At 71.5% G+C, this 55,478-nt stretch carries 52 protein-coding genes and 3 pseudogenes (2 of these 55 only partly in view); 28 read left to right on the top strand and 27 right to left on the bottom strand.

Going from position 1 to position 55,478, the window contains the following annotated elements:
* On the bottom strand, positions 1 to 832 hold the 5' portion of the coding sequence (locus OG700_RS32155; RefSeq protein ID WP_405619723.1) for an FAD-binding dehydrogenase. The gene continues 824 nt to the left of window position 1, outside the view; 832 of the gene's 1,656 nt are visible here — the first part of the coding sequence; the start codon lies at positions 830 to 832; the stop codon falls past the left edge of the window.
* A 149-nt stretch (positions 833 to 981) separates the two neighbouring features.
* On the opposite strand from OG700_RS32155, the gene OG700_RS32150 reads away from it, so the two are divergent.
* From OG700_RS32150 to OG700_RS32140, 3 genes are read left to right on the top strand one after another with little or no spacing between them, the layout of a single operon-like run.
* Positions 982 to 1,521, top strand: coding sequence for an NUDIX domain-containing protein (locus OG700_RS32150; RefSeq protein ID WP_405619721.1), 540 nt, complete (start codon positions 982 to 984; stop codon positions 1,519 to 1,521).
* A gap of 10 nt (positions 1,522 to 1,531) precedes the next feature.
* Complete coding sequence (locus OG700_RS32145) at positions 1,532 to 1,924, top strand: YidH family protein (RefSeq protein ID WP_405619719.1); 393 nt, start codon at positions 1,532 to 1,534, stop codon at positions 1,922 to 1,924.
* Positions 1,924 to 2,247, top strand: a complete 324-nt coding sequence (locus OG700_RS32140) for a DUF202 domain-containing protein (RefSeq protein ID WP_405619717.1) — start codon at positions 1,924 to 1,926, stop codon at positions 2,245 to 2,247. Before OG700_RS32145 ends, OG700_RS32140 begins: the two co-directional genes overlap by 1 nt.
* A gap of 281 nt (positions 2,248 to 2,528) precedes the next feature.
* Here the strand turns inward: OG700_RS32140 and OG700_RS32135 are convergent.
* From OG700_RS32135 to OG700_RS32120, 4 genes and pseudogenes are all read right to left on the bottom strand, one after another.
* Positions 2,529 to 2,682 (bottom strand): annotated as a pseudogene (locus tag OG700_RS32135) (response regulator transcription factor); the annotation flags it as partial.
* 248 nt (positions 2,683 to 2,930) lie between these two features.
* Positions 2,931 to 4,351, bottom strand: a pseudogene (locus OG700_RS32130) (IS1380 family transposase).
* Between the two features lie 271 nt (positions 4,352 to 4,622).
* On the bottom strand, positions 4,623 to 5,741 hold the full coding sequence (locus tag OG700_RS32125; protein ID WP_405619715.1) for a DUF6183 family protein: 1,119 nt from the start codon (positions 5,739 to 5,741) through the stop codon (positions 4,623 to 4,625).
* 48 nt (positions 5,742 to 5,789) lie between these two features.
* The gene (locus OG700_RS32120) at positions 5,790 to 7,349 is read right to left on the bottom strand and encodes an MFS transporter (protein WP_405619713.1); all 1,560 of its coding nucleotides are present in this window, start codon (positions 7,347 to 7,349) and stop codon (positions 5,790 to 5,792) included.
* A gap of 130 nt (positions 7,350 to 7,479) precedes the next feature.
* Here OG700_RS32120 and OG700_RS32115 point away from each other — a divergent pair, with 130 nt between their 5' ends.
* Entirely contained in the window at positions 7,480 to 10,893 is a 3,414-nt protein-coding gene (locus tag OG700_RS32115; protein ID WP_405619711.1) for a BTAD domain-containing putative transcriptional regulator, read from the top strand.
* A gap of 207 nt (positions 10,894 to 11,100) precedes the next feature.
* Here OG700_RS32115 and OG700_RS32110 read toward each other — a convergent pair whose 3' ends face one another.
* A complete protein-coding gene (locus OG700_RS32110; RefSeq protein ID WP_405619709.1) occupies positions 11,101 to 12,060 on the bottom strand; it encodes a hypothetical protein in 960 nt (319 codons plus the stop codon).
* A gap of 142 nt (positions 12,061 to 12,202) precedes the next feature.
* On the opposite strand from OG700_RS32110, the gene OG700_RS32105 reads away from it, so the two are divergent.
* The 3 genes from OG700_RS32105 to OG700_RS32095 all read left to right on the top strand — a co-directional run bounded on the left by OG700_RS32105 (position 12,203) and on the right by OG700_RS32095 (position 14,917).
* Entirely contained in the window at positions 12,203 to 12,499 is a 297-nt protein-coding gene (locus OG700_RS32105; RefSeq protein WP_405619707.1) for a hypothetical protein, read from the top strand.
* 172 nt (positions 12,500 to 12,671) lie between these two features.
* A complete protein-coding gene (locus tag OG700_RS32100) occupies positions 12,672 to 13,694 on the top strand; it encodes a phosphotransferase family protein (protein WP_405619705.1) in 1,023 nt (340 codons plus the stop codon).
* An 8-nt stretch (positions 13,695 to 13,702) separates the two neighbouring features.
* Positions 13,703 to 14,917: an acyl-CoA dehydrogenase family protein gene (locus OG700_RS32095; RefSeq protein ID WP_405619703.1), complete on the top strand. Its 1,215-nt coding sequence runs from the start codon at positions 13,703 to 13,705 to the stop codon at positions 14,915 to 14,917.
* 115 nt (positions 14,918 to 15,032) lie between these two features.
* Here the strand turns inward: OG700_RS32095 and OG700_RS32090 are convergent, their stop codons facing one another.
* Genes OG700_RS32090 through OG700_RS32080 form a run of 3 tightly spaced genes read right to left on the bottom strand, consistent with a single transcriptional unit; the run spans position 15,033 to position 18,226 of the window.
* Positions 15,033 to 15,626 (bottom strand): TetR/AcrR family transcriptional regulator, encoded by a 594-nt coding sequence (locus OG700_RS32090; protein ID WP_405619701.1) that lies wholly within the window; start codon positions 15,624 to 15,626, stop codon positions 15,033 to 15,035.
* 18 nt (positions 15,627 to 15,644) lie between these two features.
* Positions 15,645 to 17,459 carry an AMP-binding protein gene (locus OG700_RS32085; RefSeq protein WP_405619699.1) on the bottom strand — a complete coding sequence of 605 codons (1,815 nt, stop codon included), beginning with the start codon at positions 17,457 to 17,459 and terminating at the stop codon, positions 15,645 to 15,647.
* Positions 17,456 to 18,226 carry an SDR family oxidoreductase gene (locus tag OG700_RS32080; RefSeq protein ID WP_405619697.1) on the bottom strand — a complete coding sequence of 257 codons (771 nt, stop codon included), beginning with the start codon at positions 18,224 to 18,226 and terminating at the stop codon, positions 17,456 to 17,458. The genes OG700_RS32085 and OG700_RS32080 overlap by 4 nt, the downstream gene beginning before the upstream one ends.
* A gap of 254 nt (positions 18,227 to 18,480) precedes the next feature.
* Here OG700_RS32080 and OG700_RS32075 point away from each other — a divergent pair, with 254 nt between their 5' ends.
* Entirely contained in the window at positions 18,481 to 19,092 is a 612-nt protein-coding gene (locus OG700_RS32075; protein WP_405622141.1) for a hypothetical protein, read from the top strand.
* Positions 19,093 to 19,258: 166 nt separating this feature from the next.
* Here OG700_RS32075 and soxR read toward each other — a convergent pair whose 3' ends face one another.
* Positions 19,259 to 19,729, bottom strand: coding sequence for a redox-sensitive transcriptional activator SoxR (gene soxR, locus OG700_RS32070; RefSeq protein ID WP_405619695.1), 471 nt, complete (start codon positions 19,727 to 19,729; stop codon positions 19,259 to 19,261).
* 118 nt (positions 19,730 to 19,847) lie between these two features.
* Here soxR and OG700_RS32065 point away from each other — a divergent pair, with 118 nt between their 5' ends.
* The gene (locus tag OG700_RS32065; RefSeq protein WP_405619693.1) at positions 19,848 to 20,309 is read left to right on the top strand and encodes a MaoC family dehydratase; all 462 of its coding nucleotides are present in this window, start codon (positions 19,848 to 19,850) and stop codon (positions 20,307 to 20,309) included.
* A gap of 45 nt (positions 20,310 to 20,354) precedes the next feature.
* Here the strand turns inward: OG700_RS32065 and OG700_RS32060 are convergent, their stop codons facing one another.
* Positions 20,355 to 20,978: a TetR/AcrR family transcriptional regulator gene (locus tag OG700_RS32060; protein WP_405619691.1), complete on the bottom strand. Its 624-nt coding sequence runs from the start codon at positions 20,976 to 20,978 to the stop codon at positions 20,355 to 20,357.
* 179 nt (positions 20,979 to 21,157) lie between these two features.
* On the opposite strand from OG700_RS32060, the gene OG700_RS32055 reads away from it, so the two are divergent.
* Genes OG700_RS32055 through OG700_RS32045 form a run of 3 tightly spaced genes read left to right on the top strand, consistent with a single transcriptional unit; the run spans position 21,158 to position 23,664 of the window.
* Positions 21,158 to 21,814, top strand: a complete 657-nt coding sequence (locus OG700_RS32055) for a TetR/AcrR family transcriptional regulator (protein WP_405619689.1) — start codon at positions 21,158 to 21,160, stop codon at positions 21,812 to 21,814.
* Between the two features lie 14 nt (positions 21,815 to 21,828).
* Positions 21,829 to 22,623 (top strand): ArsR/SmtB family transcription factor, encoded by a 795-nt coding sequence (locus OG700_RS32050; protein WP_405619687.1) that lies wholly within the window; start codon positions 21,829 to 21,831, stop codon positions 22,621 to 22,623.
* 33 nt (positions 22,624 to 22,656) lie between these two features.
* On the top strand, positions 22,657 to 23,664 hold the full coding sequence (locus OG700_RS32045) for a DMT family transporter (RefSeq protein ID WP_405619685.1): 1,008 nt from the start codon (positions 22,657 to 22,659) through the stop codon (positions 23,662 to 23,664).
* Between the two features lie 33 nt (positions 23,665 to 23,697).
* On the opposite strand, the gene OG700_RS32040 is transcribed toward OG700_RS32045, so the two are convergent.
* From OG700_RS32040 to OG700_RS32010, 7 genes and pseudogenes are all read right to left on the bottom strand, one after another.
* Positions 23,698 to 24,777: a Zn-dependent alcohol dehydrogenase gene (locus OG700_RS32040; RefSeq protein WP_405619683.1), complete on the bottom strand. Its 1,080-nt coding sequence runs from the start codon at positions 24,775 to 24,777 to the stop codon at positions 23,698 to 23,700.
* Positions 24,778 to 24,796: 19 nt separating this feature from the next.
* Positions 24,797 to 26,209 carry an aldehyde dehydrogenase family protein gene (locus OG700_RS32035; protein ID WP_405619682.1) on the bottom strand — a complete coding sequence of 471 codons (1,413 nt, stop codon included), beginning with the start codon at positions 26,207 to 26,209 and terminating at the stop codon, positions 24,797 to 24,799.
* A 124-nt stretch (positions 26,210 to 26,333) separates the two neighbouring features.
* Entirely contained in the window at positions 26,334 to 27,698 is a 1,365-nt protein-coding gene (locus OG700_RS32030; RefSeq protein WP_405619680.1) for an ABC transporter ATP-binding protein, read from the bottom strand.
* 261 nt (positions 27,699 to 27,959) lie between these two features.
* Positions 27,960 to 29,276: an MFS transporter gene (locus OG700_RS32025; protein ID WP_405619678.1), complete on the bottom strand. Its 1,317-nt coding sequence runs from the start codon at positions 29,274 to 29,276 to the stop codon at positions 27,960 to 27,962.
* Positions 29,276 to 30,760, bottom strand: coding sequence for a CitMHS family transporter (locus OG700_RS32020; RefSeq protein ID WP_405619676.1), 1,485 nt, complete (start codon positions 30,758 to 30,760; stop codon positions 29,276 to 29,278). The genes OG700_RS32025 and OG700_RS32020 overlap by 1 nt, the downstream gene beginning before the upstream one ends.
* A gap of 138 nt (positions 30,761 to 30,898) precedes the next feature.
* Positions 30,899 to 31,375 (bottom strand): annotated as a pseudogene (locus tag OG700_RS32015) (molybdopterin dinucleotide binding domain-containing protein); the annotation flags it as partial.
* A 203-nt stretch (positions 31,376 to 31,578) separates the two neighbouring features.
* Complete coding sequence (locus OG700_RS32010; RefSeq protein ID WP_405619674.1) at positions 31,579 to 32,238, bottom strand: TetR family transcriptional regulator; 660 nt, start codon at positions 32,236 to 32,238, stop codon at positions 31,579 to 31,581.
* 239 nt (positions 32,239 to 32,477) lie between these two features.
* Between OG700_RS32010 and hmgA the strand changes: the two genes are divergently transcribed.
* The 3 genes from hmgA (at position 32,478) to OG700_RS31995 (ending at position 35,896) form a co-directional block, all read left to right on the top strand.
* On the top strand, positions 32,478 to 33,827 hold the full coding sequence (gene hmgA, locus OG700_RS32005) for a homogentisate 1,2-dioxygenase (protein WP_405619672.1): 1,350 nt from the start codon (positions 32,478 to 32,480) through the stop codon (positions 33,825 to 33,827).
* Positions 33,828 to 33,840: 13 nt separating this feature from the next.
* Positions 33,841 to 34,590: a GntR family transcriptional regulator gene (locus tag OG700_RS32000; protein WP_405619670.1), complete on the top strand. Its 750-nt coding sequence runs from the start codon at positions 33,841 to 33,843 to the stop codon at positions 34,588 to 34,590.
* 100 nt (positions 34,591 to 34,690) lie between these two features.
* Entirely contained in the window at positions 34,691 to 35,896 is a 1,206-nt protein-coding gene (locus tag OG700_RS31995; RefSeq protein WP_405619668.1) for a type ISP restriction/modification enzyme, read from the top strand.
* 65 nt (positions 35,897 to 35,961) lie between these two features.
* Here OG700_RS31995 and OG700_RS31990 read toward each other — a convergent pair whose 3' ends face one another.
* The gene (locus OG700_RS31990; protein ID WP_405619666.1) at positions 35,962 to 36,675 is read right to left on the bottom strand and encodes a TetR/AcrR family transcriptional regulator; all 714 of its coding nucleotides are present in this window, start codon (positions 36,673 to 36,675) and stop codon (positions 35,962 to 35,964) included.
* Positions 36,676 to 36,751: 76 nt separating this feature from the next.
* Between OG700_RS31990 and OG700_RS31985 the strand changes: the two genes are divergently transcribed.
* Positions 36,752 to 37,777 (top strand): ATP-binding cassette domain-containing protein, encoded by a 1,026-nt coding sequence (locus tag OG700_RS31985; RefSeq protein ID WP_405619664.1) that lies wholly within the window; start codon positions 36,752 to 36,754, stop codon positions 37,775 to 37,777.
* Positions 37,774 to 38,556, top strand: a complete 783-nt coding sequence (locus OG700_RS31980; protein ID WP_405619662.1) for an ABC transporter permease — start codon at positions 37,774 to 37,776, stop codon at positions 38,554 to 38,556. Before OG700_RS31985 ends, OG700_RS31980 begins: the two co-directional genes overlap by 4 nt.
* A 230-nt stretch (positions 38,557 to 38,786) precedes the next feature.
* Here the strand turns inward: OG700_RS31980 and OG700_RS31975 are convergent, their stop codons facing one another.
* Positions 38,787 to 39,050: a hypothetical protein gene (locus tag OG700_RS31975; RefSeq protein WP_405619660.1), complete on the bottom strand. Its 264-nt coding sequence runs from the start codon at positions 39,048 to 39,050 to the stop codon at positions 38,787 to 38,789.
* A gap of 298 nt (positions 39,051 to 39,348) precedes the next feature.
* Positions 39,349 to 40,149 (bottom strand): SGNH/GDSL hydrolase family protein, encoded by an 801-nt coding sequence (locus OG700_RS31970; protein ID WP_405619658.1) that lies wholly within the window; start codon positions 40,147 to 40,149, stop codon positions 39,349 to 39,351.
* 518 nt (positions 40,150 to 40,667) lie between these two features.
* Here OG700_RS31970 and OG700_RS31965 point away from each other — a divergent pair.
* From OG700_RS31965 to OG700_RS31935, 7 genes are all read left to right on the top strand, one after another.
* The gene (locus OG700_RS31965; protein WP_405619656.1) at positions 40,668 to 41,657 is read left to right on the top strand and encodes a glycosyltransferase family 2 protein; all 990 of its coding nucleotides are present in this window, start codon (positions 40,668 to 40,670) and stop codon (positions 41,655 to 41,657) included.
* Positions 41,654 to 42,685 (top strand): glycosyltransferase family 2 protein, encoded by a 1,032-nt coding sequence (locus OG700_RS31960; RefSeq protein WP_405619654.1) that lies wholly within the window; start codon positions 41,654 to 41,656, stop codon positions 42,683 to 42,685. Before OG700_RS31965 ends, OG700_RS31960 begins: the two co-directional genes overlap by 4 nt.
* Complete coding sequence (locus tag OG700_RS31955) at positions 42,682 to 43,563, top strand: polysaccharide deacetylase family protein (protein WP_405619652.1); 882 nt, start codon at positions 42,682 to 42,684, stop codon at positions 43,561 to 43,563. Before OG700_RS31960 ends, OG700_RS31955 begins: the two co-directional genes overlap by 4 nt.
* 88 nt (positions 43,564 to 43,651) lie before the next feature.
* Positions 43,652 to 44,761: a DUF5925 domain-containing protein gene (locus tag OG700_RS31950; RefSeq protein ID WP_405619650.1), complete on the top strand. Its 1,110-nt coding sequence runs from the start codon at positions 43,652 to 43,654 to the stop codon at positions 44,759 to 44,761.
* A 67-nt stretch (positions 44,762 to 44,828) separates the two neighbouring features.
* Positions 44,829 to 45,284 (top strand): MarR family winged helix-turn-helix transcriptional regulator, encoded by a 456-nt coding sequence (locus OG700_RS31945; RefSeq protein ID WP_405619648.1) that lies wholly within the window; start codon positions 44,829 to 44,831, stop codon positions 45,282 to 45,284.
* On the top strand, positions 45,281 to 46,195 hold the full coding sequence (locus OG700_RS31940) for an ABC transporter ATP-binding protein (protein WP_405619646.1): 915 nt from the start codon (positions 45,281 to 45,283) through the stop codon (positions 46,193 to 46,195). Before OG700_RS31945 ends, OG700_RS31940 begins: the two co-directional genes overlap by 4 nt.
* Complete coding sequence (locus OG700_RS31935; protein ID WP_405619644.1) at positions 46,155 to 47,015, top strand: ABC transporter permease; 861 nt, start codon at positions 46,155 to 46,157, stop codon at positions 47,013 to 47,015. The genes OG700_RS31940 and OG700_RS31935 overlap by 41 nt, the downstream gene beginning before the upstream one ends.
* Before the next feature lie 25 nt (positions 47,016 to 47,040).
* On the opposite strand, the gene OG700_RS31930 is transcribed toward OG700_RS31935, so the two are convergent.
* Positions 47,041 to 47,415: a GntR family transcriptional regulator gene (locus tag OG700_RS31930; RefSeq protein WP_405619642.1), complete on the bottom strand. Its 375-nt coding sequence runs from the start codon at positions 47,413 to 47,415 to the stop codon at positions 47,041 to 47,043.
* Between the two features lie 97 nt (positions 47,416 to 47,512).
* Between OG700_RS31930 and OG700_RS31925 the strand changes: the two genes are divergently transcribed.
* Together OG700_RS31925 and OG700_RS31920 are read left to right on the top strand one after the other, a co-directional pair.
* Positions 47,513 to 48,433, top strand: coding sequence for a GNAT family N-acetyltransferase (locus tag OG700_RS31925; RefSeq protein ID WP_405619640.1), 921 nt, complete (start codon positions 47,513 to 47,515; stop codon positions 48,431 to 48,433).
* A complete protein-coding gene (locus tag OG700_RS31920; protein ID WP_405619638.1) occupies positions 48,414 to 48,962 on the top strand; it encodes a DUF402 domain-containing protein in 549 nt (182 codons plus the stop codon). Before OG700_RS31925 ends, OG700_RS31920 begins: the two co-directional genes overlap by 20 nt.
* Here the strand turns inward: OG700_RS31920 and OG700_RS31915 are convergent.
* From OG700_RS31915 to OG700_RS31900, 4 genes are all read right to left on the bottom strand, one after another.
* Positions 48,928 to 50,100 (bottom strand): methyltransferase domain-containing protein, encoded by a 1,173-nt coding sequence (locus OG700_RS31915; protein ID WP_405619636.1) that lies wholly within the window; start codon positions 50,098 to 50,100, stop codon positions 48,928 to 48,930. The genes OG700_RS31920 and OG700_RS31915 overlap by 35 nt on opposite strands.
* 304 nt (positions 50,101 to 50,404) lie before the next feature.
* Positions 50,405 to 51,910, bottom strand: a complete 1,506-nt coding sequence (locus tag OG700_RS31910) for a tripartite tricarboxylate transporter permease (protein WP_405619634.1) — start codon at positions 51,908 to 51,910, stop codon at positions 50,405 to 50,407.
* 3 nt (positions 51,911 to 51,913) lie between these two features.
* Entirely contained in the window at positions 51,914 to 52,396 is a 483-nt protein-coding gene (locus OG700_RS31905; protein ID WP_405622139.1) for a tripartite tricarboxylate transporter TctB family protein, read from the bottom strand.
* An 86-nt stretch (positions 52,397 to 52,482) separates the two neighbouring features.
* Positions 52,483 to 53,466 carry a Bug family tripartite tricarboxylate transporter substrate binding protein gene (locus tag OG700_RS31900; protein WP_405619632.1) on the bottom strand — a complete coding sequence of 328 codons (984 nt, stop codon included), beginning with the start codon at positions 53,464 to 53,466 and terminating at the stop codon, positions 52,483 to 52,485.
* 166 nt (positions 53,467 to 53,632) lie between these two features.
* On the opposite strand from OG700_RS31900, the gene OG700_RS31895 reads away from it, so the two are divergent.
* Positions 53,633 to 54,286, top strand: coding sequence for a response regulator (locus OG700_RS31895; RefSeq protein WP_405622137.1), 654 nt, complete (start codon positions 53,633 to 53,635; stop codon positions 54,284 to 54,286).
* Between the two features lie 223 nt (positions 54,287 to 54,509).
* Complete coding sequence (locus tag OG700_RS31890; RefSeq protein ID WP_405619630.1) at positions 54,510 to 55,022, top strand: hypothetical protein; 513 nt, start codon at positions 54,510 to 54,512, stop codon at positions 55,020 to 55,022.
* A gap of 364 nt (positions 55,023 to 55,386) precedes the next feature.
* Here OG700_RS31890 and OG700_RS31885 read toward each other — a convergent pair whose 3' ends face one another.
* A protein-coding gene (locus OG700_RS31885) for a DUF4097 family beta strand repeat-containing protein (RefSeq protein ID WP_405619628.1) crosses the window boundary here: on the bottom strand, positions 55,387 to 55,478 show its end. It continues 628 nt past the right edge of the window; the window shows 92 of its 720 coding nt (coding positions 629-720); its start codon lies beyond the right edge, outside the window; it ends in the stop codon at positions 55,387 to 55,389.

Genomic DNA, 55,478 nt, shown 5'->3' with positions numbered 1-55,478 from the left:
ACATCCGGTCGCGGTTGATGTGGTGGGCGCCGGCCCGTTCGGTGATGCCGAGCATCAGGCCGTCGACATGGGCGGGCACGCCGGAGAGCATCTTCTCGGGCGGGGTGCCGAGGCGCTGCGGCCACTGGGCGCGTACGAGGTCGTGGTTGCCGCCGATGCCACCGGACGTCACGATCACGGCCTGGCCCCTGAATTCGAACGCGCCGGCCGTGACACGGCTGCTGGCCGTGCCGCGTTCGGCGTCGCTCGGCTCCAGCACCTCACCGGTCACGGTGTCGACGGCGCCGGCCGTGGCGCCGAGTCCGGTGACCCGGTGCCGGAGACGGAACGTCACCAGCCCCTTGGCGACGCCCTCGCGCACCTTCCGTTCGAACGGCTCGACGACCCCGGGGCCGGTCCCCCAGGTGATGTGGAAGCGCGGCACCGAGTTGCCGTGCCCGCTCGCGCCGTAGCCACCGCGCTCGGCCCAGCCGACGACCGGAAAGAACCGCACGCCCCGCTCGCGCAGCCACGAGCGCTTCTCCCCGGCGGCGAAGTCCACGTACGCCTGAGCCCACTCGCGCGGCCAGTGGTCCTCCTCTCGGTCGAAGCCGGCCGTGCCGAACCAGTCCTGGAGGGCGAGTTCGCGGCTGTCCTTGACGCGCAGCCGCCGCTGCTCGGGCGAGTCCACGAGGAACAGCCCGCCGAAGGACCAGTGCGCCTGTCCGCCGATGGACCGCTCCGGCTCCTGGTCGAGCAGGATCACCGAGCGCCCGGCGTCGACGAGTTCGGCGGTGGCGACCAGACCCGCCAGTCCCGCGCCGATCACGATCACATCAGCGTCGTACGCCATGGGTTCCCACCTTTTCGGGGCGACTGAGGTGGTCCGATCTTCCGTACGGGCCGGTAACGAGTCAACTGTTCGGCGCACCGTGCTGCCGTGCTGCCGCGCTGCCGTGCTGCCGTGCTGCCGTGCCAGGCTGCCGTGCCACGCTGTCCCCCATGAGCGCCGCAGACGAAATCCTCGACATCGTCGACGAGAAGGACCGTGTCGTCCGGCAGGCCACACGCGGTGAGGCGTACGCGAAGGGGCTGCGGCACCGCTGCGCCTTCATCCTGGCGCGCGACGCCGACGACCGCGTCTTCGTGCACCGCAGGACCGCGACCAAGCTCGTCTTCCCGTCCCACCACGACATGTTCGTGGGCGGTGTGGTCGGCGCGGGCGAGACGTACGACGAGGCGGCCCTGCGCGAGGCCGAGGAGGAGCTGGGTGTGGTGGGTCTGCCGCGCCCCGTACCGCTGTTCTCGTTCCTGTACGAACCGGGCGGCGGCGGGCAGGGCTGGTGGTCGCGCGTCTACGAGGTCCGCTGCCCGCTGCCGGTCTCCCCGCAGGTGGAGGAGATCGACTGGCACACGTTCCTGATGGAGGAGGAGTTGGACCAACGGCTGGCGAGGGGCGCGGACGACGGCGGGTGGCTGTGGACGCCGGACGGCGTGGCGGCGTACGAGCGGCTGAGGGCGAGCCGCGCGTCGGGTGCGTAGGGTGCGACGGGTGATCGACTTTGTGCGGAGCCTGCGCCTGTGGTTCGCGCCCCGGCGAATCAGCGACGAGGGCACGACCCCCGACTACCGCTTCTCGCTCGCCAACGAACGCACGTTCCTCGCCTGGATCCGCACCGCGCTCGCCCTGGTGGGCGGCGGATTCGCGGTCGACCAGTTCCTGCCGGACCTGCGCTGGGGGGTGCGGGTGGGGCTGGCGGTGGTCCTCTTCGCCATCGGCGCGCTCAGCGCGCTGCGGGCGATCAGCCAGTGGGTGCGCAGCGAGCGGGCGATGCGCCGGGGCGAGGATCTGCCGGTGACGCCGTTCCCGACACTGCTGGGTCTGTCGGTGGCCGCCGTCGCCGTGATCATGCTGGTCGTGGTGCTGTCCGGCCGGGCGGGCTGATGGGGGGCCCGCCCCCGGCCGGGGGCGCGCGGGACCCCGGCCTCCAGCCGGAGCGGACCCGGCTGGCCTGGCGGCGTACGACTCTGACGTACACGGTCGTCGCGGTGCTGGCGGGCAGGCAGGCCGTCCGGGACGACGTGACGCCGGCGGCGATCGTCGCGGCGGCGCTGAGCGCGCTCGTCTGGCTGGCGTTCCTCTGGGTGGCGCACCGGCGGATCATGGCGCTGGACACGGCTCGGCCGCGCGCCCTGCCGGTGCGGGCGGGGGTCGCGGGGGTGGTCTGTGTGATGGGCCTGGCGGCGTTCGGTCTGACGATGCTCTGAGGAGTGAGGTTCGGCCCCGGCTGTCCCCCGTGCGAGCTACGCGCGGGTGTCCCCTGTGGGGTGACGATTCCGGACCGCCGGATCCGTAGCGTTCTTCGCAGCCGCGGCACACGGGTCGCGGCCCCGGCGAAAAGGCGGTTGCGGTGTCCACCGCGCTACCCCGCGTGGCTGCCGCATGCCCCGCCCCTCGCCGCGTCAATTCCCTTACGAGGAGAGCATCATGATCCGCAATGGCAAGGCGACCACAGCGATCGCGCTGGTCTGCGCCGTGGCCGGTGCGGGGGGCCCAGTTCGCCGGTGAGGTCGACAGCGGTGCGTCCGTCCCCGCACTCGCCCACCACGTCGAGGTCGGGTTGGGCGTCGATGATCGTCACCAGCCCGCTGCGGACCATCGCCTGGTCGTCGTAGACCAGGACCCCGGACCGGCGCGGTCATGACGGGCTCCCCGCGGGTATCCGGGCCCGTACGGTGAAGCCGCCGCCCGGCCCGTCGCCCCGCCGCCACAACTCGGGGGCCCGCGGAGGTTTGATCACCGGGAGAGCCTAACCTCGCCGTTTCAGTTGGGGTTGCTGGGCGGCTGAGCGAGGTTGTTTGAGGCTGGGTCGGCCGGTGGGCATGGTGAGGGCCCGACGCGGGGTCGGGTTCTCCGAGGTCCTTGGGTTGAGGTGGGCGGGGGTGGTGGGTCAGCCGGCGGGGCGGGGTAGTGCGGCCAGTCGGTGGAATGCGGCCGTGAGCTCGTGTCGCCAGGGCCAGGTCGCCGATATCCGGAGGCGGAGGCGGCGGCTGCCCCGGGTGATTCTGGCGGCGACGTGCAGGAGCCGGTATCGGAGTTTCTTGGGTTCGGCCGTGGCGAGTTCGCCGTCCAGGAGGAGGGTGCGGGTCCAGGCAAGGAGGTCGATCGCCGCGAGGCTGAGTTCGAGCCAGGCGGCGTTGACGCCGAAGCGGCGGGAGGGAAGCGGCCGAAGCCGGTGGTCTTGCCGCACCGGATGTGGTCTTCGACGGTGGCGTGCTGGCGGTGGCGGACCTCCAGGAACTGGGCGGAGCCGGAGGTGAACGGGGTGTCGGTGAGAAAGACCTGGTGCCGCATGCCTTCGTCCTGGTCGAAGAGTGAGAGCTGGGCTCCGGGGTGGGGATGTTCGCGGCGGACGATGATGCGGGTGCCGTCCGGGTAGCCGGCAAGGTCGGTCATGCCGGTCAGTTCGGCGACCTCGGCGGACTCGCGGAGGGTGCCGTCCTGGTCCAGGGCGGGGTGCCAGACCTGCTCGGGCAGGGCCCGGATCGCGCGGCGGACTGGTTCGGTGACCGCGTATCCGACTGAGAAGAAGGTGCGGATTCCGCGTGTTCGCAGGTCTCGGATGTGGCTGAGGAACGCTTTCGCGGATCCGGCGCTGTCGGTGCGGATCAGGATGTCGGTGCCGTGCCGGTGGGCGTCGGGGATCTGCGCGAGAGCGTCGTCCAGAACCGCGATGTGATCCGCGGCCGTGTTGGCTCCGGAGTTTCCGGGCCGGAGGCGCCCGGACATGGCCTCGCCGGTGTTGGCCAGGAAACACAGCAGGGGGTGGAAGCCGAAGCCGCCTTTGTAGGTGGGTGCGGCCTGGACCTTCTCCGAGTGGCAGGTGATCAGCGTGGCGTCGATGTCCAGGACCAGTCCGGGCACTTCCCGCCCGCCGGCTTTCGCCGCCGGTATGCCGCAGCGGGTCTCGGATGCCTGGAGCCAGGCCACTTCCCGAGCCTGAGCCCGGGCTGAGCGCAGGCGGCCCAGTACGCGTTCATCGACGGCGGCCAGCACCCGCCAGGCAGTCGGTGTCGAGGCGATGGGGCCGAACACCTCGCGCTGGTCGCGCAGGACGGCCAGATCCGTGATGGTCTCGCCGCCGGCAGCCACCATCACCGCGAGGTCGGTCGCGATCCGGCCCGGGTCATGACCAGTACCGCGTGGCCGGAGCGGTCCGAGCGCGGTGGAGTACGCGCTGGTCAGTCCGGTGACATCGGCGAGATCAGCCAGCAGCCGTGCCCCGGCATGACCGATCACCCCCGCCCCGTCAGCAGAGACATGAAGCCTGGGACGCGAACCGATACCCTGCACGCAGAAAGTGCCTTCCACCTGGACCGACAGAACCCCTCGACAAGGTTCATCGTCCCAGCTCGGAAGGCACTTTCGCGTTCACGGCCAGCAACTGGTCGCACGCCAACTGAAACGGCGAGGCTAAGTCCTGTCCGGCGAGGGAGCGTTGTCCGGTCCGTCCGGTGGCCGTTCGTCCGGTGGCCGGTTCATCCGGTGGCCGGTCCGTCCGGTGGCCGGTCCGTCCTCCATCGCCGGACGGGCTCCAACTGCGGGCGCCCGAGCGGCGATCGAGGACGAGCGCGGCCCGGATCTAGTCGGTGTCCGTCGCCGCGAGCACCGCGATCCGGCGGCCGTCGGGAGAGAGCGCGGCGACGCCGAAGTCGGAGTCGATGTCGTTGTGGAACCACTCCGCGTCCGCCTCGAAGTGGAACCAGGTGGTCAGCCGGGCCAGAGTCTCCACCTCCTCCGCGCTCGCGCCCTCGGGCGCGCCGCACAGGCCCGCCATCGACTTCCACGCCCACAGCCGGCCGTACGCGCCGTGCGCCCCCTTGCCCCACATGCCGCCCATCGACGCGACGCCGAAGAGCAGGCGCCAGATCTCGTCCACCGGGCGGACCGCGACCTCGAAGCGGCCCGTGGGGCCGAGCCCGTCGACGCAGGGCATCGGCAGGGTGGGCAGCAGAGCCGGCACCCGGTCGGGTGCGACGGGTTCGTCCGGCCGGAAGACCCAGGCTTCGCAGTAACCCCAGCCGCCTTCGCGTACGGCGGCGACGATGGCCTCGAACACGTCGTTGGTCGCGACGTCCCGAAGGGCGGACCTCTCGGTCGTACGAGGTGTCGGCGGGTCGGCCCGCCCCTCGGCCGGCACTCCGGTCGCCGTACCGAAGGCGGAGCCGTTGATCCGACGCCGGGGAAAGCCGGCGCCGGCTTCGAGTTCGCGCCGCCGCGCCGGCAGCCAGGTGAATCGGTGCGGGCCGATCCGTCCGTAGAGCCAGGCGTAGACGTCCCGGCCCTGGAACGCGTCGACATCCACCCCACGGATCAGCAACTCGTGGAAGAGACAGGCCCGCAGCTCGTCAACCCGGTACCGGTCACGGCGGGCGAGGACTGCGGCCGTCAGGTCGGCCGCCCGCTGATGCTCCGCCAGGAGCGAGGCGATGAAGGGCTGCGGGAGACCGGCGCCTGTCGTGTGCTCGTCGTCCAGGAGTTGAAGCAGCTGCTCCAGGCTGTCCCGCCCGGGGGTGAGGGCTAGTATGCGCATCACCAGGGCCAACTGGCGGTCGGACTCCCGTACTTGTTCACGAGCCGCCGCGTTCCGCTCGGCCAGCCGTACCCCCAGCTCGCGCACGAAGGCGACGTCACCTTGTGCGGCACGCTGTTGGGCCTGGCCCCGTACGAGTCGGCCGAGGTCGTCCATGTCGTCTCCCACGGCCGTCACCCTATGCCCGCACCTCAGGTGCGCACCCGGGTCCGGACTCTAGGCCCGCGCGGCCGGTGCCCGGTCGCCGGACGGTACGGCCCCACGGCTCCTGCGCAGCATGGTGAGCGCGATTGTCGCGCTGATCGCGGCGATGACCGCGCAGGCGAGACCGATCGTGTTCAGCCCACTCGTGTACGCCTCCGCGGCTGCCGCCAGCAGGCCGTCGGCGGGCTCGGCCGGCAGGTCCCTGGCCGCCGTGACGGCGTCCTCCATGGTTCCCCGGGCGGCGTCGGCCGCCGCCGGCGGGGTCCCGTCGGGCACCACGATCGAGTCGCGGTAGACGGCGGTACCGAGGCTGCCCAGCACGGCGATGCCCAGCGCGTTCCCCAGGTCACCGCTGATGGACGAGAGAGCCGCCGCGGAACCGCCCCGCTCGGGCGGGACGGACCCGATGACCAGATTGGTGCCGAGCGACCCGAAGGTGCCGACGCCGACGAAGATGATGACAAAGCCCGCCACCAGCAACGGAATCCCGCCGACCGGATCGACGAACACGAGCATCAGATAGCCGGCCATGCCGATGAGCAACGCCACCCCGACGACGGTGCTGAGCGGGTACCGCTTGGCGATGACCGGCGCCGCCTGCGCGGCGAGGACCGACGCGACGGCCGCGGGAACCATCCACAGACCCGCCTCCATCGGCGAGAACCCCTCCACCATCTGGAGGAACCCGGTGATGAAGAGGTAGCCACCACCGGTACCGAGCATCGACACGGTCAGGATCAGCAGCGCCGCGCTGAACGCGGCGACCTTGAAGAGCTTCAGATCCAGCAGCGGATCGGCGAGCTTGTTCTGCCGCGACACGAACACCGCGCCGACCGCCAGACCACCGGCGATCGCGAGGAGCGGCACCGTCCCGAAGCCGTGGCGCGCCAGCTCCTTGAGGCCGTAGATGACCGACAGGATCGACACCAGTGACAGGACGACGCTGGGCAGGTCGATCCGGCCCGCGTCCGCGTCCTTGTACTCCGGCAGCAGGAGGGGAGCGACGATCAGCAGCAGCACCATGACGGGCACGCCGAGCAGGAACACCGAGCCCCACCAGAAGAACTCCAGCATCATGCCGCCGATCACCGGGCCGAGCGCGGTGCCGCCCATGAAACAGCTGGCCCACACCGCGATGGCACGGGCCCGCTGGTAGGGGTCGTGGAACATGTTGCCGATGAGGGCGAGGGTGGACGGCATCAGCGTCGCGGCGGCGATACCCAGCAGACCCCGGGTGACGATCAGGGCCTCCGCGCTGGTGGAGTACGCGGCTGCCACCGAGGTGGCGCCGACGGCCGTCGCGCCGATCATCAGCAGCTTGCGGCGGCCGATCCGGTCCCCGAGCGTCCCCATGGTGATGAGGAAGCCGGCGATCAGGAAGCCGTAGACGTCCATGATCCACAGGGTTTGGGTGCCGCTGGGGCGCAGCCCCTCGGCGAGATGGGGCAGGGCCAGATACAGCACGCTCTGGTCGACAGAGATCAGCAGGGTGGGCAGGGCCAGCACGGCGAGGCCCACCCATTCCCGGGCCCCGGCCTTCCGGACGGGGGCCTCGGGGGCGTTCGATGACATGGATTTCCTTCCCTCTCCCCGGAGTTGGGGAGCCATGTCGCACGGTGCGCCGCGCCGCTCCCGATATTCTCCCGGTCCGCTCCCGGTCCGCTCTTGGTCCACTCCCCTCGGAGTCGGATAGCCTGATCACATGCGTTTTGGGGTGCTGGGTCCGCTCGGCGTGTGGACGGCCGACGGGGCACCGGTCAGGATCCCCGAGCTGAAGGTCCGTGCCCTGCTGGCGTGTCTCCTGACGCACCGGGGCCGCCCTGTCTCCGCCGACCGGCTCGTGGACGACCTGTGGGGCCCGAAGCCCCCGAACAACCCGCCGGGCGCACTCCAGACGAAGGTGTGGCAGCTGCGGCGCGCGCTGGAGGACGCCGAGCCGGGCGGGCGTTCGCTCCTCGTCTCGCGCCCGCCGGGGTACCAACTGCTGGCCGCTCCCGGCACGGTCGACGCCGACCGCTTCCAGGAACTGCTCGACGGCGCGCGGGCGGTCGCCGACCCCCGGTCGAGGGCAGCGCTGCTGGCGGACGCGCTGGCCGTCTGGCGTGGTCCCGCGTACGCCGACTTCGCCGACGCGGAGTTCGCGCGCACCGCGGCGGCCCGGCTGGCGGAACAGCGGCTGACCGCCGTGGAGGAACAGGCCGAAGCCCGCCTGGAACTCGGCGAACACGCTCTGGTAGCCGACGAGTTGAGCGACTTGGTGGAACTGCATCCGCTACGGGAACGGCTGCGCGCCGCACACCTGCGGGCCCTGTATCTGGCCGGCCGCCAGGACGCGGCGCTCCGCGGCTACGCGCGGCTGCGTACCCGGCTGGCCGAGGAGCTGGGGGTGGACCCCGGCCCCGCGCTGACAGCTCTGCACCGGGCGATCCTCGCCCAGGACCCGGCGCTCACCGCCGCGCCCCCGCCCACCACCTCGGCGGCGCGCCCGCCGGGCAACGTACCCGCTCCGCTCACCGAGCTGATCGGCCGTGGCGAAGCCGTCGAGGACGTACGCCACCTGCTGGGCGCCCACCGCCTGGTGACTCTCACCGGGCCCGGTGGCGTCGGCAAGACACAGCTCGCGCTGGCGACCGCCGCCGGGCTCGGGGCGGCGTTCCCCGGCGGTGTCCACCTGGTGGAGTTCGCGGCGCTCGACCCGGCACCCGGCGCCCCCCGCACCCAGGTCGACAGGTGGGTGGAGGTGAATGAGACGGTCGGCGCGGTGATCGGGGTCCGGGACGACACGACTCGCCCCGAGGGTGCGCCGCTGTCGCCGGCCGCACGCGTCGCGCACGCGCTGAGCGACCGGCCGACGCTGCTGATCCTCGACAACTGTGAACATGTCGCCGCGCCCGTGGCGGAGTTGGCCGAGCAGTTGCTGAAGGCGGCCCCGGCCCTCCGCGTCCTCGCCACCAGCCAGGTGCCCCTCGGCATCACCGGCGAGCGACTGGAGGAGGTGCCGCCGCTGCGGCGGCCCGAGTCGGCCGAGGGGCTGAGTACGGCGGACGTGAGCCGGTTCAGCGCGGTCGAGCTGTTCGTGGCGCGCGCCACGGCCGCGGCGCCGCGGTTCGTCCTCGACGGGACCACCCTCGACGCGGTCGTGTCGATCTGCCGGCGTCTGGACGGCATTCCGCTGGCGCTGGAGATGGCCGCGACGCGCGTACGGGCCCTGGGAGTGGCCGAGTTGGCGGCCAGGCTCGACGACCGCTTCCGGCTGCTCGCGGTGGGCTCGCGCGGCGCCCCGGCCCGGCAGCGCACACTGCGGGCGGTGATCGACTGGGGCTGGGAGCTGCTGGGCGACCAGGAGCGGGCGGTGCTGCGGCGCCTGGCCGTGCACGCCGACGGCTGCACACTCGCCGCGGCGGAGGAATGCTGCGCCGGGGACGCCGGGGACGACCCGGCCGGTACGGACGTTCTCGGCCTCCTCGCCCGGCTGGTGGACAGCTCGCTGCTGGTCATGACCGAAGGCGCGGCCGGCACCGAGGGCGGTCCCCGCTACCGAATGCTGGAGTCGGTCGCGGCGTACGCCACCGAACGGCTCGCCGAGTCGGGCGAGTTGGCCGCACTCCAGCACAGGCATCGCGCCTACTACACGGCGCTGGCCGAGCGCGCCGAGCCGCATCTGCGCGGTCACGGGCAACGCCGGTGGCTGCGCCGTCTCGACGCCGAGAACGCGAACATGCGCTCCGCGCTGGAAAGCGCCGTACGGGCCGGGGACACCGAGTGCGCCCTGCGCCTGGTGAACGCCCTCGTCTGGTACTGGCATCTTCGTGGCCGTAACAACGAGGCCCGGCGCTCCCTCACCCTGGCCCTGTCGACCCCCGCCGACGCGTCCGACGCGTCCGCAGCCCCCGCCGTTCTGGTCGCCAGGGCCACCGGCTGGCTGGGCGGCGTCAGCCTGCTGCTCGGCGGCAGCGCGGACCCCGTCACGGAGTACCGGGCCGCGCTCGGACCGTACGAGAGGATCGACGACCCGCTCGGCCAGGCACGGGCGCGCTGGTTCGTGGCATCCAACCTTTACGGCATCGGCGATCCGGCGCCCAGCCGCACGCTGATCGAGTCGGCGCTCGCCACGTTCCGCTCACTCGGCGACCGGTGGGGTACCGCCGCCGCACTCGCCGGCCAGGCGTTCCACGCCAAGTTGCAAGGGGAGTTCGGAACACTGCGGAGCCATGGCGAGCAGAGCCTGGAGCTTTTCCGCGAACTGGGCGACGAGTGGGGCCAGTTGAAGGCCATGGTGCCGCTCCAGAAGCTGGCCGAGGTGCGGGGCGAGTACGAACGCGCCGCGCGGCTGCACCGCGAGGGGCTGCGGATGGCCGAAGACCTCGGGCTGTGGCCCGAGGTGTCCTTCCAACTGTCGGGCCTGGGGCGGATCGCGATGCTGACAGGCGACCATCCGCGGGCCCGGGAGTTCCACGAGCGGGCCGGACGGATGGCGGTCGAGCAGTCGGACAAGTTCGGGGAACAGTACGCCGAGATCGGGCTGGGGATGGGGGCACGCCGGGCCGGTGACCTGGACGCCGCGGAGGTCCACCTGCGCAGGGTGCTCGACATCCACCGGCAGATGGGCTATCAGCCGGGACTGCCCGCGCTGGTCCTCGCCGAGCTGGGATTCACCGCCGAGCTGCGGGGCGACGCGACGACCGCCCTCCGGCTCCAGCAGGACGGCCTGTCCGCCGCCCGCACCGCCGGCGACGCCCGCTCACTGGCCCTGGCCCTGGAGGGCCTGGCGGGCGCACAGGCCCTGGCGGGCCACGCCGATCACGCCGCACGGCTGCTGGGCGCCGCGTGGGCGGCCCGGGACTCGGTCGGCACACCCCTGCCGGCGGGCGAACAGGGCGACGTCACCCGCATCACGGCGCGGGCGACGAAGGACCTGGGCCGGGCGGCGTTCGACGACGCGTTCGCCCGGGGCACGGCGTCGGCCCCGGACACGTCACCTCAACGCCCCTGCCCCGAGGCCGTGTCCGGGAACGTTGAACGGGTTGCGCGGCTCTCGGGCCGCGCCTGTCCCCAATCGCCGGACGGCCCCGGCGAACCCTTCCGGTCACAGGACCAGGGCGTGTTTCGGAAGTAGCGCCGTCCGCCCGGAGGGCGGGGCCGACGGTGTCTGGTGCGTGCGATCGCAAGGCGGAGGATCGGCGTTGTGGATGGCCCGGCCGTACTTGGACGCCTTCGAAAACGCTGTCAACGCGGTGAGGGGGCACCTCCCGTGGCCCCCCTCGGGGCTACGGGGGAGAGCGTGCCAGGCGTCGTCGGCCAGGCGGGACTCTCGAAGCACGCCCTAGCGGTTGCCCGTCTTGTACCGCGCACGCGTGCCCGCGCGGGGGCGGGCGCCGGAGCCGGTGCGGGACGTCGCCCTCGTGCGGAGCGCCAGCGCGATCCTGCGCTGTTCCCGTCCCGCGAAGCCTGGCTCACGGGCCATCAGCCGGATCAGCTCCTCGCGTACGCCGGTGCTGCGGCCCGCCTCGGTGAAGTACCGGGCCTCCTCGAGCGCGCGGGCGAGCTTGTGGTGGCGGGGCGCCGTTGTCGACGGCTCGTCGAACCAGTTCCAGTGCGGGAAGGACTCGTTGATCTTCGGCTGGCTGTCGGCCAGGTGCGTCCACACGGAGTAGTCCACGGACACGTTGGTCACATGCCCGGCGGGCAGGGTCCGCACCCAGTCGTTGTCGGGGTCCTGCTGCCAGCGCCAGGTGTTCGGGCTGCTGGGGCCGCGCACGGTCACCCCGATGTAGCGGAGCTTGCGGCGGATGACCGCCCACGGCTCGCGGGTCTCCTCGATCCAGCCGGCCAGGTGGCGGTGGAGCGTGCCGAAACTGCGCCCCTGCGCGACGACGTCGACCAGCGCGATGGGGCGCTTGCGGCGCGCCAGCGCGTACGGCTCCAGGCCCACGGAGGCGAGATGTTCACGGAAGCGGCGGCGGTCGGCGGGGCTCCACTCGGTGTCGGCCGTGCAGGAGACCGGCAGCCGCAGCAACTGCCCGTCCCACGGCGAGTGTTCCAGCGCGCCGGTCAGCAGGTCGTACATGGAGTCGAGCGACCGGCCGAGGAAGCAGAGGTCGGCGCCGTCGGAGCGGGCCAGGACTCTGGCGGTGATGCCGGTCAGCCCGGAGAGGACCAGATCGGGGGGCGGGCTCTCGTTCCGCGACGCCGGTAGCGCGCCGAGTTGGTCGGGCCGGCCGCCGCCGAACGCGGACAGGGACCAGCGGTAGGGCTGGGGCGGCGGTACGGCTTCGGCGGACATGCCTCCCAGTACACCATCGCACGCCCGGTCCGGTCATGCGGTTTTCGGGACCCGAAGCGGGCCTACCGGCCCTGGCGGACCGGGCTGGTAGCGTCCCGTCCGGCCACACAAATCACCCCTGAAGACCACAAAGGCGTACATCATGACGGCTCTTCATCAGGAACACCCGACGCACGAGCACACCCACGGACCGGCCTGCGGCCACACCGAGGTGCGGCACGGCGACCACGTCGACTACGCGCACGACGGCCATCTGCACCGCAAGCACGCCGCGCACTGGGACGAGTGCGAGCCCGCCGCCCATGTCACCCACGACACCCACCCCCACCAGCACGGCGAGGGCTGCGGCCATCGCGCCGTGGCGCACGGCGACCACAAGGACTACGTCCACGACGGCCACCGGCACGCCGCCCACGAGGGCCACTGGGACGACCACTGACCCGGACACCCACCGCCGGGTCCGGTTCTCCGGACCCGGCGCATCGATCCCGTCGCACCCCCTGGACGGTTTCCCGTCACGCACTGGACGGCATACCGACTGGTCGGCATCATGAACGGCGAAGGCATTCGACCGCCCCCGCCCGCCCCGCCCGACCATGGAGGTACGACCGATGAGCGCGAGTCCCCCGCCAGGTCTCGACCCGGAGCGGCTGCGCGGCCGTCTCGACCGCGAGCGCCCCGGCCTGGTGGACGGACCGCTGAGCGCCCGGCTGATCGAGGGCGGCCGGTCGAACCTGACGTATCTGGTCACCGACGGCGTCCACGACTGGGTGGTCCGCAGACCCCCGCTCGGCCATGTCCTGGCCACGGCGCACGACATGAGGCGCGAGTTCCGGGTGATCAGCGCGATGCACCCGACGGCCGTGCCGGTGCCGGAGCCCCTGCTGCTGTGCGAGGACCCGGACGTGCTCGGGGCGCCGTTCTACGTGATGGAGTACGTGACGGGGACCCCGTACCGTACGGCCGAACAGCTCGCCCCGCTCGGCCCCGAGCGGACCCGCGCCGCGGTCCTCGGTCTCGTCGACACCCTCGTCGCCCTGCACGCGGTCGACCCCGCGGCGGTGGGACTCGCCGGCTTCGGTCGGCCCGAGGGCTTCCTCGACCGCCAACTGCGCCGCTGGGGAAAGCAGTTGGACGCCTCACGCAGCCGCGACCTGACCGGCGTGGACGAGCTGCACACGGCTCTCGGCCGCGCCCTGCCCCGCTCCCCCGCCCCCACCGTCATCCATGGCGACTACCGGCTGGACAACGTACTGATCGGTGCCGACGACCGGATCAGGGCCGTGCTGGACTGGGAGATGTCCACACTCGGTGATCCGCTGACCGATCTCGGTCTGCTGGTGATGTACAGCGCGCCGCTGGAGATCACCGGCTCCCCGATCAGTACGACCGCCGGCGCGGCCGGCCACCCGGCCCCGGCCGAGCTGATCGAGCGCTACGCCGCCGGGTCGGGCCGCGACACCTCGGCGATCGCCTGGTACACGGCCTTCGCCTGGTTCAAGCTCTCGGTGATCCTCGAAGGCATCCACTACCGCTACACGCTGGGCCAGACGGTCGGCGGCGGTTTCGAGCGCATCGGGGAGCTCGTCCCCGTCTTCATCGAGCACGGCCTCACCACCCTCCAGGAAGGCTGACCGCACCCATGGACTTCGCATTCGACGCCCGCACCGAGGAGCTGCGCACCGAGCTGCTGGCCTTCATGGACGAGCATGTGCGTCCCGCCGAGGCGATCGCGCACGAACAGCGGGCCCGGCTCGCCGACCCGTGGGACACCCCGGCGATCGTCGAGGAGTTGAAGGCCGAGGCCCGTGAGCGGGGGCTGTGGAATCTGTTCCTGCCGGACGCGGAGCACGGCGCCGGGCTGACCAACCTCCAGTACGCGCCGCTCGCCGAAATCACCGGCCGGAGCCCGCAGTTGGCCCCGACGGCGCTCAACTGCGCGGCACCCGACACCGGGAACATGGAAGTCCTGGCCCAGTTCGGCAGCGACGAGCAGAAGAAGCGCTGGCTGGAGCCGCTGCTCGCCGGTGAGATCCGCTCGGCGTTCGCGATGACCGAGCCGGAGGTCGCCTCGTCCGACGCGACGAACATCCGGACCCGGATCGAGCGCGCCGGTGACGAGTATGTGATCAACGGCCGCAAGTGGTACATCTCCGGGGCGATGAACCCGGACTGCCGGATCCTCATCGTGATGGGCAAGACCGACCCGGACGGCGCGGACACCCGACGCCGGCAGTCGATGATCCTCGTCCCGCGCGACACCCCCGGCCTCACCGTCGAACGCGCGATGAGCGTGTACGGCTACGAGGACCACTCCCACGGCGGCCACGCCGAGGTGACCTTCTGCGACGTCCGCGTCCCCGTGACGAACCTGATCGGCGAGGAGGGCGGCGGCTTCGCCATCGCCCAGGCCCGGCTCGGCCCCGGCCGGATCCACCACTGCATGCGGCTGATCGGCATGGCCGAGCGCGCCATCGAGCTGATGTGCCGACGAGCCGTGTCCCGTACGGCCTTCGGCAAGCCCATCGCCCAGCAGGGCGTGGTCCGGAACTGGATCGCCGACGCGCGGGTGAGCGTCGAGCAGTTGCGGCTGCTGGTGCTCAAGACGGCCTGGCTGATGGACACGGTCGGCAACCGGGGCGCGCACACGGAGATCCAGGCCATCAAGATCGCGACCCCACGCGCGGTGGTCGACATCATCGACAGCGCGGTGCAGTTGCACGGCGCCGGCGGGGTCAGCCAGGACTACCCGCTGGCGGAGCTGTGGGCGGCGGCGCGGACGCTGCGGCTGGCGGACGGGCCGGACGAGGTGCACCAAAGGTCGCTGGCGCGGCGGGAGTTGAAGAAGTACGTGTAGCGCTGTGACCGGACGGGCTACAAACGCAGCCCGTCCGGCGATTGAGGACAGGCGCGGCCCAAGAGCCGCGCGACATCGAGAACGCCCGCGGTGAATCCACGGGTCCCGCGCCCGGTTACGGGCGCAGCGCGCGCAGCAGCAGGTCCGCGAGGTGGTCGGCGACCTGCTGCGGGGTGAGCGGGCCGTCCGGGCGGTACCAGGTGGAGAGGTGGTGGACCGATCCGAAGTGGTAGTCCACCACCAGGTCGGACGGCGTGGCGGAGGTGAACATCCCGGCGCGCTGGCCCTCTTCGACCAGCGCGCGGAACCGCTCGTGGTAGCGCCGCCGCTCGGCCCGTACCTGCTTGTTCTTCTCCGGGCTCAGATGGTGCATGGAGCGGAAGAAGATCGCCGCGTCGTCCAGGTTGTCGATGGTGGTCACGACCACGTCGGCAGCCGCCGCGCGCAGCCGCACCTCCACGGGCTCGTCGGCGTCGGCGAAGGCGTCCAGGCGCTCCTGCTGGAGGCGGAGCACCCGTGCGTACACCTCCTGGAGGAGGTCTTCCTTGGAGCCGAAGTAGTGGTAGAGCGCGCCCTTGGTGACGCCCGCCGCCTCCACGATCTCCTGGACCGACGTGCTGCCGTAGCCCTGCTCGGCGAAGAGCCGGGTGGCGGCGGCCAGCAGCCGCTGGGGTACGGGCGTGCTGGTCCCGGCCGTCGTTCTGGCCACGGTCGCCACCTGCCTTTCTCAGTCCTCCGCGGTGTCCGCCGTCGTGGTTTCGGCCGCCTTCTCCCGGCGTGAACGCAGTTCCCGCCTGAGGATCTTCCCACTCGTGGTCTTGGGCAGGTCGGGCAGGATCTCCACCCGGCGTGGATATTTGTACGCGGCGAGTCGCTCCGCGCAGTACGCCGCGAGTTCGGCGGGGTCCGCCGTCGCCCCTGGCCGCAGGGCGACGTAGGCCTTCACGCTCTCGCCGCGGTAGGCGTCGGGGATGCCGACCACGGCCGCCTCGCGCACCGCGGGGTGGGTGTAGAGGACGTCCTCGACCTCGCGCGGCCAGACCTTGAAGCCGGACGCGTTGATCATGTCCTTCTTGCGGTCCACGACGTAGAGCCAGCCGTCGGTGTCCATGAAGCCGATGTCGCCGGTGCGCAGTTCGCCGTCCGGGAAGGTCTCGGCGGTCGCCTCGGGCAGCTTCCAGTAGCCGGAGACGACCTGGGGGCCGCGTACGGCGATCTCGCCCTGCTCGCCGAACGGCACGTCCCCGCCCGTCTCGTCCACGATCCGCACGACGCAGTCGGGGCCGGGGACACCGACGGACAGCGTGCCGGATACCGGGTCGACGGGCGCCTCCTTCTCGGGCGGCACGGACGCGCAGGGGGCGGTGCACTCGGTGAGCCCGTAGCCGTTGCGCAGATACGGGCCGAAGGCCGCGCGGAACCTCTCGACCAGCGCGGGCGGCACCGGGGCGCCGCCCGACGAGAGCACGGCGAAGGAGCTGAAGTGGTCGGGCGTGGCGGCCGGGTGGGCGGCGAGGGCCATGAAGGCGGTGGAGGGGCCGACCGTGTACGCGGGGCGGTGCTCGGCGAACGCGTCGAGGACGACGCCGGGTTCGAAGCGGTAGGCGAGGATCAGTGTGCCCATGTTGGCGACGCAGGCGGCCAACTCGCAGACCAGGCCGGTGATGTGGAAGAGCGGGGCGAGCGCGAAGTAGCCGGCGCCCTCCGCGAGGGGGTGGCCGACGCGCTGGCGTTCGGCGTTGACGGTGATGTTGCCGTGGGCGTTCATCGCGCCCTTGGGGGTGCCGCTGGTGCCCGACGTGTAGCTGATCAGCGCCACGTCCGACGCCACCGGGTCGCGCTCGGCGGGCGCGGGCAGGCCCTGGCGGGCGACGGCGAGCAGATCGTCGGTGTCGGCGGGGCGCGGCAGCCGTTCGAAGCCCAGGACACGGGGGTCGTCGCGGGTCTGGAGTTCGTGCTCGGCGACGGTCAGCACGATCCGTACGGGGGACGTCCGGGCGGTCTCGCGCAGGAACGACTCCCAGGCGCGGTCGGAGCAGACCAGCGCGCTCACTGCGGCGTCCGCGAGGACGTGGGTGATCTCCCCCGACTTGTACATCGGGTTGACGGGGACGACGATCGCGCCGGCCTTCCAGGCGGCGAGCAGCGCGATGACGAACTGCGGGGTGTTCTGGAGCATGATCGCGACGCGGTCGCCGCGCGCCAGGCCACGGGCGGCGAGATGGCCGGCGACGGAGTCGGAGAGCGCGTCGGTCTCGCCGTAGCTGAGCCGGCCGTCGAAGTAGACGAGGGCGGGATGGTGCGGGGCCCGGTCGGCGGCGGCGCGGAAGGCGTGCAGGACGGAGGTGGGCGGGCGGATGACGGAGCGCTGGGCCGCGGTGAGTTGGGCGAGCCAGGGTTTGTCTACGTAGCGGAGAGGCGGGGTGGGTCCGGGTGGGGTGGGTCCGGGTCGGGTAGATCCGGGTCCGGTGGGGCCGGTCTGCGTGGATCCCGGCCGTACGGATCCCGGCGGTATGGATCCGTCCGCCGTGCGCTCCGTCATCGGCCGGCCTCTTCCCATTTCTGCTGAATCTGGTTCATACCGGTCAGCCAGCGGTCGGGGTCGGTGGAGCGGGCCCGGTAGTAGTCGGCCACCTCGGCGTGCGGCAGCACCAGGAACCGGTCCTCGTCCATCGCGTCGAACAGCGCCTCGGCGACGTCCTCGGGCTCGATCGCCGTCGGGGCGAGCACGAGTTCGCCCGCCGATCCGGCGGCGGTCAGCATGTCCGTACGGACGCCCTGCGGGCAGATGGCGTGGACCTTGAGCCCGCGGTGGCGGTAGGTCAGCGAGAGCCATTCCGCGTAGGCGAGCGCGCCGTGCTTGGTGACGCTGTACGGCGCGGCGCCGATCATCGTGAGCAGCCCGGCGGCGGAGACGGTGGAGACGAACCGGCCCGTGCCGCGCTCCAGCCAGTCGGGCAGCAGGATCCGGGAGGCGCGTACATGCGCCATGACGTTGACGTCCCAGGCCGATGCCCAGACGTCTTCGCCGGCGAAGGCGTCACCGCCCGAGCCGAGGCCCGCGTTGGCGCAGTAGATGTCGACGGTGCCGCCGAGCGCGTCGCGCGCCCGCTCGACCACGGCGGAGGCGTCGCCCGGTACGGCGACGGTGCCGGCGCCGATGTCCTCGGCAACGGCCGCGGCCTTCTCGGGGTCGAGGTCGTTGACGACGACGCGGGCTCCCCCGGCGGCGAATCCGCGGGCGAGGGCGGCACCGATTCCGCCGCCGGCTCCTGTGACCACCACACGCGTGCCCCGCACCGTACTCATCGGACCTGCCTCTCCGGTTCGGCGCGTTCGCCGCGCTCGCCCCCGGCAGACTAACCAGTCGGTATGTGACGGCGGAAGGGGGCAACCGGAAAGGGGGACAACTGGGGCCGACCGTCAATCGCGGCACCTCCGACGGCAGCCCTCACGAGTGAAAACTCGTCTGATGGCTGCCATCGGATTTTCGATGGAGCCGGATCGGGCACGCGTACGTCTATTGGATGACGCCGATGCTGCAACCGACGGAGGTGGAGGCGATGGCCGGATTCCGGAGCCTCGCGAGACAGGTGCGTGATCCGCGATGCGATCTGGCACTGCGCCGGCATTCACTGCGTAAGTGCCTTGAACGATTTGCCCCTTACGGGCATCGAGCCACCTGGGACCATCTGTGCGAACGGCACGACATCGAGCCGGAGGACAGGGCTCCCGATCCGGCGCGGCTGACGGCCGCGCTCGACGAACTCGAAGAGGCACGGGCCGTCTGGCTGGCCTACGAGATCCAGTTCGCCGAGCGCCGTAAGCGCGAGAAGCACGACGGGCTGAGAAGACCGGGGACGTTCGACGACTGGCACCGGCGGACCTGGGGCGGCAACGGGGTGGTGCGGTGCGACAATCCGGCCGTCCACCCGACGGAGCCGCTGGCGGAGGTGTTGCGCCGGTTGATCGCCGGGCTGGAGTCGGGACCTGGCGGGGTGTGCCCGGTGTGTGCGGAGAAGGGGATCGTCTGGCGGCCGGATCTGTCGCAGGCTCCGTGGTCGGGACCGGTGTGCAAGGGCTGTGGCATTGTCGTGCCGCGGCCCGTTCTCACGTCCGAGGCCATGGAGCGGGCGAAACTCGTGCGGCAGCGGGAGCCGGCCTCGGCGGCCTGACCCGCCGGGCGCCGGGCGGGACGGCCCGATGAGGGCGGGCGGTGAACGGCACACGGACATCAGGGATGCGAATACGGCTACGGATACGGATCGGTCAGGGCGCGCCGATCCGTCAGGACGTACGGTCCCGGCCGGGCCGGACACATGCGTCGACGGCGCGCGGCGACTACCGCGGCGCGCGCTTGCGCTCCGCCAGGAGCCGGGAGCCCGACATCCGGTCACCGAACACGTCGTCCGGGTTGGACAGCACGCAGGTGTCCAGCGAGAGACACCCGCAGCCGATGCAGTCGGTCAGATGGTTCCGCAGCCGCCCGAGTTGTCTGATGCGCTCGTCCAGTTCCGAGCGCCACGCCTCCGAGAGCCGGGCCCAGTCGTCGTGGTTCGGCGTACGCCCCTCGGGAAGTTCCGCGAGCGCGTCCCTGATGGTGGCGAGCGGGATACCCACGCGCTGCGCCGCGCGCACGAAGGCGACGCGGCGGAGGGTGTCCCTGGTGTAGCGGCGCTGGTTGCCGCTCGTCCGGCGGCTGCTGATCAGCCCTTTTGCCTCGTAGAAGTGCAGGGCCGAGGGCGCGGCACCGCTGCGCTCCGACAACTGCCCGACGGTGAGTTCATGGACCTTCTCCGGAATCTGCGGCACCTGGCCGAGCCTACGCGAGGCGCCGTGTCACGCGTTGACAGGACTGGTGGCCCCAACCATGCTGAGCAAGCGCTTGGACACCGCCCGGACGGCGCTTGAGAGGCAGGTATCGACAGACATGGCTGAGCCGAGGATCTTCACATCCGCGCAGGAGCTGCACGCCGCTGTCGGCGAGCGGTTGGGACACAGCGACTGGCTGGAGGTCGACCAGAAGCGGATCGACCTCTTCGCCGAGGCCACCGGTGACCACCAGTGGATCCATGTGGACCCGGAGCAGGCGGCGACGGGACCGTTCGGCACGACCATCGCGCACGGCTATCTGACGCTGTCGCTCCTGCCGGTCCTCGTCCCGCAGATCCTGGCCGTCGAGAACGTGACGATGGGCGTCAACTACGGCCTCAACAAGGTCCGTTTCCCCTCCCCCCTGCCCTCGGGCTCGCGGGTGCGTGCCACGGCGGCGCTGAAGGACGTCGCCGAGGCGGGCGGCGGTGTGCAGGTCACCGCCGTCGTCACGGTGGAGCGCGAGGGCGCCGAGAAGCCGGTCTGCGTGGCGGAGTCGATCTCCCGCTACTACTTCTGACCGGGTCCGTCCGGTGGCCGGTTCGTCCTCAATCGCCGGACGGGCTCATCTGGCCACCACCATGCGCAGCACGAGGTCGGCGTAGAGCGCGCCGACCTCGTCGGGCGTCCGGCGCCCCTGCGTGTTGAACCAGCGCGCCACGTCGATGCAGAGCGACAGCACCGCCAGGGTGGTGCCCGGCACGTCCGGGACGTCGAACTCCCCGTCGCGTACGCCGTCCTGGAGGATCCGGCGCACGACCGCGTCGCTGCGCCTGCGCAGTTCGACGATCTCGGTGCGGTGCTCGTCGGCGAGGGCGTCGAGTTCGTACTGGACCACGCGCGCCGTGGTGTGGCGTGCCGCGTGCCAGCCGACGAAGGAGCGGACCGCGTCGGTGAGCCGCTCGGCCGCCGTGCCGTCGCGGCCGGCGGCGGCGTCGAGGATCTCCAGGGCCTTGTCGTGGCCGATCCGGCTGATCCGGTGAAGCAGCTCTTCCTTGGTCTTGTAGTGGATGTAGAGCGCCGCCGGGCTCATGCCGGCGCGGCCGGCGATGTCGCGGGTGGTGGTGGCGTGGTAGCCGCGTTCGGCGAACGCCTCCACGGCGGCGACGAGCAGCCTTCTGGCCGCCTCGGGGGTGACCTCACCCCACGGCATGTCCTCGCCGTCGGCCGTCCGTTCCGCCGTACGCATCGCTCTCGCCCCTTCCCGTCGGCAGAACGCACACCCTACCTCGAAGGTGAGCAAGCGCTTAGGCCGTGTCCGGCGGCCTGCTGTCGAACCGCTGTCGTACGGCCGTCGCGGCCCCACCCCGCCCCCGTCCAGCATCGCCGACAGGCCCGCGCCGGGGTCACAGCCATACGATGTGCGCCATGGCCCGACCCCGCAAGCCGCTGCTCAGCAGAGACCGCATCGTCGCGACCGCGGGCGCGCTCGTGGACGCCGAAGGGCTCGGTGCCGTCTCCACCCGCCGGCTGGCCGCGGAGCTGGGCGTCAGCGGGCCGTCCCTCTACAACCACTTCCGCAACAAGGACGAGATCCTGGACGCCGTCGCCGACTCCGTCAGCGCGCAGGTCGATCTGTCGATGTTCGACGCCGACGACGTACGGGACTGGCGCACCGCGCTGCACGACTACGCCGTCTCGTACCGCGCCGCGCTCACCGCGCATCCGCACATCGTGCCCGTGCTCGCCCAGGGTCCCGGCCGTCGCCCGGCGGGGCTGCGGGTGGCCGACGCGGTCTTCGGCGCGATGGTCCGGGCGGGGTGGCCGCCGATCCAGGCCACCCATATCGGGGCGCTGATGCGGTACTTCATCACGGGCTCGGCGCTCGGCTCGTTCGCACGCGGCTTCGTGGACGACGAGACGGCGTACGACCCCGCCGAGTATCCGCACCTCGGCCAGGCCCATCTGCTGGCCGAGCGGCAGCAGCGGGTGGACGAGGGGGCCTTCGAGACGGGGCTCAGGGCACTGATAGACGGGCTGGCCGCGCAGTACGAGACGGTTCGGGCCACACCGAAGGGTTTCTGAGGCACCCTGGAGGCATGCCGAAGACCACCACCCCGAACCCGGCCGGTTCCGCCGCGGAACCGGCCACCGTCGACGAGGCCACCGCCGACCCCTTCGGGCTCCCCGCCGCGTCGGCGTCCCCCGGCTCGCTGCTCGCGGGCTTCGCCGCGCTGCTCGCCGACGAGACACGGGCCGTCTTCTGCCTGTCCCTGCTGGACGGGCGGGCGTGGACGGCCGGCGAGCTGGCCCGCGAGGCCGGTGTCGCCGCGTCCACCGCCAGCGAGCACATCGGGAAGCTGATCGCCTCCCGGCTGGTCACCGAGGAGCGACAGGGCCGCCACCGGTACGTACGGCTGGCCGACGCGACCACCGCCGAGCTGGTCGAGTCGCTGGCCGCGCACGTGATGCCGGACCGCGACAGCCCGCACATCGTGCGGGCGTCGGGGGCGAGTGCCGCCATGGCGCGCGGGCGCACCTGCTACGACCATTTCGCCGGGCGGCTCGGGGTGGCCCTCACCGACGCCATGGCGCGGCGCGGACTGCTGCTGATGGACGCGGGCTTCGCACTCACCGAGCAGGGCACCGGCTGGTTCCGGGAGCGGGGAATCGCGCTGGAGAGCGCCACCCGGCGCCCGGCGGTCAGCTCCTGTCTGGACTGGACGGAGCGCCGGCGTCATCTGGCGGGGGTGGCGGGGGCGGGTCTGTGCCGGCTGGCCCTGGAGTCGAAGTGGTGTGTGCGCATCGGTACGGAGCGGGCGGTACGGGTGACGCCGGTCGGGGAGCACGCGTTCGCCGAGCTGCTGGGGATCGAGGCAGCAACACTTCGGTGACAGCCGAACTGTCAAGGGCTTAGCATCGCTCCCATGGCGAACTCTTCCGGTCCGCGTGCCCAGGCGCGCCCGGCCGCACCGACCACCGCTCCAGGCACAGCCACCTCCACCCCCACGTCCACCGCCACCTCCACCCCCACTACCGGCCGCGCGCAGCCGCTGGCCCTGGCCGCCGCCGGGGTCACCGTCGTCCTGTGGGCGTCGGCCTTCGTGTCCATCCGCAGCGCGGGCGAGGCGTACGCGCCGGGCGCGCTGGCGCTCGGGCGGCTGCTGACCGCGTCGCTGGTGCTGGTGGCGATCCTGCTGATACGCCGCGAAGGGCTGCCGCCGCGCGCCGCCTGGCCCGGCATCGTGGTGTCGGGGCTGCTCTGGTTCGGCGGCTACTCGGTGATCCTCAACTGGGGCGAGCAGCTGGTCGACGCGGGCACGGCGTCCCTCGTGGTGAACATCGCGCCGCTGCTCATGGCGCTGCTCGCGTTCCGTCTGCTGGGCGAGAACCTGGCGCCCCGGCTGCTCAGCGGCATGGCGGTGTCCTTCGCCGGGGCCGTGGTGGTCGGCCTGTCGATGGCCGGTGGCGGCGGCACCTCCGTGCTCGGTGTGGTGCTCTGCCTGGTGGCGGCGGTGGCGTACGCGGGCGGTGTCGTCGCGCAGAAGCCCACGCTGGCGTACGCGAGCCCGTTGCAGGTCACCGCGTACGGCGCCCTGATCGGGGCGGTCGCCTGCCTGCCCTTCGGCTGGCAGCTCGCGCGGGACGTCGCGCACGCGCCGCTGTCCGCGACGCTCAACATGGTCTATCTGGGCGTCTTCCCGACCGCGCTGGCGTTCACGACCTGGGCGTACGCCCTGGCCCGTACGACCGCGTCGCGGATGGGCGCCACCACGTACGCGGTACCGGCGATCGTCGTCCTGATGGCCTGGCTGCTGCTGGACGAGATCCCGGGCCCGCTCACGCTCGCCGGTGGTGTGCTCTGCCTGGCGGGAGTCGCGGTGGCGCGCTCCCGACCGCGCCGGGTGAAGGCCCGACCGCCCCAGGCGCCTTGAGTCTTGAGTCTTTGGCCTTGAGTTCCGGCGCCCTCAGAAGACGATCAGCGCCCGGCCGCCGCGCCCGGCGACCATGGCGTCGAAGGCGGCCGGGATCCCGTCCAGCGTGATCCGCGCCGTCACCATCGAGCCGAGGTCCAGGCGGCCGGCCCGGACGTGTTCGGCCAGAAACGGCAGATCGCGGACCGGGTCGCAGTTGCCGTACACACACCCCGACAGTGTGCGGCCCCAGTGGAACAACTCCAGTGCGTTGAAGGTGACTTGCTGGTCCTTGCCGCCGATGCCGACGACGGTGGTCCGGCCGCCCCGGCGGGTGGACTCCCAGGCCGTACGGATGGTGACGGCGCGCCCGACGCACTCCACGGCGACGTCCGCACCGTGCCCGCCGGTGAGCTTCCGTACGTCCTTGGCCGTGGTGGCGGAGGAGACGAGGTAGTCGGTGGCTCCGGCCGCCCGCGCCAACTCCTCCTTCTCCGGGGAGACATCGACGGCGACGATCGTGGAGGCGCCCGCGATCCGCGCGGACTGGAGCACCGCGAGGCCGACGCCGCCGACGCCGAAGACCACGACGGTCTCGCCCGCGCGCACCCGGGCGCTGTGGTGCACGGCGCCGTAGCCGGTCAGGACGGCGCAGCCGAGCAGCGCCGCGTCGGTGAGCGGGATGCCCTCGGGGACCGGCAGGACGCAGTTCGCGGCGACGACCGTCTCCTCGGCGAAGGCGGCGACGTTCAGACCGGGATGGAGCCGCGTGCCGTCCGCCGTACGGGCGTGGATCGCGCCGGCGCCGGTCAACGCCGAGGCGCAGAGCCAGACCTCACCGAGCCGGCAGTGGTGGCAACGGCCGCAGGACGGCGCCCAGTTGAGGACGACGCCGTCGCCCGGGGCGACGTGGGTGACACCCTCTCCGACGGAGACGACCGTGCCCGCGCCCTCGTGGCCGAGGACGGCGGGGACGGGCAGCCGCATGGTGCCGTCCGAGAGGGACAGGTCGGAGTGGCAGACCCCGGCGGCGGCCAGTCGGATCCGCACCCGGCCGGGGCCGGGCTCGGGCAGTTCGATGTCGGTGATCTCCAGCGGAGCACCAACGGCGGGCAGGACGGCGGCGCGGACCACGATCGGCTTCTCTCCCGGCTCAGAACTGGAGGGACTTGGTCTGAAGGTACTCGGCGAGACCGTGCGGGCCGAGCTCCCGGCCGACGCCCGACTGCTTGTAACCGCCGAACGGGGCAAGGGGGTTGAACCGGCCGCCGTTGATGTCGACCTGGCCGGTGTCCATCCGCCGCGCGAAGGCGACGGCCTCGTCCTCGTCGCCCGCCCAGACGGCTCCGGCGAGGCCGTAGACGGTGCCGTTGGCGATCCGCAGGGCGTCGTCCTCGTCCTCGTAGCGGAGGATGGACAGGACGGGGCCGAAGATCTCCTCCTGGGCGATGCTCATCTCCGGGGTGACGTCGGCGAAGACGGTCGGCGCGATGAAGTAGCCGGTGTCGTGCGGGGATCGGGCTCCGCCGGCGACCAGCCGGGCGCCTTCGGCGATGCCCTGCTCGATGTAGCCGCGCACCCGCGCCTGTTGCCGCGCGTTGACGACGGGGCCGACCCGGCACAGTTCGTCGTGCGGGTCGCCCGCCCGGTACGAGGCGACGGCGGCCCCGGCGGCCTCCACCGCCTCGTCGTAGTGGTCGGTGTGGACCAGCATCCGGGTCCACGCGCTGCATGTCTGGCCGGAGTTGGTCATCACGTTGGCGACACCGGCCTTGACGGCCTTGGCGAGATCGGCGCTCGGCAGGATCACGTTCGCGGACTTGCCGCCCAGCTCCAGCGCGACCCGCTTGACGGCCGCTCCCGCCGTGGCGCCGATCTGTCGGCCCACGGCGGTGGAGCCGGTGAAGGAGACGAGGTCGACGTCCTCGTGCGCGGCGAGCGCCTGCCCGGCGACGGCGCCGACTCCGGTGACCACGTTGACGACACCGGCGGGCAGTCCCGCCTCGTGGACGGCCTCGGCGAAGAGCCGCGCGGTCAGCGGGGTGTCCTCGGCGGGCTTGACGACGATCACGCAGCCGGCGGCGAGCGCGGGGGCGACCTTGGCGACTATCTGGTGCAGCGGGTAGTTCCAGGGGGTGATCGCGCCGACGACACCCACCGGCTCCATCAGTACGGTCGAGTTGCCGATCCGCTCCTCGAAGGCGTAGGAGGCGGCCAGTTCGGCGTACGATCCGGCGACGAACACCGGCACCGAGGCGTGCACCGCCTTCGACAGCCGCAGCGGCGAGCCCAGTTCGGCGGTGACGGTCTCGGCGATCTCGTCCTTGCGGGCGGCCAGCGCGTCCCGCAGGGCCGTGAGATGCGCGGCGCGTACGGCGGGCGGGGTGGCCGCCCAGCCGGGGAAGGCGGCCCGCGCGGCGCGTACGGCGGCGTCGACGTCCTCTGCGGTGCCGGCCGGGACCTCCGCGATGACCTGCTCGGTCGCCGGGTTGACGACGGCGATGGTGTCGGGTCCGGCGGCGCGGCGCCACTCGCCGCCGATGTACATGCTGTCGTGTGCCTTCATCGCTGGTTCCTCCCGGGGACTGCCGCGTACGGCCGGTTCGGCGTCGTCACCCACCAAACTAGCGGTGTTAGTTTTACGGCGCCAGGGATCCCGGGGGTCCCGAACGTCACATCCCGCACGGCGTTCACACATCCAGACCGGGCATGTCCATCGGCGCGGGACAGATCCGTCGGCCGTAGTGGTCGAAGACGTACAGATGCGCCACATCGACCAGGAGCGGCACCTGCGCTCCCGTGCGCAGCCGCATGTCGGGACCGGTCCGCACGACGAGGTCGCCCGACGTGATCGCGGGACTGTCCGGGGTGTACGGGGCGGGGGCCGCCGGCTCAGGATCGTCCAGCACCACGACGGGACCCGAGACATTGCCAGGGACCCGGCCGGGGACATGCGCGGCGGCCCGCTCCCTCAGCCGCTCCAGCACCCCCGGCCCGCCGCGTCGGCGGCGCGGCGCCGTCCTCGGCCGGGCCGATTCGAGGTCGGGCACCACGGCGGGCCGCGAGCCGGTGTTGAGATGCACCAGCGCCTCGTGCCCCTGGTACTCCATGTGCTCGACGATGCCGCTGAGCGCCACCTTGCCGGGCCGCGCCTGGCTGGGCGGGGCGATGCGCACCGCCTCGGACCGCAGCCCGACGATGATCTGCCGGCCCTGCTGGATCCGGAGCAACTGGTGGTCGGGGCTGAGCGGTTCGGGCAGCGGCAGGCGCTGGCGGCCGAGGTCGATCGACATCCGGCCTTCGAGCGGCGCGTAGACGACGGCCTGGAGCAGATTGATGCGCGGGGTGCCGATGAAGGCGGCGACGAAGACGTTGTGCGGCAGCGCGTACACCTCGCGCGGTGAACTGACCTGCTGGAGCACGCCGCCGCGCATCACCGCGACGCGGTCGCCGAGTGACATCGCCTCGGCCTGGTCATGTGTCACATAGATGGTCGTGACGCCCAACTCGGTGGTCAGCTGGGCTATTTCGGCCCGCAGACGATTGCGCAGCTTGGCGTCGAGATTGGACAGCGGCTCGTCCATGAGGAACGCCGACGGACGCCGTGAGATGGCGCGGCCCATCGCGACGCGCTGGCGCTCACCACCGGAGAGCTGACTGGGGTAGCGGTCCAGGACGTTCTCGATACCGAGCATCCGGGCGGTGGCCTCGATACGTTCCGAGCTGTCCTGCCGGGGATTCTCCAGCCGGAGCGGGAAACCGATGTTGTCGCGGTTGGTCATGCTCGGGTACAGCGCGAAGTTCTGGAACACCATCGCCATGCCGCGCTCGCGGGGCGGCATGAGATTGGAGCGCTCGCCGTCGAGCAGCAACTCGCCCTCGGTGATGTCCTCCAGACCGGCGATCATCCGCAGCACCGTGGACTTGCCACAGCCCGAGGGGCCGAGCAGCACGACGAACTCGCCCGGGTCGATGTCCAGAGAGAGCCGGTCGACGGCGCGTGTGGACCGTCCGTACACCTTGCTGACACTGTGCAGAGAGATGGCGCGAGTCATGAGGATTCCGCCCGGAAGGTGAGGTTGAGCGTCTGCGACGCCTGAAGTTAGCCGACTACGCGGGGTCAGGGAATGACTTGCGGCGTCACAGGTGGCACCTGGGGCGATACCCGGTGGGTACGCGGCGGGGTCGGTACGGCAGATGCAGGGGACGGCGTCCGGACAGGAGTCGTAGGGCGCGTCGTGCGGGCGCGGTGTTGGGGCTTTGAAACGTTGGGGCATTGCGGCGTTGCGGCGTGGAGGTTGGGGCGCGGCGTGGGTTCAGCGGCGGTGGCGGCACCTGCCGGTGGGGACGGTCGGTTCCGTGAGGGGCTTCTCCGGAGCGGGAGTTGAGTGCGCAGGCGGGGCCGTCGTGGTCGTCGTCGCCGGGGGCGCGTCCCGCGGGGTGCTCCGTACGCCGAGGCCCGCCGCGCCCAGCAGCAGCCCACCGAGCATCATGAACGGCGCGCCCGTGCCCGCGACCCCGGCGACGAGCCCGGCGGACGCGGGCGCGGCGACCTGCCCGAGCCGGTTGCCGGTGAGCCTGAGCGCGAGGGCGGTGGAGCGGGCCTCGGCGGGCGCCGCCCGGACGACGGTCGTCATCGACAGCGGCTGGCCGACGCCGAGAAGGAAGCCGAGCGCCACGAGCATCAGCGCCAGCCCCCACACCGGCACGGGCAACGCGATCCCCGCGCACAGCAGCCCGCCGAGCAGACAGGAGACGGTCAACAGGGCCGTACGGCCGACCCGTTGGATCATCGGCGTCATCACCAGCCGGCAGGCGATCGCGGCGGCGGCGCGCAGACTCAGCAGCACCCCGATCGTGGTCGGGGAGATGCCCCGGTCCTCGCCGATGACCGGGAGGTACGCGGTGAGGACGTCCGTCGCCGAGAGCACCGCCAGGCTGACGAGGATGCCGCTGGGGACACCACGGGTGCGCAGAATGCGCCGTACGGGGACCTTGCCCGGCCGCTCGGCCCGCCCCGCCCGCCCCGCCCGCCCGGCCTTCCCGCCCGGTGCGGCCGGCGGCTCGATGCGGCGCAGGCAGGTCAGGGAGACGGCCGCGACCCCGGCCGAGACGACGAGGGCCAGCGCGCTCGTACGGGCCATCGCGCCGTCCTGGCCGGAGACCAGCAGCCCGGCGGCGACCGGTCCGACGAGCTGGCCGAGCGACGCGCCGATGGTGAAGTGGCCGAAGTCGCGGTCCTGTTCGGCCGGTGCGCTGCGGCGCGCGACGATGGACTGCGCGCCGATGACGAAGCAGAGATGGCCCAGTCCCATCACTCCGCTCCAGGCGGCGAGCGCGGCCAGTGAGCCCGCCGTGCCGCTGAGGCCGCAGCCCACGCCGATGAGCGCGGCGCCGACGACCAGGAGGGGGACGCAGCGCCCCCGGTCGGTCCTGCGCCCCAGCGGTACGGCGGCGAACAGCGGCAGCAGCGCGTACACACCCGCGATGACGCCGACCGCGCGCTCGTCGGCGCCGAGCGCGAGGGCCCGGTAGGAGACCGCCGGCCGTGCCATCGACACGGCGGCCTGGGAGAAGGCGAAGGCGACGACGAGGCGGAGCAGCCAGCGCCGGTCCCCCACCCCCGCCGGCATCAGATGATGCCGAAGAGGATCGCCGCCGCGAGCACGACCAGCGAGGTGAGCACGGCCCACTTGACGGTGAACTTGGTGTGGTCGCCGAACTCGACCTTGGCCATGCCGACGAGGACGTACACGGCGGGGACGAGCGGGCTCGACATGTGGAGCGGCTGGCCGACGATCGAGGCGCGGGCCACCTCCAGCGGGGAGACACCGTGGGCGGCGCCCGCCTCGGCGAGGACGGGCAGGACGCCGAAGTAGAAGCCGTCGTTCGACATGAAGTAGGTGAGGGGCAGGCTCAGCAGCCCCGTGACGAGGCCCATCTGCGGGCCCATGCCCTCGGGGACGGCGCCCACCAGCCAGTCGGCCATGCTTTCGACCATACCGGTGCCGGTCAGGACGCCGGTGAAGACGGCTGCGGCGAAGACCATGCCGGAGACGTTCAGCACGTTGTCGGCGTGGGCGGCGATCCGGGCCCGCTGGTCGCTCATGGAGGGGAAGTTGACGGTGAGGGCGAGTGCGGCGCCGAGCAGGAAGAGGACCGGGATGGGCATGAGCTGCATGATCATCGCGGTGAGCAGGGCGAGGGTGAGTCCCGCGTTGAACCAGTAGAGGCGGGGGCGCAGGGTCGAGCGGTTGGGGTCGAGGCCCTGGAAGCCGTCCTCGTCCGTGGGCTGTTGGGCGTCGGGGTCCTTGTCGAGAGAGACAGCGGCACCGTCGGCGCCATCCGCAGCGTCGGCGCCCGTACCGCCGCCGCCCGTGCGGGTCCGCTCAACTCCCTTGCCGCTGCTGCCACTTCCGCTGCCGGCATCGACCAGCACCGTCTCGGTCACGGTCTCGGTGGCCGTCCCGGTCACCGGCTCCAGCGCCTCGTCCAGCGTGAGGGTGCCGAGCCGCTTGCGCTCGCGGAGCCCCAGGACGTACGCGAGCACGAAGACGGCGAGCAGTCCGACCGCGAGCGCGGGGATCATCGGTACGAAGATGTCGGTGGCGTCCACCTTCAGCGCGGTGGCCGCCCGCGCCGTGGGACCGCCCCAGGGAAGGGTGTTCATGACGCCGTTCGCCGTGGCGGCGATACCGGTCAGCACCACGAGGCTCATCTTCAGCCGCTTGTAGAGGGGGTACATCGCCGAGACGGTGATCATGAAGGTGGTCGAGCCGTCGCCGTCCAGCGAGACGATCGAGGCGAGCAGGGCCGTACCGACCACGATGCGCATCGGGTCGGCCCGGCAGAAGCGCAGGATGCCCCGCACGATCGGGTCGAAGAGACCGACGTCGATCATCACGCCGAAGTAGACGATGGCGAACATCAGCATCGCGGCGGTCGGCGCCAGGTCGCCGACCCCCTCGATGACGTAGTCGCCGAGCTTCGCGCCCTGGCCGACCAGGACGCAGAAGAGCGCGGGGATCAGGACGAGCGCCGCGATCGGCGACATCTTCTTCATCATGATCAGCACCAGGAAGGTGGCGATCATGACAAATCCGAGGATGGTCAGCATTGGGGGTACCTCACGTTCACCGTTGAACTCCCACCGGAGTCGGCGGTGCGGATGACGTTAGGTGCCGTTTCCTCGCGTTAACAAGATGTTGACGTGCGAGCAATACGCGCAAAACCCCAGGTCACGCCGGGGTGCTGGTCAGGCACGACTCAGCTCGACCGGAAAGCCGTTGACGACCGACGTCCCCGACAGCGGGTCGCGCCGGCTCCCGTCGAGCAGCTGGTTGACATTGACGCCCGGCCGCGCGTGGGCCACCGCCATCCGGGTGCCGGGACGGCCGTGCCCCCAGCCGTGCGGCACGCTCACGACCCCCGTCCGGACCGTGTCGGTGATCTCCACCGGGATCGTGGTCTCGCCCGCCTCGGTGGTGATACGGGCCGGTGCGCCGTCCGTGAGGCCGAGCCGTTCGGCGTCGGCGGGGTGGACCCGGACCGTGCAGCGGTTCGAACCGCCGTTGAGCTTCGGCACGTTGTGCGTCCAGCTGTTGGTGGAGCGCGGATGGCGGCGCCCGACGAGCACCAGGGACGCCGGCCGCTCGGCGAGCGCGGCGCGCAGCCGGGGCAGGTCGGCCGCGATCGGTGCGGGGAGCAGTTCGACGCGCCCGCCGCGGGTCTTAGGGAAGGGGAGACGGCCCATGGCCTACGCCACCGACACCGACACCGACACCGACACCCGGACGTTGACCGGGTCCGCCCGGTGACCGGGTCCGCCCGGTGACCGGGTCCGCCCGGTGACCGGGTCCGCCCGGTGGCCGGTGGCCGGTGCGTCCTCGATCGCAGGACGGTCTCAACAGGCGCGTCCGGCCCGGCCCAAGGCCGTCAGCCCAACGTCCTTGCCAGATACGCCCGCACCAGCTCCCGCGTCTCCGCGATGATGTCCGGATCGCCCGACGCGTCCGTACGGAAGGCGAGTTGGAACAGCGCGTCCGTCGCCTCGACGGCGACCAGGACGGTCCGGCGCAGCGCGGCGTCCGGCGCGCGGCGCAGATGCGCGGCGAGCAGCGCGGTGAGGTGGTCCGCGACGCGGTGGTTGGCGTCGGGCACCGGTTCGCCCTCGGTGGTACGCCCGGTGGCCGGACGGGGCGCACCCGCCGGGATCCCGGTGCCGAAGTCGACCAGGCCGAAGCCGGGGACGGTGCGCTTCATGGCGAGGTACTCGTCCAGCACCGCGTCGATGGCCAACTGCCGGGCGGCGGCCGGAATCGTGGCGAGCCGCCGCTCGACGCGTTCGACGTAGCGCTCCAGATTGCGCCGGGCGAGCGCGTCGGCCATGGCGCGCTTGTTGCCGAAGAAGCGGTACACCGAGCCGATGGGCACGCCCGCCCGGGTGGCGACCGCGCGGGTGGACAGCTCCTCGTAGCCGGTCTCGTCCAGCAGTTCGGCGCAGGCGTCCAGGATCCGGGCGAGCCGGGCGGCACTGCGCTGCTGCACGGGGACCCGGCGCAGGCCGTCGTGGGTGTCGGCACTGACTCCGTACACGGGCTGGCCCACCCTTCGGCGAGATGTGCGGCGGCTGAGGTCCTTCGAGTCTGCCTGGCGCGGGGCCGCTCTTCGAGAGGGCGCGACCGTACTTCTGTTCGTACCGTTTCCGCAGGCTGTCTCTTTGCGTCAACGGGACCCCTTCCCGTTGACGCGCCCACCCAAGGAATCCTACGGTTGAGCATAGGATTTGAGAACCGGACAGTACCTGGCAGGACTGCGAGACGGGGAGAGCGACGATGAGCGGCATCGAACGGGCGAGGAAGACGGCCGAGAGTCTGGAGTACGCCACCGGCTTCGGCAACGAGCACAGCTCGCAGGCCGTGCCGGGCGCGCTGCCCGTGGGACGCAACTCGCCGCAGAGAGCGCCGCTCGGCCTGTACGCGGAGCAGTTGAGCGGCAGCGCCTTCACCGAGCCGCGCGCCCACAACCGCCGCTCCTGGCTCTACCGCATCCGCCCGTCGGCGGCGCATCCGCCGTTCACCCGGACCGACAACGGCGCGCTGCGCGGCGCGCCGTTCACCGAGTCCGTGCCCGACCCCAACCGGCTGCGCTGGAACCCACTGCCGGCCCCCGCGCCCGGTACGGACTTCCTGGCCGGCCTCTGGACGCTCGGCGGCAACGGGGACGCGGCGCGGCGCGCGGGCATGGCCGTGCACCTGTATCACGCCAACTCCCCCATGACCGACCGGGTGTTCAGCGACTCCGACGGCGAGTTGCTGATCGTCCCCGAGCACGGCGGGCTGCTGATCGTCACGGAGTTCGGCCTGCTCGCCGCCCGCCCCGGCCATGTCGCGCTGATCCCGCGCGGGGTGCGCTTCCGCGTCGAGCTGCTGGACGGGACGGCGCGCGGATACGTCTGCGAGAACTACGGCCGCCCGTTCGTCCTGCCCGACCTCGGCCCGATCGGCGCCAACGGCCTGGCGAACGCGCGGGACTTCCTCGCCCCCGTCGCCGCCTACGAGGACGTCGAGCGCCCGACGGAGGTGGTCAACAAGTTCTGCGGGAACCTGTGGACCGCGACGTACGACCACTCCCCGCTCGACGTCGTCGCCTGGCACGGCAACCATCTGCCGTACGTCTACGACCTGCGCCGCTTCAATGTGATGGGCACCATCAGCTACGACCACCCCGATCCGTCGATCTTCACCGTGCTGACCTCGCCGTCCGACACCCCCGGCCTGGCGGGCGTCGACTTCGTCGTCTTCGCGCCACGCTGGCTGGTCGGCGAGAACACCTTCCGGCCGCCGTACTTCCACCGCAACGTGATGAGCGAGTACATGGGCCTGATCGAGGGCGCGTACGACGCCAAGGCGGAAGGCTTCGTCCCCGGCGGCGGTTCGCTGCACAACATGATGTCGGCGCACGGACCCGACCGGGAGACGTTCGACCGGGCGAGCGCCGCCGAGCTGAGGCCGCAGCGGATCGACGACGGTCTGGCGTTCATGTTCGAGACGCGCTGGCCGGTGACCGCCACCGCCCAGGCGGCGACGGCCGGACACCTGCAGACGGGGTACGACGCCGTGTGGCAGGGTCTGGAGCGCCACTTCAGGCCAACTTCCGGCCCGGCCCCCACCGACAGACCCTGACCCGGAGCGCGCCGTGACCGCATTCGCACCCGATTCGCTGGTCCTCAACCGCAAGCTGCCGCTCTGGTATCAGGTCTCGCAGTCGCTGCGCGCCTCCATACTCGGCCGGCGCCCGCACGACCCGCTGCGCCTTCCCACGGAGGAGCAGTTGGCCGGGCACTACGGCGTCAGTGTGCTGACGATGCGTCAGGCCCTCAAGGAGCTGGAGCAGGAGGGTCTGATCAGCCGGCACCGGCGGCGCGGCACCTTCATCGAGCCGGGCGCGTGGCGCGGCGCGCCCCGCCGGCTGCTCGGCTCCATCGACGCGGTCGTGGCGCAGCAGTCGGGCGAGCGGACGACGGTGACCGGCCACGGGCGGGCGCCGGTCCCCGGCGAACTGGCCGAGTACTTCCCGGGCGTCGAGGAGGTGACCCTCTACCGGCGGCTGCGCCGCGACGGCGAGAGCGGTGAGCCGACCAACTGGGCCGAGAACGCGGTGCGTACGCGGATCGCGGACCGGCTCGATCCCGCCGATCTGGAGCGCTGGCCGATGACCAAGGTGCTGCGCGACGTGCTGGGGGTGCGGATCAGCCGGATCACGGACACGGTCGAGGCCACGCTCGCCGACCCGGTCACGGCCGATCTGCTCCAAGTGCCGCTGCTCAGCCCGATCCTGCACTACACGGGTGTCACGTACGACGCGGACGGCCAGGTCGTGGACGTGGCCAGGATCCGCTACCGGGGTGACCGCTTCTCCTTCTCGGTCACCATGGAGACGGACTGACGGCTGACGGACCGACGGACCGGCGACTGACGGACCGCCCCGACCCGGTCGGTACGCTTTCGCCGACGGCACGCGACGAACCGGGGAGGGGTGTGCCCGTATGACGGCGCCGACGACGGCCCCGCTGCTGAGCGACCTCATGCCGTGGTCGGTGGCGCCGCTGCGGCTCGGTCGCGGCTGGATCCTGGCCCCCGACGCCGCCTCGCTCACCGCGCGCTGGGACACGCTGATACGGGCCACGGGCGCCGAGCGCGCGGCGCTGTTCCGGCCGACCCGCTCCCGTACGCCGCACAGCGCGGTCACCGCGCTGCCCGGACAGCCCACGGGCACGGGGAGGTTCGCACGGGAGTCCGGACGGTGTCCGAAGCCGCTGCGGGTGGGGCACGGTCCGTTCGACGAGCGGTATCTGATCCCCGACCACCGGCTGATCGACGTGGCCAGGCCGGAGCTGTGGCGGGTCGCCGACGAGCGTCAACTCTTCGCCGTGGAGCAGGGGTTCGTCGCCGGCGCGGCGGGTCCCGCGCTGCTGGTGAGCGCCCTGCTGCCGGACGGCCGGTCCCCGGCCGGGCGCCCCGGCCGGATCCGGCCGCTCTTCCGCCGGCCGGGCGGCGCCGAACCCAATATGGCGCCCGGTCTCGTGGAGTCGCTGTCCGCGCGCCTCGGGCACGAGGTCACCCCGCGCCGGCTGCTCGACTGGGCCGTCGCGGTGGCCCGCCCCTCGCCGCGCGGCTGTGTGGTGCCGCTGACCGCCGATCCGGATCTGTGGGCCACCGGGGTGGAGCTGGGCGCCGAGCTGACCGGTATCCAACTGCGCGGCGCGCACGGTGGGGAGCGCCGTCGCCTGCCCGGCGGCCGGCGCCCGTACGTACGCGCCGCCGTCCCCGCCCGCCCCACGACCATTTTTTACGGCTCCGAGGACGAGACGCTCCACATAGGTGACGGCCGGATCTCGCCCGTGCCGGTGGAAGCGTGGGACTTCCAGGTCGGCGGGGTCCGGATGATCGAGCTGTGGTTCGAGCGGCGCGCGCAGCGGCCGGAGCCGGGCACCCTGGAGGCGATCGGCCCGCGCGTCTGGCCGCAGGAGTGGACGTCGGAGCTGCTGGAGCTGATCACCGTACTCGCGCTGCTCGCCGGACTGCGGTCCCGGCAGCGGGAGTTGGGCGCGGCGCTGGACCACGGGCCGGTGATCGGCGCGGACGGGCTGCGGGCCGCCGGTGTGCTGCCGGTACCGGACGCGGCCCGCCGCCCCGCTTCGGTGCTCGACCATCACGAGGAGGGTCCGGACGGCCAGTTCGCCCTGATCTGAATTGATTTGAAGGGTGCCGGGGTCCCAGGGTGCCGGGGTGCCCGGGGTGCCAAGGTGACTGGACGTCAGTCGGCGGCGAACGAGTCCAGCACCCGGCCCAGCGCCCGGTCGAAGACCCCCTCCATGTCGACCGGCCCCGAATCCTCCGCTAGCGCCGCCGCCAGCCGGGGGTACCGCCCGGAGGCGATCTGCTTCTCCAGATAGGCCGTCCGGATCTCGTGCTCCCGCTCGGCCGACCAGGGAAGTGAGCGGGTGCGCTCGGCGCTCTGGATCTCGTTGGCGACGTAGGTGGTGACGACGCCGTTCACCATGGCGACCAGCTCCACCTTCCGGCCGTACGGCAGCTCCAGCGGGTCCAGGCACCACAGGCTGAATTCCAGGAACTTCATCGTGTTCGGGCTGAAGCCGTACGTCGACGACATGAGGCGCGACATCCACGGGTGGCGCCGCATGATCGCCCGCGCCCGGTGGGCGAGCGCCATGAGGTCGGCCCGCCAGTCGCCGGTGGGGCGCTCCGGCAGGTCGTGTTCCTCGGCGACCAGGTCGACCATCAGCTCGTACAGGTCCTCCTTGCGCGGCACGTAGTTGTACAGCGACATCGTGCCGCAGCCCAGCTCCCCGGCGACCCGGCGCATGGAGACGGCGTCCATGCCGTCGGCGTCCGCGATCCGGACGGCGACGGCCGCGATCTCGGCGCGGGTGTGCGCGGGTCTGGGGCCTCGGGCGGCGCGCTCGGGACGCGACCAGATCACTTCGGGTTCAGCAGGTCGCCCCGCCATCGGTCATCACCTCGTCGGCCATTCTCCCCCAGACATCAGTTACGTACAGCGTACGTAGTGAGGTACGGTGAGCCGCATGAATACTACGTACGCCGTACTTAGTGAAGGTCTGGAGAAGCGATTCGGTGAGGTGCGCGCCCTGCGCGGCCTGGATCTCGCCGTCGCGCGGGGCACGGTCTGCGGGGTGCTGGGTCCGAACGGCGCGGGCAAGACCACCGCCGTACGCGTCCTCACCACACTCAGCGCCCCCGACAGCGGATCCGCCCGGGTCGCCGGGCACGACATCGTGAAAGAGGCGGCGGCGGTCCGCTCGGCGATCGGTGTCGCCGGCCAGTACGCCTCCGTCGACAGCGAGTTGACCGGCCGGGAGAATCTGAGGCTCTTCGCGAAACTGCTGCGCCTGAGGGGAGCGGCGGGCCGGGCCCGCGCGGACGAGCTGCTGGAGCGCTTCGAGCTCACCGAGGCGGCCGACCGGGCCGCCCGCACCTACTCCGGCGGTATGCGCCGCCGCCTCGACCTGGCGTCCAGCCTGCTCACCCGGCCCCAGGTGCTCTTCCTCGACGAACCGACGACCGGGCTCGACCCGCGCAGCCGCGGCCACATCTGGACGGCGGTACGCGAACTGGCCGACGAGGGCACGACCGTCCTGCTGACCACGCAGTATCTGGAGGAGGCCGACCGGCTGGCCGACGACATCGTGCTGATCGACGACGGCCGCGCGGCGCACCGCGGCACGCCCGCCGAGCTGAAGTCCCGTATCGGGTCGTACGCGGAAGTGGTCGTGGCCGGGGACGCCACGGAGGCGGTCTTCGTCGCCGCGGCGGGCGTGCTCGACCAACTGACCGGCGCCGAGCCGGTGATCGACCGGGAGCGCCGGGCGGTGGGCGCCGTGGCGAGCGACGGCACGCTCACGCTCCCCCGGATCGTCCGCGAGCTGGACGCGGCCGGGGTGCCGGTGGTCGACGCGAGCCTGCGCCCGCCGACGCTGGACGAGGTGTTCCTGCGCCTGACCGGCGGTACGGGCGCGCCCCCCGCCGGCGGCGCGGCGGCCGGTGCCGCGCGACCCGCCGCCCGCACGAGCACCGAGGAGCGTGCCGCGTGAGCACCGTCGCCTACGACAGCACGGCCGTCCTCGGCCGCCATCTCCAGCGGATCAGGCACTCCCCCGGCGTGGTGATCCTCACCCAGACCATGCCGATCACGATGCTGCTGTTCTTCGGCTTCGTCTTCGGCAGCGCGCTCGCGACACCGGGCCAGGAGTACCGGGCGTTCCTGGTGCCGGGCCTGCTGGCGGCGACGGCGGCCGGCGGCATCATGACCGGCATGTTCCAGTCCTCGCAGGACGCGCAGCGCGGCGTGATGGACCGGTTCCGCACGATGCCGATGAGCCGGGTCGCCGTACCGCTGGGCCAGACCGCGGCCGATGTGCTCACCACGGCCATCGCCATGGTGCCACTGGTGCTGGTGGGTCTCGCGGTGGGCTGGCGGATCGAGGGGGGCGTGCCGGGCGCGCTCGGGGCCTTCGGTCTGCTGCTGCTGTTCCGCTCCGCGGCCAACTGGGTCGGCGCGTATCTCGGGCTGCTCATCCGCAACGAGGAGATCGCGGGTCAACTCGGCAGCACCACCTTCGTCCTGCCGCTGATCTCGAACGCGTACATCCCCACGGATGGCCTGCCGGGCTGGCTGCGTCTGATCGCCGAGTGGAACCCGATCAGCGCCATCGCGGCGGCCGTACGCGACCTGTGCGGCAACGCGTCGCCGAACGCGGACGCGGCGTGGCCGTCGGCGAACCCGGTGGCGGGCACGCTGCTGTGGTCACTGGTGATCCTGGCGGTGTTCGTACCGCTGACGATCCGCAGATACACGAAGACCGACGACTGAACGCCGGGCGCCGACGCCCCTGTCGACGCCCCTGCCGCTGCCGCCGGTTCACCTTGCCGGGTGGTGAGGCGGCGGCACCGCCGAGGGACGGTCCGGGCGCTCGGCGAGCACACCGGCGCACCGCCGCGGGCCGGCCTCGGGGGTGACGGGCGGGCGGAGCGCGGCGCCGCACCGGGACGGTGTGATCGCCCGAGCGCTGTCCGGGGGTCGGCGACCGCCGACCGGAGGGGTCAGCGGCGACTGCCGAAGAGGGACCGCCGCAGCCGCCTGAGCGGTGCGAACAGGGAGACACGCGCGCTCTTGCTCCTACGGGTCCGCATCTCGTCCCGCGAGGTCAACTCCCGCATGAGGCTGGTGGCTTCGGCCGCCTCGCGCTGCGGGACGGCAGGGCCGCCGAGCACCGAGAGATGACGGTCGAGCCGTGAACTGGTCGCGCTGCTCCCACATGTGATGGCAGGGACTCGCGCCCTGCTGTGCACCGTTATCTGATTCATGTCACTCCCCACCCGTACAAGGGCACCCGGCTCGGGCAGGTTAACCCTATCGCCCCCGTAGGACACACGTGTATCCCGCCTCAAGGATTGACAGCACCCGTACGGGATGCAAGTCCGCCCGTTGAATCCATTGTATTCCAGGGCGAGTTGGACAATCGACCAGCGAGATATTCGATCGGATCGAACGTCGGTCCCGGTCCGCCCGCCCCCGCGGGACGGGCGGACCGGCACCCGATCGACGGTCGGTTCGTACGATCCGCGATTGGGTCGGACGGCCGAAGGTTCGGACGGCCGAAGGTCAGACGGCCGAGGAGAGCGCGGGCAGATAGCCACCCGACTGGCCCTGGGCAGTGGGGTGGTAGGACTCGCCGATCGGCCAGCTCACGCTGTGCAGCCAGGAGTTCGCCGAGCAGATCTCGTGACCGGTGAAGGGGCCGGTGACGTCCGCGAAGCGGTAGCCGTGGTCGGCGGCGCGCTTGGCGAGCAGGGAGTTGAGGTGGTCGGCGGCGCCGTTGATCGCCCCGCGCTCGGTCTCGGTCATGCCCACCACGCACGAGCCGCTGAGCTGGTAGAAGCGGGGGTATCCGATGACGACGACCTGGGCGGCCGGGGCCTTGGCGCTGATGGCGTTGTACACGGAGTCGAGTTGGCCGGGCAGGGTCGAGTCGACGTAGGCGCGCGCCTGGTTCACCCGCGCCACGCAGTTGGCCTCGGACTGGAGGACACAGGTGGTCATGACGTCGGCGAAGCCGGCGTCGTTGCCGCCGACGGTGATGCTGACGAGGTCGGTTCCGGAGTTCACGGGGCCGAGCTGACTGCCGGTCACATCACCCGTACGAGCACCCGAGCAAGCCGTGAAGGCGAATGACGAGGGTGAGTTGGCGTTGGCCCAGAGCTGCGGGTAGGCCAGGCTGCTGCGCTTGCAGGCGCCGCTGTTTCCGTAGGAACCGGAGCCGAGGCCGGAGGAGTAGGAGTCGCCGAGGGCGACGTAGTCGAGCGCGGCGGCTTCGGCGGCCTGGGCCTGGCCCGCGCCGGTGAACGCGAGGACGGCGCCGAGCAGCAGCGAGGACGAGAGGGCGGCGAATCTGGACAGCTTCATGTGGGGGAACCTCCATTGAGCAGGATCTCTGCCTCAACGTTCGTACCAGGCATGGGACTTCACTGGAAGTGTTCATGCCAAGAAGATCCGGTGAGAGCTTGCAGTTGGACGCGCGTATACCGCTCGAACCGGCCGGAACAGGGGCGTGCCCTATAACGGATTGAGTAAATCCGAACTGGGAGCTTCCGGAAACCACCGGTCGAAGTAAGCCCAAATAGCAAATAGGCGCGGTCATGTCGCAGCCCTTGCCATACAGTCGTAAGTATCAATACCTTCGGACATCCACCCGCATCGGTCCGTCATGGAGAGCGACTTCAGGGGAGGGCTCGGACGTCGCGGCGGCTCCCGGCGCGGGGCGCGGTATGGGGGTGCCGCGCGGCGTACGACTTGTCTCTGCTCACCCGGCAGGCACGGAGATCCACGCTGTCACATACAGGGTGAGAACCCCCTTTTCGAACCGGCACATCATCCGGACCGCCCGGGGGCGGGCGGTCCACCGGTGGAGAGGGAAAGATCCCGTGAGCTCATTCACGCGCCCGGCGGCCCCGGGCGAAGACCCGTTAGCCATGCCGTTGTCCGGCGAGACGGCCGACCGCGAATCGCGCGACGACGTTCTCGACCATGAACTGACCGCCCATGCGCTGACCGCCCATGAATTGACCGCCGTCCATGAATTGACCGGCCGCTATCGGCCGGTCTCCTCGTACCTCGCGATCGCGCCGCCGGTGAGCGTGGTGATCCCCGCGATGAACGAGGCGGAGAATCTGCCGTACGTCTTCAAGACGCTGCCCGGCTGGATCCACGAAGTCGTCCTCGTGGACGGCAACTCCACCGACGGCACAATCCGTGTCGCGCGGCAGCTGCGACCGGACGTCAAGGTCGTCAAGCAGCACGGCAGAGGCAAGGGCGACGCCCTGATCAGCGGATTCGCCGCCTGTACGGGGGACATCATCGTGATGGTCGACGCGGACGGGTCGGCCGACGGGCAAGAGATCGTCAGCTATGTGTCGGCCCTCGTCTCGGGCGCCGACTTCGCCAAGGGGTCGCGGTTCGCCAACGGCGGCGGCACGGACGACATGACGCTGATCCGCAAGCTCGGCAATCATGTGCTCTGCTCGGTCGTGAACGCCAAGTTCGGCGCCCGCTACACCGACCTCTGCTACGGCTACAACGCCTTCTGGCGGCACTGCCTGGACCAAATCACGCTCGACTGCACCGGGTTCGAGGTCGAGACCCTGATGAACATCCGGGTCGTCAAGGCGGGTCTGAAGGTGCAGGAGATCCCGAGCCACGAGTACGACCGGATACACGGCGCGAGCAATCTCCGGGCCATACGCGACGGGCTGCGCGTCCTGCGGGTCATCCTCCGGGAGAAGGGCGTCCCGAGGGCGGCCCGGCGGCGGCCACGCGCCGTCAGACCGGTGCTGCCGCTCCCCCTCCCCCTCCCGCTCACCGTCCGGGCGGGCTTCCCGGCGGCCGTCATCGGGCAGCGGGGAGAGGTCTCTTGATCGACCGTCATCTCCACCGCTCGTTCTCCGTCGTCGTCTGCGCGTACACGCAGGAGCGCTGGGAGGACATCCTCGCCGCCGTCGACTCCGTGCGGAAGCAGTCGATGCCGCCCACGGAAACGCTGCTCGTGGTCGACCACAACGAGGCGCTGCTGGCCCGGCTCCGCGAGGAGTACGGCTCCTGCTCCCCGGCGGACGGCGGGGAGGTGCGGGTGCTCGCCAACGCGGGCCCCCGTGGGCTCTCCGCCGGCCGCAACACCGGAATCGCCGCCGCACGCGGGGAGTTCGTGGCCTTCCTGGACGACGACGCCGTCGCCGAACGCGACTGGCTGCGCCACCTCGCGGCGGGTTACGGCGATCCTCGGGTGATGGCCGTCGGCGGCAGGACGCTGCCCGCCTGGTCCACGGGGAGCCGGCCGGTCTGGTTCCCCGAGGAGTTCGACTGGGTCGTCGGCTGTACGTACCGGGGGCTGCCGCCGGGCAGGGTACGGGTCCGCAACGTCCTGGGCGGCAACGCCTCCTTCCGCCGTACCGCGTTCGACTCCGCCGGGGGCTTCGCGACCGGCATCGGGCGGGACGGCGGCCGGCGGCCGCTGGGCTGCGAGGAGACGGAGCTGTGCATCAGGCTCACCAGGGCGCTGCCGCACGCCGTGCTGCTGATCGACGACCGCGCGGTGATCCACCACAAGGTCCCCCGGTCGCGTACCCGGTTCGGATACTTCCGTACCCGTGCCTACGCCGAAGGTCTCTCCAAGGCCCTGGTCGCCCGAAGTGTCGGCGCGGGCAAGGGGCTTGAGTCCGAGCGGCGCTACACCACCCGGGTGCTGCCCGCGGGGGTGGCGCGCGGGCTGCGCGACGCGGTGCGCGGGCCGGGGCGCGGACGCGGCGGTGCGGCGCGCGCCGGCGCGATCGTGGCCGGGGTGCTGACGACGGCGGCCGGGTATCTGGTGGGCACCGCCCGTGCGCGCCGGGGCGCGGTGACGTACTCGTCCGGACCCATCACGCCTGCCGCGTCGATGTCGGCATGAGTTCGAGCACGGTCGAGCCCGCACCGAACTCGAAGGAGCCGGTACCTATCCTGATGTACCACGCGCTCGCGCACCGGCCGGCCCCGTCGGCGCACGCCCTGTCCGTGTCGCCCGAGGCGTTCGCCGAGCAGCTCGCGCTCCTCGGCGACCGGGGGTTCACCCCGCTGACGACGGGGGCGCTGGCCGCCGTCTGGCGGGGGCACGGGCGGCTGCCGGCCCGGCCGGTGCTGATCACGTTCGACGACGGTTACGAGGGCGTGCACCGGCACGCCCTGCCCGTCCTGGCCCAACACGGCTTCGCGGCCACCCTGTTCGTCACGACGGGGTGGCTGCGCGGCCCGTACGACGAGGGCGGCGCACCCGACACGATGCTCGACTGGGACCAGGTGCGCCAACTGGCCGCCGCGGGCGTGGAGATCGGTGGGCACAGCCATACGCATCCGCAGCTGGACCAGCTCGACGGCGCGCGGCTGGGCCACGAGGCGGCGCGCTGCCGGGAGATCGTCGCCGCCGAACTGGGCGCCGCGCCGGTCTCGTTCGCGTACCCGTACGGCTACTCCACCCGCCGCGTACGGCACGCGGTCCGCGCCGCCGGGTTCACCCAGTCGCTGGCCGTGGGCAACGCGCTCGCCCGCCGGGGCCAGGGTCCGTACGCCCTGAAGCGGGTCACGGTGCGGCGCTCCACGGGGATCGGCGAGTTCGAACGGCTGGTCGACGGCCGGGGCGTCGGCGCGGTGTTCGCGGGCGACCGGGCGCTGACGAAGACGTACGCGATGGTCCGCGCGGCACGGCGGACCGGCCTTGTCCTCAATCGCCGGACGGGCTCGGTGCTCTGTCCTCAATCGCCGGACGGGCTTACAAGCCCGTCCGGCGATTGAGGACAGAGCCTGTCCGACGGCTGGGGACGAACCCGCCACCGCGCTAAACGCCGTGCGTCAGCCGGGCCCGTGGCGGATCATGGGCGCCATGTCTGCCAAGCCTCAGGACGCACTGCCGATTCGGCTCAACGTCGACGACAGCGACTCACCGTCGGATGTGGTCGACGCGCTCTTCCTCGGCCGTTTCGCGACCGGCGAGCAGCCGCACTCGCACAGTTCGTCGATCGACCGCGTCAAGCCCGGCGCCTCACTGCTGCCACCGGGCGCCACGGTGCTGCGTTCGGCCCGGGACAACGACCGCAGCGCCGTACTCGCCGAGGGCGACGGCTGGACGCTGCTCGTCTCCCGCTGGAATCGCGGCGCGGACGTCACGGTGACCGCCACCACCTCCGAACTGGCCGAGAAGGTGCACGGCCAGGCGACCAGCGGCGCGCAGGACGAGCCCGAGCCGGTGCCGTCGAGCGTGACCATCGGGTTCTGGTACGACTCGCCGCGCCGCGGCCCGCACCGGACGACCCGCCAGATCGCGGCCGGCACCTGGGACGAGGTCCGGGCCAACTACACGGCGCCGGTGGCCGACGCGATGGACCGGCTGATGAAGGTGACACCGGACGAGGTCGTGGGCCGGCTGCTCCTGCTGCACGGCCCGCCGGGCACCGGGAAGACGTCGGCGCTGCGGACGCTGGCCCGGTCCTGGCGCGACTGGTGCCAGGTCGACTGCGTGCTGGACCCGGAGCGGCTGTTCAACGACGTCGGCTATCTGATGGACATCGCGATCGGCGAGGACGAGGGCTCGGAGAAGAGCCGCTGGCGGCTGCTGCTCCTGGAGGACTGCGACGAGCTGATCCGCGGCGAGGCCAAGCACACGGCGGGCCAGGCACTGTCCCGGCTGCTGAATCTCACCGACGGGCTGCTCGGACAGGGCCGGAACGTGCTGGTGGGCGTGACGACCAACGAGGATCTGGAACGCCTTCACCCGGCGGTCGTCAGGCCCGGCCGCTGTCTGGCCCGTATCGAGGTAGGCGCGCTGACCCGCCCGGAGGCGGAGACCTGGCTGAGCCGGGAAGATGGCGACTGGGGCGGAGCGGTGGGCCGCGAGGGAGCCACGCTGGCCGAACTGTTCGCGCTCCGTCGCGGCAGCGGCCCGACGTCCGTCCCGGGTCAGTCGAAGGGCACGAACGCGGGCCTGTACCTGTAGAAGCCGCCCCTCCGCCCCTTATGTGCCTTTTCTGGCGATAGCTCCCACTCAGAGCTAAAATGAAGCCATGACTTCGGTCGAGTTCCCCGACTCGCTCGCCGATGTGCTCGCAGGAGTGCAGCGCATGATCCGGCGGCGGCTGAGGGCCGGTCTGTCGGCCCCGCCCTTGCGGGGCGCGCAGATCGAGCTGCTGCGACTGGTCGCGGCCCGCCCCGGAATCCGGGTGTCGGACGCGGCGAAGGAGCTGTATCTCGCCGGGAACTCGGTCTCCACCCTGGTCAATCAGCTCAGCCGGGCCGGTTATCTGCGCCGGGAGAGCGATCCCGCCGACCGCCGGTCCGTCCTGCTGCTGCCCACCGGGGCGGCGACAGCCCGTCTGGCCGACTGGGAGGCACGGCGTTCCACGCTGGTGCGCGAGCAGGTGGCCCGGCTGACCGAAGAGGAACGGGCGACCCTGGCCGCGGCGCTGCCGGCGCTGCGCGTCCTCGCCCGGAATCTGCGCGAGGAAGTGGAGGGCACATGACCGACAGAACCGCTCCGAACACCGCCGCCACCGCCGCCACGGCTGCCACCGCTGACGGGTCCGCCACCGAGGCCGTGAGCTGCCGTGGGCTGGACTACTCCTTCGGGGACACCAAGGCCGTCGACAACCTCGACCTGTCCGTGCGCCCCGGCGAGGTCTTCGGCCTGCTCGGCCCCAACGGCGCCGGCAAGACGACCGCGATCCGCTGTATCACCACACTGCTGCCGGTCCCCGCCGGCCTGGTGCGGGTGTTCGGGCACGACGCCGCGAAGGAGAAGATGGCGGTGCGCCGCCTGCTCGGTTACGTACCGCAGCAACTGTCCGCCGACGCCGCGTTGACGGGCCGCGAGAACGTGACGCTGTTCGCCCGTGTCTTCGACGTACCGCGCCGCGAACGCGCCGCACGGGTCGACCAGGCGCTGGAGGCGGTCAATCTCACCGGCTCCGCCGACCGGATGGCCGCGACCTACTCCGGCGGCATGATCCGCCGCCTGGAACTCGCCCAGGCACTGGTCAGCGCGCCCCGGCTGCTGATGCTGGACGAGCCGACGATCGGTCTCGACCCGATCGCCCGCAGCAGCGTGTGGGAGCGCATCAACGCCGTGCGACACGCGACCGGCATGACCGTGCTGGTGACCACGCACTACATGGACGAGGCCGAGCAGTACTGCGACCGGGTCGGGCTGATGCACCAAGGCCGGATCCACGCCCTCGGCACCTCCGACGAGCTGCGGAACGAGCTTCGCGAGCGCCGCCGTGCCGAATCGGGTGCGGGCGCGGGCGCGGGACCCGACACCGCACCGACGCTGGAGGACGTCTTCCGCGAGGTGGCCGGTCAGGGCCTGGACGAGGAGGGAGGCGACTTCCGCGATGTCAGGAGCACACGCCGCACGGCGTCCCGCGTCGGCTGAGGCCACCGACCCCGACCGATTCGATCTGCTGCTCAAACCACCGCAGCCCCGCACGGGTTGGCGGGTACTGCCCGCCAGAGTCCTCGCCATGTGCGTGGTCGAGCTTCAGAAGCTGCGCCACGACCGCACCGAGCTGTACACCCGGGCCATCCAGCCCGCCCTGTGGCTGCTGATCTTCGGCGAGACCTTCACCCACATCAAGGCCATCCCGACCGGCGGCATCCCTTATATCGACTTTCTCGCGCCCGGCATCATCGCCCAGTCCGCGATGTTCATCGCGATCTTCTACGGCATCATGATCATCTGGGAGCGGGACGCCGGAATTCTGACCAAGCTGCTGGTCACGCCGACCCCGAGATCCGCGCTGATCAGCGGAAAGGCGTTCGCCTCCGGAGTGAAGGCGCTGATCCAGGCGGTTGTGGTGATCCTCATCGCCGCCGCCCTCGGGGTGGGCCTGACCTGGAATCCGTTGAAACTGCTCGGGGTCGCGGTCGTGGTGATCCTCGGTTCGGCCTTCTTCTCGTGCCTGTCGATCACGATCGCGGGCATCGTCCTCACCAGGGACCGGCTGATGGGTATCGGCCAGGCCATCACCATGCCGCTCTTCTTCGCGTCGAACGCGCTCTATCCGGTGGCGATCATGCCCGGCTGGCTCCAGGTGATCAGCAAGATCAACCCACTGAGCTACCAGGTGGACGCTCTGCGCGGGCTGCTGCTCGGTACGCCGTCCCATCTGCTGCTCGACTACGGGGTGCTGGCCTTCGCGGCACTCGTGGGTATCGTCACCGCGTCGTCGCTGCTGGGCCGGCTGGCGAGATGACCCGGCCCGCACCGGGCGCCGGCTCTCAGCGTGAGTACGCCGCCCGCACCGCGTCCTCGGCCAGCGACAGCGCCTCCGTACGGGCCAGCCCCAGCCGTCTCGCCTGCTCCGCGTACTCCTGGGCGGCGGCTGCCGCCTTGCGGTCGGCCGCGTCGCCCGCCGCCGCGACGAACGTGCCGTTCCGGCCGCGTGTCTCGATCACACCGTCCGCCTCCAGCGCCCGGTAGGCCTTGGCGACGGTGTTCGCCGCGAGGCCCAGTTCCTCGGCGAAGCCGCGTACCGTCGGGAGTCTGTGTCCCACGGGCAGCGCGCCCGAGCGGGCCAGTTCGGAGATCTGCGTGCGCAGTTGCTCGTACGGAGCGGTCGTCGCGTCGTCGTCGATGGCGATTCTCAAGGTCACAGGGCCGATTGTCCCCCATCCCCCGCGTTCGACCCCCGCGTTCCGGGCCGGAAAATGGGAGGCGTTCCGGCGGCGCGCCCCCGTAGCGTGCCGATTCATGACTCTGATCGTCCGTGATTTCCGGCCGGAGGACGCCCCTGCCGTCGTCCGTGTCCGGCGTGCCTCCGTGCAGGCCGCCGTGACGACCGAGGAGGCCCTGCACTTCGCCGTACGGAGCGCCCACCCGGCGTCCAAGTACCGCATGCTGGTGGCCGAGGCCGACGGGGAGGTGATCGGCACTTCGCATGTCTCGCTCGCCTACGACAGCGACGAACCCGGTCAGGCCCGCCTCAACCCCCATGTGCACCCCGACCACAAGGGCAAGGGCGCGGGATCCGCGATCCTGCGGGCGGCCGAGGAGCATGTGGCCGCCCAGGGCGCGACCAGCGTCTTCACCTGGGTGAACGACGAGCCCGCGTCCCTCGCCTTCGCCGCCCGCCGGGGCTACTCGCCGCTGCGTAGCGCGCACTTCCAGCGGCTGGATCTGGCGGGTGCCACACTGCCCGAGCCGCTGAAGCTCCCCGCGGGCTGCGCGCTGGCGACGGCGGCGGACTTCGCCGGCGGCCCGCGGCCGGTGTTCGAGGCCGACGCCGAGGCGACGTCGGACGAACCAGGTGACGTCGGCACGAACCTCGACGACTACGAGGACTGGCTGAACCACACCTGGCACCACCCCTGTCTGGACCACGGCCTCAGCACCCTCGTGGTGGCCGACGGCAGGATCGTGGCCTTCACGCTGGCCCACACGGACGGTGACACGACCTATCTGTCGGCCATGACGGGCTCACTGCGCGACTACCGCGGCCGGGGTCTGGCCAAGGCCGCCAAGACCGACTCCCTGCGCCGCGCCCGCGCCGCCGGTTACACGGACGCGTTCACCAACAACGACGCGGGAAACGAGCCGATGCTGGCGGTCAACACCTGGTTCGGCTACCGGATCTGCGTCTCGGAGGTACGCCATGTCCGCGAGCTCACCTGACGCCGGGGGGACCTCGGGGGTCGAGGTCGAGGTCCGTCTGGTCAAGGCGGGCCGTACGAAGATCCGCTATCCCGCCACGCTGATCGCCGACGACGGCACGCATGTGGTGGTTCGCGCGCCGTGGGCGGCCGACGGCGTACGGGACTTCGGCTTCGTGCGCTTCGAGCCCGGCGACGTCTTCACCGAGCACTACTGGCGCGACCGGTGGTACGCGGTGAAGGAGGTCCGCACGGGCGACGGCACGCTCAAGGGCTGGTACTGCGACGTGACGCGGCCGGCGGTCGTACGCGGCCTCGGCCCCGGTGAACCGCGGTACGAGGTGCTGGTCGAGGATCTGGATCTCGATCTGTGGGCGTCGGCGGACGGCGGGACGGTGCTGCGTCTCGACGAGGACGAGTTCGAGGAGAGTGGCCTCGCCGACCGGGACCCGGCCGCGGCCGACGCGGCCCGCCGCGCGCTGGACGAGCTGGAACTCCTCGTACGCGACGGCGCGTTCACGACTCTGTCGAGCCGCCCCCCGTCGCCGTAGCACCCGTGTCCGTAGCACCCGTGTCCGTCGCGTCCGTGTGCGTGTCCGTCTTGGGCAGCGGCGTCGCGCGTGACGTGCCGTCCGGGTCGTGGACGATCGAGTCGGCGTCCTCGTGCCAGTGGATGACGAAACGCTCCCCCGCGCGGTACGCCTCCAGTCCCGCGCGGCAGTACGCGACGATGTCGTCCGGGAGCGCGGAGAGCGGATGCCAGGACAGGCCCGAGCACTTGTCGGGCTCCCGGTTGTACGGCTCCCAGAGCGTGTGCGCCGGGTCGTGGCGCGCCTCGAAGAACCAGCCGGTGCGCGGCCGGCCGCCGGGGCCGCGGTGGTGCATGACCAGGGCCGTACGCAGGTCGTCGGGGTCCAGTTCGGCGCCGATCTCCTCGGACGCCTCGCGGATCATCGCCGCGCGGACGTCCTCGCCGTCCTCGACGTGGCCCGCCGGGCTGTTGAGCAGGCCGTCCCCGTAACCCGTACCGGAGCGGCGGCCGAGCAGCACCTCGTCGCCCCGGCGCAGGATCAGGTGGACGTCGACCACTTCCGTGTGGCGGCGGTGCCGCGCGGTGTGGGCGATCAGGGCGTAGCGCTCGTCGTCCACGGGGCGGCCCCAGAGGGCGGCGTCGGCCGAGAGAGGTTCGTGCTGGACGCGCTCGACGAGCGGGGCGAGGGACATCGTGACGCGGGTGGCCGGCAGTCCGACGCCGGACCAGACGCCTTCGATCAGGATCAGCCGCCCGCCGGGGCGCAGCAGCGACAGCCAGTGGGTGAGCGCCCGGTCCGGATCGGGCAGCAGCCAGAGCACATGGCGGGCCATGATCACGTCGAACGTGCGCTCCCCCACGGGCGGTCGGGCGGCGTCGCCGACCAGCACCTCCGTGTCCGTGCCGGACAGCTTGGCCCTGGCCAGGCCGACCATGCGCGGTGAGAGGTCGACGGCGGTGACGCGGTGGCCCGACTCGGTGGCGAGGAGAGCGAGGCTGCCGGTGCCGCAGCCGAGGTCGAGCACCCTGGACTGCTCGGGCGGCAGCCAGCCGACGAGTTTGGCGGCCCACGCCTTGCGCACGGCCGGATCGAGCAGCCCGTGGTCGGGCTCCTCGTCGAAGGAGTCCGCCGCGCTGTCCCAGTCGATCGGGGTCATGTGTCGATGGTGCCATCCGGCACTGACAGTCCGGGCGGGTGGCCGGTTCGTGCTCGATGGCCGGACCGGCCGTGTACACGGCGGGTCCGGCCATCGAGGCCCTGTCCGGCGGATCTTCGGGGATCAGGCCGGGGCGTCTGGTGCGGTGCCTCGCAAGGCGGAGGATCAGCGTTGTGGATGGCCCGGCCGTACTTGGATGCCTTCGAAAAGGCTGTCAACGCGGCGAGGTGCCGTGCCAGGCGTCCCGGACCCCCGAAGATCCGCCGGACAGGACCGAGGGCAAGCGGGACCGACAAGACCCGGTCTACGCGGGGACCTTCGGCTCCTTGCGGCGGCTCAGCACCAGTTTCCGCACCAGCGGCCAGCAGATGATCAGCAGGATGACGGCGTAAACGGTCACCGAGAAGGGCGTGTTGACCAGGCCGGTGGCGCTTCCGTCGCTGATCTGGAGCGCCCTGCGCATCTGCTGCTCGGCGGCCGGGCCCAGGATGACGCCGATGACGGCCGGCAGCACCGGCAGCCCGTAGCGCCGCATACCGAACCCGATCAGACCGATGATCAGCAGGATCACCAGGTCCAGGGCCTCTCCGCCGACCGCGTACGCGCCGACGGCCGCGAAGAAGAGGATGCCCGCGTACAGATACGGACGCGGGATGCGCAGAAGCTTCACCCACACGGGAGCGAGCGGCAGATTCAGTGCCAGCAGCAGCACCATGCCGACGAACAGCGAGGCGATCAGACCCCACACCAGCTCCGACTCGCGCTCGAACAGCAGCGGTCCGGGCTGGATGCCGTACTGCTGGAACGCGGCCAGCATCACGGCGGCGACGGCGGTCGTCGGCAGGCCGAGGGTCAGCATCGACACGAGCGTGCCGGCGGCCGAGGCGGACGCGGCCGACTCGGGTCCGGCGACGCCCTCGATGGCGCCCTTGCCGAACTCCTTCTTGTGCTTGGAGAGCCGCTTCTCGGTGACGTACGACAGGAACGTCGGGATCTCCGCGCCGCCGGCCGGGATCGCGCCGAACGGGAAGCCGATGAGCGGCCCGCGCAGCCACGGCCTCCAGGTGCGCCGTACATCGTCCTTGCCCAGCCAGGGGCGGCCGACCGGAACCGGTTCGCCGGTGGAGCGCCGCAGGTGCGCGGCGACCCACAGGGCCTCGCCGATCGCGAAGAGACCGACCGCGACGATCACGACGTCGATGCCGTCGGCGAGTTGGAGCGAACCGAAGGTGAGGCGCTGCTGGCCGGTCATCTGGTCAAGGCCGACCAGTCCGATGGTGAGGCCGATGAGCAGCGAGGCGAGACCGCGGATACGGGACGAGCCGAGGACCGAGGTGACGGCGATGAACGCCAGCACCATGATCGCGAAGTAGTCGGGTGCGCCGATGTCGACGGCGAGGGAGGCGACGGTCGGGGCGAGGACGACCAGCAGGATCGTGCCGATCATGCCGCCGACGAAGTGACCGCCGGCCGCCGCGGCGAGCGCTTGCGCGCCGCGTCCCGCCTTGGCCATCGGGTTGCCCTCGATGGCGGCGACGACCGCCGCGCTCTCGCCCGGGGTGTTGAGCAGGATCGAGGTGGTGGAGCCGCCGAACATGGCGCCGTAGTAGATGCCGGCGAACATGATGAACGCGCCGGTCGGCTCCAGGCCGTAGGTGACGGGGAGCAGCAGGGCGACGGCCATGGCCGGGCCGATGCCGGGCAGTACGCCGATCGCGGTGCCCAGTAGTACGCCGATCGCGGCCCAGAGCAGATTGATCGGCGTGAGCGCCGTACCGAAGCCGTCGATCAGGGAGTTGAGGGAGCCCATGGTCTAGATCACTCCCATCAGGGGGCCACCGGGGAGGGGGACGCCGAGCAGGTTGTTGAAGAGGAAGTAGGTGACGAGGGAGAGGCCCGCTGCGATGAGCGGATCGCGCTGGAGATGCCGGCTGCCGAGCGCGTACGCGGAGCCCCAGAAGAGCAGCGCCCCGGATATCGGGAAGCCGAGGGGGCCGATGAGTACGGCGTTGCCGAGGAAGACCCCGGCGAGCAGCAGCACGGTGCGCCAGTCGCTGGGTTCGCTGAGGTCGATGTCCTCGCCGCCCTCGGCCTCGCCCCGGCCGCCGCGCAGGACGTCGAGGCTGAGGAGGACGGCGACGGCGAGCAGGCCGATACCGACGACGATCGGCACGGTCTTGGGGCCGATCGGGCCGCGCTGGGTGATGTCGACGTCCATGGTCAGGGCGTCGGTGAGGACGAGGATCCCGAGGATGAGCAGCATGAGGCCGACGCCGAGTTCGGAGTGCTCGCGCAGCCAGGAGGAGCGGCTGGACGCGGAGGTCCGGGGGGCGGCGGTCTCCTCCTCGGGAGGGGTGCTGGGAGGGGTGTTCGGGTGGGTGGTCACAGCCCAAGCTCCTTCAGGACGGATGCCACGCGCTTGTCCTCGGCGGCGAGGAAGTCGCCGAATTTCTCACCGGTGAGGAAGGCGTCGTCCCAGCCGTTCTTCTTCAGCGAGTCCTTCCACTGAGGTGAGGCGTGCAACTCCTCGAAGAAGGCGATGAGTTTGTCGCGCTCGGTGTCGGAGAGTCCGGGCGGCGCGACGACGCCGCGCCAGTTGGTGAACTCGGTGTCGAGCCCCGCCTCGCGCAGGGTGGGCGCGTCCATGCCGGGGCTCCGCTCGGGGCCGGTGACGGCGAGCAGCCGCAGCTCGCCCGCCTCGATCTGGTCGCGGTACTCACCGAGACCGGAGACGCCGAAGGCGACCTTGTTGCCGAGGATGGAGGCGAGGAGTTCGCCGCCGCCGTCGAAGGGCACGTAGTTGACGGTCTTCGGCGCGATTCCGGCGGCCCGCGCCATCAGCATGGGCGCCAGGTGGTCGGGTCCGCCGGGCGACGAGCCGCCGCCGACGGGCAGTTTGGCCGGGTCCTTCTTCCACGCCGTGAGCAGGTCTTCGATCGTCTTGTACGGGGAGTCCTTGGCGACCACGACGATGTCGGTCTCTTCGCTGATGCGGGCGATCGGCGTCGTGTCGGCGAGGGTCTTCTCCGAGTTGTTGGTGCGTACGGCGCCGACCACGCCGAGGCCCATGGAGACCACGAGCTTGCCGTTGCCGTGCTCGCTGACGGCGCGGGCGAGACCGACGGTGCCGCCGGCTCCCGGCAGGTTGAAGACCTCGATGTTGTGGTTGAGTTCGGCGTCCTCGGCGTTCTTGGCCATGGTGCGGGCGGTGATGTCGTAGCCGCCGCCCGGGGTGTTGGGGACCATGAAGCGCAGGCCGGGTATCTGCGTACCGGTGTCGCCGCCACTGCCCACGGAAAGCAGCGGCGGACCCACCAGCACCAGCAGCGCGGCCCCGAGGAGGGCGAGGGGAGTGCGGAATCGCACGTGTGCCGCCTTTCAGGGGAGCATGTCGTAGGGCAGTGAGGTGGCTCACATGTTGCCTTCGCGTTAAGAAGCTGTCTCTCTTCCGTCATCAACGGACGTTGTGGTCATTGCGGTCGCGGCTTAGCGTGACGGCGTGACGAAAGTGCTGGTGGTGGACGACGACTTCATGGTCGCGAAACTGCACGGCCGCTATGTGTCCGTGATGGACGGGTTTGAGGTCGTCGGTGTGGCGCACAGCGGTGCCGAAGCGCTGCGCGCGGCGGAGCTGCGCAGCCCCGACCTGGTGCTTCTCGATATCTATCTGCCCGACATGGACGGGATCGCGGTGCTGCGTGAGCTACGGGCGGCGGAGGAGCGGGACGCGACCCGTACGAGCGTGGACGCGCTGTTCATCACGGCGGCGCGGGACGCGGGCGTGATCCGGGCGGCGCTGCGGGCGGGGGCGCTGCACTATCTGATCAAACCGTTCAGCCAGTCCGCGCTCCAGGAGCAACTGCGGCACGTGGCATCGCTGCGGACCCGGCTGGACCGGCTGGGCGAGGCGCGCCAGCAGGACGTCGACCAGATCTTCGGCACGCGCCCGCCGGGCTCCCGTGAGCTTCCGAAGGGGCTGGCCGCGCACACGGCGGAGTTGGTCGAACGCACACTGCGCGGGCACGCGGAGGGCCTGTCGGCGACGCAGTGCGCGGACGAGGGGGCGCTGTCGCGGGTGAGCGCGCGGCGCTATCTGGAGTACTTCGCGGACACGGGCCGGGCGGAGGTCACGCTGCGGTACGGGGGGACGGGGCGGCCGGAGCGGTGCTACCGGTGGGTGGGGTGAGGGGCCTCGGCCCGTCCGGCGATCGAGGCCCGACGAGGCCCGCCTTCAACCGCGCGGTCCAGGGCCCGTCCGGGTGCTCGACCTGTTCGCCACCACCTGGCCGCGGTCACCGGCAGGTGTCGTGACTCGCGGGCATGATTGCTCGTAATCTTTGACTCCGTGAAACTCGAAGATCAACTTTCTGCGCTCGCGGAGATGGACCTCGTCCTCGCCCCCGGCCGGAGTGTTTCGGAGTTACTGCACTCGTTCCCGCGCGAGAAGGTATGAGCGCAGGCCGTTCGACGCCCTGCTCCTCACGCTCGGCATCGAGGTCGAGGCAGAGCCCTGGGGCCGATGGTTCTGCGAGCGGGCGTGGAACTTCGACACCGAGTGCGTCCATGGCTCCGGCGCATACGTTGAGATCGCCCGACAGCTCTGCCGTCTGGCCGGTCGGGCGAACGCGCTGGGCGACGTACGTGATCATGTCGAGCTCGACGCACCTGGCGGAACTGGCCGGGCGTGGATCGAGTTCACCGTTGACGGTCGACAGTCGCATCGGGATATCACGGTCGAGGACGACTGGGCCGACATGGACATTGTCCTCGCCCTCATGACCGAGCTCGAGTGCGACGGTCGCAAGTTCCATGCCAAGGACAATGGTCAGGCCATGGTGTTGTTCTATCTCGATGCCGCCGCCGCGCGCACCGTGAACGAACTCGCAGGCGGGGAACAGCTCGTGGCACTGCTCCCGGAGTGAAGCTCCCCCTTTGACCTGTACAGCCTGATACTGGAACGGAAAGCCCCGGAGGAAATAGTCACAGGTAGTGAGCAAGAACAGCAGTATGAGTAAGCGGTGCACGGCGGAGTTCAAGCGGGGCGCCGTCGCGTTGGCGCTGTCGTCGGACAAGACGGTCACCGAGGTCGCCCCGGGATCCGGGGGTGAGCCCGGAGGGTCTGCGTGGCTGGGTGAAGCAGGCCAGAGTTGACCGGGGCGCGCGGTGAACACGGCTGAGCGCGGCGGCTGAATGAGTCCGCATCGATTGATTGTTCATCAAAGCCGGGTGGTCTTCGTCCTTGAGGGGAACGAAGGCCACCCGGGGCTGTGAAGGCCGCCGCGGCGGTCAGCCCACCGTCGTCACGGTGACGTCGCCACCGCCGGTGTGGGCCTTCACCTCGTGTGCGGAGGAAGGCGTGTTCGTGACCCCGACATCGC

Origin of the sequence: Streptomyces sp. NBC_01508, from assembly GCF_045040315.1 — a bacterium.
Taxonomy (GTDB): domain Bacteria; phylum Actinomycetota; class Actinomycetes; order Streptomycetales; family Streptomycetaceae; genus Streptomyces.
Note: the sequence above shows the minus strand (reverse complement) of the source record. Positions and strands in the feature narration are given on the sequence as shown.

Excerpts from the sequence above, each read along its gene's own strand:
- OG700_RS31915 (WP_405619636.1), bottom strand. The coding sequence starts at position 50,100 with ATGACCCCGATCGACTGGGACAGCGCGGCGGACTCCTTCGACGAGGAG.
- OG700_RS32025 (WP_405619678.1), bottom strand. The coding sequence starts at position 29,276 with ATGCCGGCGGGGGTGGGGGACCGGCGCTGGCTGCTCCGCCTCGTCGTC.
- OG700_RS32065 (WP_405619693.1), top strand. The coding sequence starts at position 19,848 with ATGGCTGAGCCGAGGATCTTCACATCCGCGCAGGAGCTGCACGCCGCT.
- OG700_RS32020 (WP_405619676.1), bottom strand. The coding sequence starts at position 30,760 with ATGCTGACCATCCTCGGATTTGTCATGATCGCCACCTTCCTGGTGCTG.
- OG700_RS31970 (WP_405619658.1), bottom strand. The coding sequence starts at position 40,149 with ATGAAGCTGTCCAGATTCGCCGCCCTCTCGTCCTCGCTGCTGCTCGGC.
- OG700_RS31920 (WP_405619638.1), top strand. The coding sequence starts at position 48,414 with ATGTCCGCGAGCTCACCTGACGCCGGGGGGACCTCGGGGGTCGAGGTC.
- OG700_RS32095 (WP_405619703.1), top strand. The coding sequence starts at position 13,703 with ATGGACTTCGCATTCGACGCCCGCACCGAGGAGCTGCGCACCGAGCTG.
- OG700_RS31955 (WP_405619652.1), top strand. The coding sequence starts at position 42,682 with ATGAGTTCGAGCACGGTCGAGCCCGCACCGAACTCGAAGGAGCCGGTA.
- OG700_RS32110 (WP_405619709.1), bottom strand. The coding sequence starts at position 12,060 with ATGTCCGCCGAAGCCGTACCGCCGCCCCAGCCCTACCGCTGGTCCCTG.
- OG700_RS32055 (WP_405619689.1), top strand. The coding sequence starts at position 21,158 with ATGGCCCGACCCCGCAAGCCGCTGCTCAGCAGAGACCGCATCGTCGCG.
- OG700_RS31940 (WP_405619646.1), top strand. The coding sequence starts at position 45,281 with ATGACCGACAGAACCGCTCCGAACACCGCCGCCACCGCCGCCACGGCT.
- OG700_RS31995 (WP_405619668.1), top strand. The coding sequence starts at position 34,691 with ATGACGGCGCCGACGACGGCCCCGCTGCTGAGCGACCTCATGCCGTGG.
- OG700_RS32060 (WP_405619691.1), bottom strand. The coding sequence starts at position 20,978 with ATGCGTACGGCGGAACGGACGGCCGACGGCGAGGACATGCCGTGGGGT.
- OG700_RS31950 (WP_405619650.1), top strand. The coding sequence starts at position 43,652 with ATGTCTGCCAAGCCTCAGGACGCACTGCCGATTCGGCTCAACGTCGAC.
- OG700_RS32075 (WP_405622141.1), top strand. The coding sequence starts at position 18,481 with ATGGCCGGATTCCGGAGCCTCGCGAGACAGGTGCGTGATCCGCGATGC.
- OG700_RS31935 (WP_405619644.1), top strand. The coding sequence starts at position 46,155 with ATGTCAGGAGCACACGCCGCACGGCGTCCCGCGTCGGCTGAGGCCACC.
- OG700_RS32035 (WP_405619682.1), bottom strand. The coding sequence starts at position 26,209 with ATGAAGGCACACGACAGCATGTACATCGGCGGCGAGTGGCGCCGCGCC.
- OG700_RS32150 (WP_405619721.1), top strand. The coding sequence starts at position 982 with ATGAGCGCCGCAGACGAAATCCTCGACATCGTCGACGAGAAGGACCGT.
- OG700_RS31945 (WP_405619648.1), top strand. The coding sequence starts at position 44,829 with ATGACTTCGGTCGAGTTCCCCGACTCGCTCGCCGATGTGCTCGCAGGA.
- OG700_RS32045 (WP_405619685.1), top strand. The coding sequence starts at position 22,657 with ATGGCGAACTCTTCCGGTCCGCGTGCCCAGGCGCGCCCGGCCGCACCG.
- OG700_RS32030 (WP_405619680.1), bottom strand. The coding sequence starts at position 27,698 with ATGACTCGCGCCATCTCTCTGCACAGTGTCAGCAAGGTGTACGGACGG.
- OG700_RS31990 (WP_405619666.1), bottom strand. The coding sequence starts at position 36,675 with ATGGCGGGGCGACCTGCTGAACCCGAAGTGATCTGGTCGCGTCCCGAG.
- OG700_RS32050 (WP_405619687.1), top strand. The coding sequence starts at position 21,829 with ATGCCGAAGACCACCACCCCGAACCCGGCCGGTTCCGCCGCGGAACCG.
- OG700_RS32105 (WP_405619707.1), top strand. The coding sequence starts at position 12,203 with ATGACGGCTCTTCATCAGGAACACCCGACGCACGAGCACACCCACGGA.
- OG700_RS32140 (WP_405619717.1), top strand. The coding sequence starts at position 1,924 with ATGGGGGGCCCGCCCCCGGCCGGGGGCGCGCGGGACCCCGGCCTCCAG.
- OG700_RS31985 (WP_405619664.1), top strand. The coding sequence starts at position 36,752 with ATGAATACTACGTACGCCGTACTTAGTGAAGGTCTGGAGAAGCGATTC.
- OG700_RS32085 (WP_405619699.1), bottom strand. The coding sequence starts at position 17,459 with ATGACGGAGCGCACGGCGGACGGATCCATACCGCCGGGATCCGTACGG.
- OG700_RS31925 (WP_405619640.1), top strand. The coding sequence starts at position 47,513 with ATGACTCTGATCGTCCGTGATTTCCGGCCGGAGGACGCCCCTGCCGTC.
- OG700_RS32115 (WP_405619711.1), top strand. The coding sequence starts at position 7,480 with ATGCGTTTTGGGGTGCTGGGTCCGCTCGGCGTGTGGACGGCCGACGGG.
- OG700_RS32080 (WP_405619697.1), bottom strand. The coding sequence starts at position 18,226 with ATGAGTACGGTGCGGGGCACGCGTGTGGTGGTCACAGGAGCCGGCGGC.
- OG700_RS32100 (WP_405619705.1), top strand. The coding sequence starts at position 12,672 with ATGAGCGCGAGTCCCCCGCCAGGTCTCGACCCGGAGCGGCTGCGCGGC.
- OG700_RS31895 (WP_405622137.1), top strand. The coding sequence starts at position 53,633 with ATGGTCGCGAAACTGCACGGCCGCTATGTGTCCGTGATGGACGGGTTT.
- hmgA (WP_405619672.1), top strand. The coding sequence starts at position 32,478 with ATGAGCGGCATCGAACGGGCGAGGAAGACGGCCGAGAGTCTGGAGTAC.
- OG700_RS32120 (WP_405619713.1), bottom strand. The coding sequence starts at position 7,349 with ATGTCATCGAACGCCCCCGAGGCCCCCGTCCGGAAGGCCGGGGCCCGG.
- OG700_RS31975 (WP_405619660.1), bottom strand. The coding sequence starts at position 39,050 with ATGAATCAGATAACGGTGCACAGCAGGGCGCGAGTCCCTGCCATCACA.
- OG700_RS31910 (WP_405619634.1), bottom strand. The coding sequence starts at position 51,910 with ATGGGCTCCCTCAACTCCCTGATCGACGGCTTCGGTACGGCGCTCACG.